The 57671-nt window shown below is 41.2% G+C and carries 32 protein-coding genes and 1 tRNA gene (1 of these 33 running past the window's edge); 30 read left to right on the top strand and 3 right to left on the bottom strand.

Going from position 1 to position 57671, the window contains the following annotated elements:
* From QZ574_RS12545 to QZ574_RS12405, 29 genes are all read left to right on the top strand, one after another.
* Positions 1 to 2074 carry the 3' portion of a glycosyl hydrolase 115 family protein gene (locus QZ574_RS12545; RefSeq protein WP_297089965.1) on the top strand. 803 nt of this gene lie to the left of the window's left edge, so 2074 of the gene's 2877 nt are visible here — the last part of the coding sequence; its start codon lies off the left edge, out of view; the stop codon is at positions 2072 to 2074.
* 27 nt (positions 2075 to 2101) lie between these two features.
* Positions 2102 to 5818 (top strand): glycoside hydrolase family 98 domain-containing protein, encoded by a 3717-nt coding sequence (locus QZ574_RS12540; protein WP_297089963.1) that lies wholly within the window; start codon positions 2102 to 2104, stop codon positions 5816 to 5818.
* A gap of 18 nt (positions 5819 to 5836) precedes the next feature.
* The gene (locus QZ574_RS12535) at positions 5837 to 8512 is read left to right on the top strand and encodes a T9SS type A sorting domain-containing protein (RefSeq protein ID WP_297089961.1); all 2676 of its coding nucleotides are present in this window, start codon (positions 5837 to 5839) and stop codon (positions 8510 to 8512) included.
* Between the two features lie 18 nt (positions 8513 to 8530).
* The gene (locus QZ574_RS12530; RefSeq protein WP_297089959.1) at positions 8531 to 10291 is read left to right on the top strand and encodes an alpha-L-fucosidase; all 1761 of its coding nucleotides are present in this window, start codon (positions 8531 to 8533) and stop codon (positions 10289 to 10291) included.
* Between the two features lie 89 nt (positions 10292 to 10380).
* On the top strand, positions 10381 to 11706 hold the full coding sequence (locus QZ574_RS12525) for a nucleoside hydrolase-like domain-containing protein (RefSeq protein ID WP_297089957.1): 1326 nt from the start codon (positions 10381 to 10383) through the stop codon (positions 11704 to 11706).
* Positions 11707 to 11718: 12 nt separating this feature from the next.
* Positions 11719 to 14184 (top strand): glycoside hydrolase family 95 protein, encoded by a 2466-nt coding sequence (locus tag QZ574_RS12520; RefSeq protein ID WP_297089955.1) that lies wholly within the window; start codon positions 11719 to 11721, stop codon positions 14182 to 14184.
* A 20-nt stretch (positions 14185 to 14204) separates the two neighbouring features.
* The gene (locus tag QZ574_RS12515) at positions 14205 to 15299 is read left to right on the top strand and encodes a glycoside hydrolase family 88 protein (protein WP_297089953.1); all 1095 of its coding nucleotides are present in this window, start codon (positions 14205 to 14207) and stop codon (positions 15297 to 15299) included.
* Between the two features lie 385 nt (positions 15300 to 15684).
* Entirely contained in the window at positions 15685 to 17064 is a 1380-nt protein-coding gene (locus QZ574_RS12510) for a glycoside hydrolase family 43 protein (protein WP_297089950.1), read from the top strand.
* Between the two features lie 166 nt (positions 17065 to 17230).
* A complete protein-coding gene (locus tag QZ574_RS12505) occupies positions 17231 to 18856 on the top strand; it encodes a glycoside hydrolase 43 family protein (RefSeq protein ID WP_297089948.1) in 1626 nt (541 codons plus the stop codon).
* A gap of 49 nt (positions 18857 to 18905) precedes the next feature.
* On the top strand, positions 18906 to 21659 hold the full coding sequence (galB, locus tag QZ574_RS12500; RefSeq protein ID WP_297089946.1) for a beta-galactosidase GalB: 2754 nt from the start codon (positions 18906 to 18908) through the stop codon (positions 21657 to 21659).
* Between the two features lie 23 nt (positions 21660 to 21682).
* Positions 21683 to 22951 (top strand): dockerin-like protein, encoded by a 1269-nt coding sequence (locus QZ574_RS12495; RefSeq protein WP_297089944.1) that lies wholly within the window; start codon positions 21683 to 21685, stop codon positions 22949 to 22951.
* A gap of 18 nt (positions 22952 to 22969) precedes the next feature.
* Positions 22970 to 25510 (top strand): glycosyl hydrolase 115 family protein, encoded by a 2541-nt coding sequence (locus QZ574_RS12490; protein WP_297089942.1) that lies wholly within the window; start codon positions 22970 to 22972, stop codon positions 25508 to 25510.
* Positions 25511 to 25513: 3 nt separating this feature from the next.
* Positions 25514 to 27427 carry a sialate O-acetylesterase gene (locus tag QZ574_RS12485; RefSeq protein WP_297089940.1) on the top strand — a complete coding sequence of 638 codons (1914 nt, stop codon included), beginning with the start codon at positions 25514 to 25516 and terminating at the stop codon, positions 27425 to 27427.
* Positions 27428 to 27451: 24 nt separating this feature from the next.
* The gene (locus tag QZ574_RS12480) at positions 27452 to 28906 is read left to right on the top strand and encodes a glycoside-pentoside-hexuronide (GPH):cation symporter (RefSeq protein WP_297089938.1); all 1455 of its coding nucleotides are present in this window, start codon (positions 27452 to 27454) and stop codon (positions 28904 to 28906) included.
* Between the two features lie 16 nt (positions 28907 to 28922).
* Positions 28923 to 30053: an endo-1,4-beta-xylanase gene (locus tag QZ574_RS12475; protein WP_297089937.1), complete on the top strand. Its 1131-nt coding sequence runs from the start codon at positions 28923 to 28925 to the stop codon at positions 30051 to 30053.
* 92 nt (positions 30054 to 30145) lie between these two features.
* Entirely contained in the window at positions 30146 to 31117 is a 972-nt protein-coding gene (locus QZ574_RS12470) for a glycoside hydrolase family 43 protein (RefSeq protein ID WP_297089934.1), read from the top strand.
* Positions 31118 to 31440: 323 nt separating this feature from the next.
* Positions 31441 to 32247, top strand: coding sequence for an SDR family oxidoreductase (locus QZ574_RS12465; protein ID WP_297089931.1), 807 nt, complete (start codon positions 31441 to 31443; stop codon positions 32245 to 32247).
* Between the two features lie 18 nt (positions 32248 to 32265).
* Entirely contained in the window at positions 32266 to 33483 is a 1218-nt protein-coding gene (gene uxuA / locus QZ574_RS12460; protein ID WP_297089929.1) for a mannonate dehydratase, read from the top strand.
* 295 nt (positions 33484 to 33778) lie between these two features.
* Positions 33779 to 34219, top strand: a complete 441-nt coding sequence (locus tag QZ574_RS12455; RefSeq protein WP_297089927.1) for a hypothetical protein — start codon at positions 33779 to 33781, stop codon at positions 34217 to 34219.
* A 470-nt stretch (positions 34220 to 34689) separates the two neighbouring features.
* Entirely contained in the window at positions 34690 to 35571 is an 882-nt protein-coding gene (locus QZ574_RS12450) for a hypothetical protein (protein ID WP_297089925.1), read from the top strand.
* A 337-nt stretch (positions 35572 to 35908) separates the two neighbouring features.
* Entirely contained in the window at positions 35909 to 37858 is a 1950-nt protein-coding gene (locus QZ574_RS12445) for a 4Fe-4S binding protein (RefSeq protein WP_297089923.1), read from the top strand.
* Positions 37859 to 37881: 23 nt separating this feature from the next.
* Positions 37882 to 41016 carry a T9SS type A sorting domain-containing protein gene (locus tag QZ574_RS12440; protein WP_297089921.1) on the top strand — a complete coding sequence of 1045 codons (3135 nt, stop codon included), beginning with the start codon at positions 37882 to 37884 and terminating at the stop codon, positions 41014 to 41016.
* Positions 41017 to 41077: 61 nt separating this feature from the next.
* Positions 41078 to 44098 carry a SusC/RagA family TonB-linked outer membrane protein gene (locus QZ574_RS12435; protein ID WP_297089920.1) on the top strand — a complete coding sequence of 1007 codons (3021 nt, stop codon included), beginning with the start codon at positions 41078 to 41080 and terminating at the stop codon, positions 44096 to 44098.
* 2 nt (positions 44099 to 44100) lie between these two features.
* A complete protein-coding gene (locus QZ574_RS12430) occupies positions 44101 to 45561 on the top strand; it encodes a RagB/SusD family nutrient uptake outer membrane protein (RefSeq protein WP_297089918.1) in 1461 nt (486 codons plus the stop codon).
* On the top strand, positions 45551 to 47035 hold the full coding sequence (locus QZ574_RS12425; RefSeq protein ID WP_297089916.1) for a hypothetical protein: 1485 nt from the start codon (positions 45551 to 45553) through the stop codon (positions 47033 to 47035). Before QZ574_RS12430 ends, QZ574_RS12425 begins: the two co-directional genes overlap by 11 nt.
* A 49-nt stretch (positions 47036 to 47084) precedes the next feature.
* Positions 47085 to 49514 (top strand): zinc-dependent metalloprotease, encoded by a 2430-nt coding sequence (locus QZ574_RS12420; RefSeq protein ID WP_297089914.1) that lies wholly within the window; start codon positions 47085 to 47087, stop codon positions 49512 to 49514.
* 91 nt (positions 49515 to 49605) lie between these two features.
* Positions 49606 to 50727, top strand: coding sequence for an AraC family transcriptional regulator (locus QZ574_RS12415; protein WP_297089913.1), 1122 nt, complete (start codon positions 49606 to 49608; stop codon positions 50725 to 50727).
* Between the two features lie 805 nt (positions 50728 to 51532).
* Positions 51533 to 51877: a MobC family plasmid mobilization relaxosome protein gene (locus QZ574_RS12410; RefSeq protein WP_297089911.1), complete on the top strand. Its 345-nt coding sequence runs from the start codon at positions 51533 to 51535 to the stop codon at positions 51875 to 51877.
* Complete coding sequence (locus QZ574_RS12405) at positions 51874 to 52767, top strand: relaxase/mobilization nuclease domain-containing protein (RefSeq protein WP_297089909.1); 894 nt, start codon at positions 51874 to 51876, stop codon at positions 52765 to 52767. The genes QZ574_RS12410 and QZ574_RS12405 overlap by 4 nt, the downstream gene beginning before the upstream one ends.
* 327 nt (positions 52768 to 53094) lie before the next feature.
* Here the strand turns inward: QZ574_RS12405 and QZ574_RS12400 are convergent, their stop codons facing one another.
* The 3 genes from QZ574_RS12400 to QZ574_RS12390 all read right to left on the bottom strand — a co-directional run bounded on the left by QZ574_RS12400 (position 53095) and on the right by QZ574_RS12390 (position 55155).
* Entirely contained in the window at positions 53095 to 54357 is a 1263-nt protein-coding gene (locus QZ574_RS12400; RefSeq protein WP_297089907.1) for a site-specific integrase, read from the bottom strand.
* 287 nt (positions 54358 to 54644) lie between these two features.
* Positions 54645 to 54730: transfer RNA gene (locus tag QZ574_RS12395), tRNA-Leu, on the bottom strand.
* Positions 54731 to 54822: 92 nt separating this feature from the next.
* The gene (locus tag QZ574_RS12390) at positions 54823 to 55155 is read right to left on the bottom strand and encodes a hypothetical protein (RefSeq protein ID WP_297089905.1); all 333 of its coding nucleotides are present in this window, start codon (positions 55153 to 55155) and stop codon (positions 54823 to 54825) included.
* Positions 55156 to 55339: 184 nt separating this feature from the next.
* Here QZ574_RS12390 and purL point away from each other — a divergent pair.
* A partial coding sequence (purL, locus tag QZ574_RS12385) for a phosphoribosylformylglycinamidine synthase (protein WP_297089903.1) occupies positions 55340 to 57671 on the top strand: 2332 nt, incomplete at its 3' end.

The raw sequence follows: 57671 nt of genomic DNA, 5'->3' as shown, positions 1-57671 counted from the left end.
GCCTATGATGCGTTCGCACAACGAGTGGGGAAAATTTGGCAAAGGAGCCTGGAATTACGAAACAAACAAAGAAAACCTGCAGGAATTCTGGCGCGAAGGCTTTGAGCGGGTGAAAGATTACGAAAGTGTAGTAACTGTTGGTATGCGTGGCGATGGCGACGAGGCCATGTCGGAAGATGCTGCGGTTGGGCTTTTAAAAGAAATTATTGCCGACCAGCGCGAAATTATTGCCGATGTTAGCGGTAAACCGGCCAACGAAACACCTCAGGTTTGGGCCGTTTACAAAGAGGTCCAAGAGTATTTCGATAAAGGAATGCGGGTAGATGACGATATTATTGTTTTGTTTTGCGACGATAACTGGGGCAACCTGCGCATTTTACCCAAAAAGGAAGATTTGAGCCACCCGGCCGGTTATGGTATTTATTACCATTTCGATTATGTTGGGGCACCAGTTTCCTACCGCTGGTTAAATACTACCCAAATTGAACGAACCTGGGAGCAAATGAAACTGGCATACGAGCACGGTGTTGAAGACCTTTGGCTGGTTAATGTGGGTGATATAAAACCCATGGAGCTGCCTATTAGTTTCTTTTTGGATTTTGCCTGGAATCCCAATGCCATTCAGGCCAACGATTTGCCTGCGTATTACACGGAATGGGCTACCCAACAATTTGGCCCTCAATATGCCCCGGAGATTGCAGAACTGTTGGCATTTTATACCAAATACAATGCTCGCAGAACCCCTGAGATGTTGACCCCAACTACCTACAGTATCGAGAATTTTCGCGAAGCCGACCGTATTGTAGATGAGTATAAAACTTTGCTAAACAAGAGTGAAACACTTTACAAAAAAATACCCGGGGCTTATAAACCGGCTTTTTACCAGTTGGTACAATCGCCAATCGAGTTGAGTGCCAATATTAACGAAATGTATGTGGCGGCAGGTAAGAACAAGTATTATGCCGAAAGAGGTGCAGTCTCAGCCAATTATTATGCCCAAAAAGTAAAGGAGTTGTTTGATAAAGATGCCGAACTAACTCAGCGTTTTCACGAGCATGCCAATGGGAAGTGGAACCACATGATGTCGCAAACGCACATTGGTTATAACAGCTGGAACCATCCGCCGTTAAATACCATGCCCGCAGTATCGTATGTTCAGGTTGATAAACCTGCCGAACTGGGGTACCTCCTTGAATATGGCAAAAAACCACGCTGGGGCTGGCTTGATGTGGAAGCCGACTGGTCATTCAGCAATAAAATGCCCGTTTTTGATGCAATAAATAAACAGAACTATTACATCGATATTATAAACAAAGGAGAAGAAAAACTGAGTTATTCGCTTCATGCAAATGAAGACTGGATAATCCTGTCAAAAACGCAAGGAACCATTCAGTTTAACGAAAAAATTTATGTAAGTATCGATTGGAACAGAGCACCCAAAGGTCAAATTTCGGGCTCGATAAAAATTTCAGGTGCCGGTAGCGAGTATTCGGTAGAGGTTCCTGTTTTTAACCAACTTACCGAGGTGTCAGGTTTTGTTGAAAACAGTGGCGTTATTGCTTTCGAAGCCGTGAATTACAGCAAAAAAATCGATTCAAAAGATATTCATTGGATCGAGGTGCCCAACCTGGGACGTACGGCCTCATCGTTAATAGTTGAGCCGGTAAATGCCGAAAGAGTTGAACTTGATGAAAATTCACCATATGTGGAATATGATTTTACCGTGTTTAATGCCGGTGATATAAAAGTTGAAACTTTCCTTTCGCCTACCCAGGATTTCCGAAAAGAAGATGGTTTGCGATTTGCCATTTCTATTGACGATGAAGAACCGCAAATTATAAATATGAACGAGGGCGAGGAAAAACCCGATTGGCAATATGCCGGTTGGTGGACTAAGTCGGTTGGCGACCACATTAAAATAAAAACATCGAAGCACCGCCTGGAAAAACCGGGCAAGCATACTTTAAAAATCTGGATGATAGACCCGGGAATTGTTTTTCAGAAGTATGAAATCAATACCGGAGCAAAAAAATATTCGTACCTCGGAGCACCCGAAAGCCTTTTGGTGAATTAGTTATAAGAAAAAAAAGAGGAGCATTTTATGAAGCGTTTTATTTGTCAAATAATTCTGGTTGTACTTATTTTGTCCGGCTTTTTTGCCCGGGCCCAACAACAAATGAGGCGGCCCATTTCGCCCGACCAACCCATGTGGCTCATCCATATTGATACATGGAACTACGCCGACCCACAAAAAATTATCGACCTGGTTCCTAAAGATATTCGCCCCTATGTGGTTATGAATATTGCCTTGTCGATTAGTCATGATGACGATACCTATAAGTTTAAACTGGTGGAAGATGGATTGGAAACCGCTAAGTCGTGGTTGAGGGTATGTGCCGAAAACCGGATGTGGGCAACCGTGCAACCGGCAAGTGGCGGCTTTTGCCATTTCCCGGATGATGACTTAACGCTTTATGAAGACTTATTCGAGGAGTTCCCAAACTTTATTGGTTTTAACTATTCCGAGCAGTTTTGGGGATTCGACCAAAGTGATAATCCGCTTTCTCCAAAATGGACCGACCGCATCTCGCATTTTGCCAACCTGCTGGAATTAAGCAATAAGTATGGTGGCTACCTTGTGGTAAGTATTTGCTGGAACAAATGGGTGGTAAGGTACAACCCAATTGGCATGCTCAAATTGAATCCTGACTTTGCCGAGGCTTGCTCGAAATACACCGAAAATTACCTGTTATTCGATAAGCATACGCAGGTTTCGTATTTGCACGACCGTGAAAGTATGAGCCTGGGAGCCTACCTTTCGGGTTATAGCGGGCAATACGGAATACGTTACGACGATACCGGCTGGACCGACGATGGTTGGGTGCGTGGCAGCGATATGGATAAGGATGAGCATTTTACAATGGCTACCTACGGAGCACCATTTCTGGAGCACACCATGTTAACCGGCTTAACCATGTTTGATGGGCCTGAACTAATCTGGACACAGTGTTTTACCGAGGTAAACGCAAGCGAAACCACCGATGGTTATTCGGCACGTAAATGGAAAACATTTCCTCAGTTCGACAACGTTAGTGTCGACCTTTTCAGAAAAGTTATTGATGGCACGGTGCGTATTCCCAGCCGTAAAGAAGTTATCGACCGCTCGAAATATGTGTTGATTCAAAACACAAACACAGGTGGTGAAGATGCAAAATACAGCTCTCCGGAGAATTTATACGAAGGCCTTTACCTGATGGATAACGATGGTAATTACGATGAGAACCTGAGCTTTTTTAAAAAGACAGGACGCTACCCAACTATCCCCATTGTGTATGGTTTAGATGATGAGTTGGCCAATACCTTTGAACATAAGCTTTACTCCTCAAACTACAACAGCCGCTGGTCATCTGTTTCAGCAAAAGTAAACGAGATGAATACCAAATTTCCACAAGAATACACCGGAGATATGTATGTTGGCAGGCACGAAAACGGCTGGGTGTGCTACAATCCATACAAAGTAAATCAAACGGCCAGTGCCAGCATCCCGTTTAAATACAACACCTGCGAAAAAATTGAAATGACTTTTTCGCAATATACTGCAGGTGTGATGAAGGAATACGAAGACAGGCTGACAATTTACCTGAGTAATTTTGATAATAAGTTAGATGAAGGTCTGAAACCGGATGTGATAAAAATTTATGGCAGCTCTTCAGAACCTACATTTTCTGTAAGCGACAGAGGCGAAAACCTGAAAAGTGAAGTGTCGAAACAATGGTCGGAAGGCGTGCTTACACTAACCGTTGAACACAACGGCCCGGTAGATATTGAAATCAACTGCTCGGGCTCGGCAAGCAACCGCTTAAGCGAATACAAAACCGCAAACATTACCGTTCCGCTAAGTCCACCTACATACACCGGCATCCGCCAGTACGAGGGGGAAACATTTGAATACAAGAACATAGCCCGAATTGTAAAAAGCGGTTACAGTGGCGAACTAAGAAATTATACCGGGCAGGGTTATCTGGAATTTGGAACAAATGCTGCGGCAAGTGTACGCGAAATGGTTAGTGTTTTAAATGCCGGAAACTACACCCTGAAAACAAGTTACATAGCTGCCGCCGGAGATGTAAATTCAATCGATTTATACGTTAATGGAGTGAAAGTGGCTTCGCCAACATTTACACAAACAAATGCCTTAAACCAGTGGGGCACAAACAGTCAGGTGGTAGCGCTAAACAAAGGGGCTAATACCATCGAATTTAAGGCGAACACACAGGCGTCAAATACCGTTTTCTTCGACAACATAACCATTGAAAATATTGTTAGCGACGATGTGTGGCTCGAAGCAGAATGTGGAAGTACCGGTGCCCTTTGGAAAACCTTTACCGATACCAATGCCTCGAATGCCAAATACATTACCACCGATAGTGGAGATAACAGTACCGAGGCTGCCCCTGAAAATACTGAAGGACACGTGGTTTATAATTTTTCGGTGAACGAAAGTGGAACATACAACTTTTGGGGACGTGTTTTGGTTTCCGGAACCAATGACAATGCTTTTTGGTTGAAAATGAACAACGAGGATTGGCTCGCATGGGATATTATTCCGGCCGCCACAAACTGGGCCTGGGTAAAAATCGATACCGTAAGCCTGGAAGCGGGAGAGCAGTCTTTAACCCTGGCCTACAATAAAACCGGAGCCCACATAGACAAGCTTTTTATAACAACATCAGCTACCGAACCATCGGGGAAAGGAGGTACGGCCGAGAACTGCACTTCGGATAAACAAGCGCCGATTGCCTATGCCGGTTTCAACCGAACCATTATCGATAGCGATGATAGCGGGGCAGAAACAATTGTCCTTGATGGTACCGGAAGTTCGGATGCCGATGGTACGATTGATAACTATGAATGGATTGAAGACGGCAATGTGCTGGCAACCGGTGCCAATGCCGAAATAAGCCTGCCTGTTGGCGTGCATAAAATCCTGCTTAGCGTAACCGATAACGATGGAGAAACAGCTATCGACGAGATTGTAATTACGGTTCTGGAAAGCAACTACTACGAAAAAAATATATGGTTGGAAGCCGAATGTGCAACGGTTGGTTCCAATTGGGTCGAGGGTGATGATGCCCAGGCATCCAATGGTAAGTATGTTACAGCCAGGCAAGGTTTCGAAAGTATAAACTCAGCACCTGCCAATAGCGATGGCCTTGTGTCATTTAGTTTTTCAGCCCCAACCGAAGGCGTTTACAGCGTTTATGCCCGAATTTTCTGCCCAAGTTATAACGACGATTCGTTTTGGGTGAAAATGGACAACGGAGATTATAGCATGCATAACGGACTGGCAAGCAGTGCCGGGGGAGGTTGGAGCTGGTATAAATTTGGCGAGTATAACCTAAGTGTTACCGACCATGTTTTTACCATTGGATACCGTGAAGACGGGGCCCGCCTGGATAAACTGTTTATTACCGCCTACGATACAGAAGTTAGCGGAATTGGCGAGCAGGCAAGTAACTGGTGCGGAAACGTTAGTGCCGGTACCATTGAAAAACAGGAGGGCATAGCCTGGCAAAATTATCCCAATCCGTTTAATCAATCGGTTCGAATTACGTACAGATTAAGTAAGGCAGCCGATGTCAATCTGAAAATATACAACCTGCACGGGCAACAAATTAAGGCATTGGTGAATCAGTACCAAACTGCTGGTGAACATGCCGTTGAGTGGACTCCCGAAGGCCTCAACGGTGGATTTTATTTAATACGTTTGCAAATTGGGGAGTTGATTGAAACCAAAAAAATTATCTATCAGAAATAGTGCATTTATAGTTGATTTATGAAATTTAGTGAAATAAAGGCGGTAAAAAGTCTGGCAGTACTCATTTTTGTCTTTCTATTCTTTGGAAAAGGATTTGGCAAGAATTACTACGTTAGTACCACCGGTAATAATAGCTCGAACGGCTCGGTAACAGCGCCCTTTAATACCATTGCAAAAGCTGCCCGAATGGTAAATCCGGGCGATACGGTTTTTGTAAACGGAGGAGTTTATTTTGAAGAAAACATAAGCCCGGCAAGCTCGGGAACTGAGAATGCCATTATTGTTTTTATGCCCAACCCTGGCACGGGAGAGGTGATTATTAAACATCCGGGTACCTCAATAGGCGATAATAATCCCGTTTTCAGTTTATCATCAAAAAACTATATCTGGATTGAAGGATTTTCCTTTAAAGACTTCAGCTATGGCAAAGCCGCCATAAATATTAGTCGTGGAGGAAACAATGTGGTAATCAATAACCGTTTCGAAAATTTGGGGAACAGAGAAGTTGGCAGCTGGGATGGAAATACCATTGTATGGCTGGGCTGGACAACACAAAATGTAATTCGGAACAATTATTTTATAAATTGCTTTGGCGATGGCATTGGCTATTTTGGATCGGGCTGCACACACAACCTAATAAGCAACAATACTTTTATTGGGTTTAAAGGAAAGTTGCGTAGCTGGGGCGGAAGCTACGAGTTTTCGGCAGCAGCAGGCGGTGGTGGCGATGTGCCCGATGGAAACAACATATTTGCTTTTAACTATTCGTACGATGTGCGTCATGCCATTTGGCTCGACAGGCACGGAAGCGGCAACATTCTTCTGCGCAATTATGCCAACACCGGCGACAACGGTATTTTTAACGAATCGAGGTGTGCGCAAAACATTGTTCAGGAGAACATTAGCCTGAACATGAAAAATGGATTTATGAGCTCGCACTACGAAAATACGGGCTGGACCATTGAACCTCGTTGGATAAACAATATAGCTTACAACAACAAAATCGGGTTTAATATTCATAAATCAGAACGCGACGAATTCCGCAACAATATTGCATTCAACAACACGGATTTTAACCTGATTTTTACCGAAGAAGCATTTTCAAATGCCCCGCATATTTTTGAAAGCAATTTGTGGTACTCTTCAGATAATCCCAATTCCATTGAGTTTAAAGACAGCCCCGTTACCGTCGCCGACTTTCAGAACGAAATTGGTGAAAATAACGGCCTTTCAGCAAACCCCATGTTTGTAAGCACCGTTGAGGGGAACGAAGATTTTGCCCTTCAGGCTACCAGCCCGGCAAAAAATGCAGGAGATAACGGTCTCGATCTTGGCGCTTTTGCAGCATATCCGGCAACGCCGTTTGGGTGGGACAGCACCCTTCAACTGGCAGGCAGGTTAGTATATTTCGAAACCATAGTGTCATCGGTTGAGCGCGGTACAACAGTGCAGTTCAGTTTAAAATTGAATAAGCCTGTAGATGAATCCATATCTGTTAAGATTTCCCCGGTTGCCGGCGATGCACGAATCGGAATTGATTTTACTTTATCGGATACTGTTTTAACTTTTGTACCCGGAGAATTAAGCAAAACAATTACCGTTTCAGCAATGGACAGTTGCGCGTTTGATAAAATTGTAGCCCTGCAAATTTCCGGGGGAACCAACGGCTTGCCCGGTGCCCGCAATCTACACCTGATACGAATTAATAAAACTCCGCAGGCATGGGCTTTTGCAGGATTTAATCAAAGCATCTGGGATTCAGACAACAACGGTAGCGAAGATGTGGAACTCGATGCCTCGTTAAGCAATAGCGATAACGGTTCTATTGTTTCTTATACCTGGAGCCGCGATGAAACTATAATTGCCACCGGCGTTAATCCTACGGTGAGTTTAGCGGTTGGCACACATACGCTTGTTCTTAAGGTAACCGACAATCTCGGAAATACAGATACCGACGAGGTGCAATTTACGATTAGCGAAAGTAACGGTATTTGGCTGGAAGCTGAATGTGGAACGGTTGGTTCGTTGTGGGACGAAATTGCCGATGAAGAGGCATCAAATGGCCAATATGTAACCATTAAAGAAGGTAATAACAGCACCGGCTCGGCACCGGTTAGTGCATCGGGTTTGTTGAGCTATACCTTTGATATATCCAGTGGTGGAAATTATTTTCTCAAGCTGAGAGTTCATTGCCCCAATGCAAACGACGATTCTTTTTGGCTAAAAATGGACAACGGTTCTTATTCAAGATGGAACGATATTGCTTCTTCAACCGGCTGGGCATGGCGCACTTATTCGAATACTTTTTACCTCGGGGCCGGTTCACACGAGCTTACCATTGGTTACCGCGAAGATGGCGCTAAACTGGATAAAATTTGGCTGACCACTGAAGATATGACGATTAGTGATGCCGGAGCCTCTGCTACGAATTGTACACCAACTTCGGTAAACTCCCGGGTAAAAAGAAACAGCATTGATATTTACCCCAATCCGGTAACACAAAATTTAACGGTTACTCTTAATAATAAACAGGCAGATTTGAGTATTTTTAATTCAAATGGTGTTGTTTTGTTCAACAGAAAAGAAGAAGGTCAAAATTGTACGGTTGATATGAGTGGCTTTAAGCCCGGAATTTATATCGTAAAAATAATACTCGACAATCAAATAGTTATTAAAAAAATAGTAAAACAATAAACCTAAAACCTTTACCACATGAGAACCATCCTTATTGTTGCTATGTTTATTTTAGCAATAGCGTGTACCAACCAACCCCAAAAACAATCTTTTTTACCTGATAAACTTTCTCCAATACCAGAGGTGCCGGAACTGCAGCCCGAAAATAGCGTCCCGAGAGGTGATGCCAGTGCATTTGCTGAAGTGAAACTTGCGAATCTACCTGTTGCGCCAGGCCCATACGAGCCTACCTGGGAAAGTATTGAAGCCAACTATCCGGGACAGCCGAATTGGTTGCGCGAAGCAAAATTTGGAATTTGGGTGCATTTTGGTCCTCAGGCTGCCGGAGAAAGTGGCGATTGGTATGCACGTCGCTTATACGATCCTAAAACCACTGCCTATAAAAATCACCTGGAAAAATACGGACATCCTTCAGAAGTGGGCTACAAAGAAGTACTGCGCGATTGGAATCCCGACCAGCTTAATCCTGCCGAACTTACTAAAATTTATCAGGATGCCGGTGCACGTTACCTCGTAATTCAAGGTGTTCATCATGATAATTACGATTTATGGGATTCGAAATACCAGCCCTGGAACTCGGTAAATTTGGGGCCAAAACGCGACCTGATGGGCGAATGGGAAAAGGCTTGTCGGGAAAATAATATGCATTTTGGTATAACCTTCCATCACGAATATACCTGGTGGTGGTGGCAAACCGCGTTTGGCAGCGATACCACGGGGCAATACAATGGCATTCCGTACGATGCAAACCTAACCCTTGCCGATGGAAAAGGAAAGTGGTGGGAAGGGTACGACCCACGGATGCTTTATGGAATTAATCTGCGCGAATACGATAATGTACCGGTAGCCTGTTATACCGGATGGAATACACCTGGGGGTGGTATTTTTACCAACCATATTCCCTACGCAAAATGGTATGCTACGCAATGGGCTTTACGTATGATGGATGCAATCGACAAATATAATCCCGATTTTATTTATACCGATGGAACCAAGTCGCAACCCTTTTGCGCCGAAGGTACCGGAAGCGGGTTAAAAGCCGATGCCATGCAGCGCGTAATTGCATACTATTACAATCAAACGCTTGCCCGCCGTGGCGATGTGGATGTGTTTAGCATTGTGAAATTTCGCCATAAAACAAACGGAACAGTAACTACCGAAGAGTTTGGTGCACCTGAAAAGATTAAAAACACCGAACCATGGATTGCCGAAATACCGGTTGGCGATTGGTACTATAGTCCAGGATTTACCTACGATGCAGGCATGGTTATTCGCTACTTGATTGAAGCTATTGCGCGCGATGGTAATGTGGCTATTTGTGTTTCGCCCTTACCAAACGGAGCACTTGATGAAGGAAGCCGTCAGATGTTAAAAAATATTGGCAATTGGATGCGCATAAATGGAGAAGCTGTTTATGGTAGTAAAGCCTGGGCACTTCCCGGAGAAGGTGAAATTGTTGATGGAAAACTAAAAATGCTGCCATCGGGTAAGTTGGGAAAACACCATGCAGAGTTTAAATTCAACGAGCAGGACTTTCGTTTTACAGTTGGCAAAAGTAATGAGATTTATGCTTTTTGTATGACCGTGCCGCAACCTGAAACAAAACTTCAGATAAAATCATTGGCCACAGGAGGTGAGTTAAAAGGTCAGCCTGTTAAAACGGTTCGTATGCTTGGTTTCGAGGGAGAACTGGAGTGGTCGCAGCAAAACGATGGCCTTTACATCACGTGTCCTGAAGAAATGGATTTTGCCACTTCGGTGGTGTTTGAAATAAAGTAAACATCGTAAACGATAAATTTATAATAAATAATTGGCAATGAGCCTTAATTTTTTGTTGCTAAATAGTCAATAATAAACGAATTGAACCAATGAGAAAACTTTTATTCCTGGTCATGTTAATGGCCACATTTACAATTCAAGCACAAGAAAATTTTACTAAACCACGTGTAATCAATACGACCGATTTGGGGGCCGACCCCGATGATGAGCAGTCGATGGTTCGGCAACTGGTAAGTTCAAACGAATTTGATATTGAAGGCTTGATAGTGGCAACAGGATGTTGGAAGAAAAACCAAAGCAATACTGCCATGCTCGATAAAATTGTGGATGCTTATGCAGAAGCTTATCCCAACCTAAAAATTCATGCTGAAGGATTCCCTCATCCTGATTATTTGCGATCAATTTCGGTAATGGGACAAACCGGTTACGGAATGGGCGATGTTGGTTTGGGAAAAGACAGCCCGGGCTCCGATTTAATTATAAGTTCTGTTGATAAAGACGATCATCGCCCGGTTTGGGTAATGGGCTGGGGTGGCATGAATACCGTTGCACAGGCCATCTGGAAAGTTCGCGAAACACGCACACCCGATGAGTTAAAAAAGTTTCTGAGTAAACTTCGCTTGTTTGATATATTAGGACAAGACGATGCCGGTGCCTGGATTGCCAAAAACTTTCCCGATGTTTTTTATATCAGGGCTAAAGGAGTGTATGGCTGGGCTCCGTCTGACGAATATTTGAAAGAACATATTCAAAGTCACGGTCCGCTGGGTGCTGCTTACCCGAATAGAAAATGGGCTACCGAAGGCGATTCACCCTCTTTTATGCATGTTTTTCCAAACGGCTTGAACGATCCTGAACAAATTGACCAGGGAGGCTGGGGCGGCCGCTTTAGTTTTTCAAAAGTTGCCGGTATACGTAGCATGTCTGAAGTTGCAAAGATTAATGAAAATGCAGAGCCCGGTTTTGATCCTTATTTTATGTATGGAAACACAAAAGAAAAAGGTCAGGCAATAAAACGTTGGAGCGAAGGTTACGATAACGATTTTGCTGCCCGAATGGATTGGAGTATAAGTGCTAATTACCAGGATGCAAACCATCATCCGTTGGCGGTATTAAATGGCGATAAATCGCGGCAGGTTTTGTACATCGATGCAATGGCCGGCTCGGCTATCGAACTAAATGCAGGTGATTCAAGCGATCCTGACAATGACATGCTAAGTTATACATGGACTTTTTACAAAGAGCCTGGCACCTATTCAGAAATGCTTGAAATTCTGAACGAGAATTCGCCTGAGGCTCAGGTGAAAATTCCGGCCAATGCAAAAAATAAAAAGATACATATTATTCTTGAGGTCACAGACAATGGCAAGCCAAGCCTCACCGCTTACCGTCGAGTAGTTATTTCAGTTTATTAACCGTTGGGATTTATGATGATAAGAATTGTAGCACTTATAAGCGTTTTAGCACTTTTTATTGGGAAGAACATAAACCTTCAGGCACAAGAAAATTTAAAACTGTGGTACGACAAACCGGCTGAATACTGGAATGAAGCCTTGCCTTTAGGAAACGGGCGTTTGGGAGCCATGGTTTATGGACATCCGGAGGTTGAGAACATCCAGCTAAACGAAAATACCTTTTGGTCGGGTGGCCCTTCGCGTAACGATAATCCCGAGGCATTGAAAGCATTGCCCGAAATTCGTCAGTTAATTTTTAATGGGAAATACAAGGAAGCTGAAACTCTTGTTAACCAAAAGATTAAACACCAGCAGCTTCAGGGCTCCAGGTATCAAACCATTGGGAACCTGAAATTATCCTTTCCCAAGCATGCCAAGTTTACCAATTATTATCGCGAACTCAATCTGCAAAATGCAACATTTACCACCAGCTACACTGTGGATAAAGTTGAATTTAAGCGTGAGGTGTTTGTGTCGCAACCCGACCAGGTAGTGGTAGTAAAACTTTCGGCCAGCAAACCCGGACAATTAACTTTTGTGGCCGATTTAAGCGGCCCGTTACAAAAAGGTATTCGTACTTTAGATGCATCAATAATCGAGATGACAGGGCTTTCAGGAAATCATGAAGGTGTTGAAGGACAAGTAAAATTTACGGCTCTAACCCAAATTAAAAACATTGGAGGCAGTGTTACCCAAAAGGATAATAAAATTGAGGTGACAGCGGCAGATGAAGTAGTACTGTTGATTTCAATTGCAACAAATTTTGTCGACTACAAAACCTTAACGGCCAACGAAACAGAGCGCTGTAAAAATTATCTTTCTGCTGCCAATAAAAGGACTTATAAGCAATTGCAACAGAATCATGTCAAGGCTTATCAGGAATTGTTTAAGCGTGTAAGTTTTAAATTGGAAACCTCTGTGGCTTCCAGTTTCCCAACCGATGTTCGGGTAAAATACTTCTCCAAAACCATGGACCCTGAGCTAGTGGTATTGTATTATCAATTCGGAAGGTATTTGCTCATTTCTTCGTCGCAACCCGGTGGGCAGCCTGCCAATTTGCAGGGCATTTGGAACGGAAGCACAAGTCCGGCATGGGACAGTAAATATACCATCAACATCAATACCGAAATGAATTACTGGCCTGCGGAAAAATGCAATTTGTCAGAAATGCACGAGCCGCTTATTCAAATGGTTCGGGACTTATCGGAAACCGGCAGGCAAACGGCAAAAAATATGTATGGCTGCAGCGGTTGGGTGGTTCACCACAACACCGATATTTGGCGAATTAGCGGATTGGTTGATGGCGCTTTTTGGGGCATGTGGCCCATGGGGGGGGCCTGGCTTTCACAGCATTTATGGGAAAGATATTTGTTCACCGGCGATGCACAATACCTTAAATCGGTTTATCCTACTTTTAAATCGGCCTGCGAATTTTATCAGGATTTTCTGATTGAAGAACCCAAAAATAATTGGTTGGTTGTCAGTCCTTCAATTTCTCCGGAGAATGCACCAAAAGGACACGGCACATCAGTATGTGCAGGGGCTACCATGGACAATCAGATTCTATTCGATTTATTCTCGAAAACAATAGCTGTTGCTAAACTTTTAAATGTCGATAATTCAGAACAAAAAAAGTGGCAAAAAATACTTGACCGACTGCCACCTATGCAAATTGGCCAACACGGGCAGTTGCAGGAATGGATGGAAGACCTGGACGATCCCAACGACAAACACCGTCATGTTTCCCATTTGTACGGACTGCACCCGAGCAACCAGATTTCGCCATACAGAACACCGGAATTATTTAATGCAGCTCGTACCACATTAAATCAGCGAGGCGATATTTCAACAGGTTGGTCGATGGGTTGGAAAGTAAATTTTTGGGCGCGTCTGCAGGATGGTAATCATGCTTTTAAATTAATTACCGATCAACTTTCGCTGGTCGATCCGAGCGAGACTTCTTTTTCGGCAAGCGGAGGCACCTATCCTAATCTTTTCGATGCACATCCGCCTTTCCAGATTGATGGAAATTTTGGTTGCACATCCGGAATTAATGAAATGTTGATGCAAAGTCACGACGGAGCCATTCACCTGCTTCCGGCGCTACCCGATGCCTGGAGCGATGGAGAAATAAAAGGAATAAAAGCCCAGGGAGGATTTGTTGTAGATATAAAATGGCAAAATGGTGAATTTGAGACGGCTACCATTCAATCTACCTTGGGAGGTAACTGCCGCATTCGTTCTTATGTGCCTTTAAAGGGTGTTAACTTGTTGGAAGCAAAAGGAGAAAATCCAAATCACTTATTTGCAGTTCCCGAAGTTTCGGAACCGTTAATTCATAACCAAAAATTATTAAAAGCCCCAAAAATTAAAAAGGTTTACGAATACGATATTCAAACACAAGCGGGAGAGATTATTAGTTTTAGCATAAAACAATAAAATAGCCTTATATCTAAATAATGAGAACGAAAGATTGTAGTTTTAATAGGGTGGTACTCGCAGTGCTTGCGCTGATAGTTTGGGGCTGTTCGGGCTCTGGCAGTCAAACCGATAAAGCCATACAGAAAAGCGCTGAAGAAGTGGGGGTGTTGATAAGCAAAGAATTGCTTTTGCGTCCCGATTTTATGCGCTACAATACCGGCGACGTTTACGCCATTCACTACGCTGAGGTATGTGCTGCTTATGGTGCAATTAAACTGGCCTTTCAACTTGAAAATAAAGAATTGGCCAATACACTCATCGAGCATTATAAGAAAGCAACACCGGAGTATATCTCCAACTCAAAAAATCATGTTGATGCCAATGTGTATGGTGTACTTCCACTTGAGATTTATAAGCACACCGGAGATGAAAACTATTTGTCCGAAGGAATTTGTTTTGCCGACGAGCAGTGGTTAGATACCTTGTCCAACGGTCTTTCATCACAAACACGGTTTTGGATTGATGATATATACATGATTGGCTGTTTGCAGGCACAAGCCTACCGAGCCACAGGGAAAACAATTTATTTAGAGCGAGCAGCATTCACGCTAAACGCATATATTAACGAACTTCAACAAGCTAATGGCTTGTTCTATCATGGCAATAATGCGCCATTTTATTGGGGCAGGGGCAATGGCTGGGTAGCCGCCGGTTTTGCCGAGGTACTTTCTGAACTTTCTTCAAAAAATCCATATTATCATTCAATTTTGGAAGCCTACAAAAAAATGATGCATACCTTGTTACAAAACCAGGCCGAAGACGGAATGTGGCACCAGGTAATTAACCGGCCGGAATCTTTTAAAGAAACATCTTGTACAGCCATGTTTGCGTTTGCAATGGCGCTTGGCGTGAAACATAAATTATTACCTCAAAAAGCATATAAAAATGCCTGTGTTAAGGCGTGGAATGGCCTGCAAAACTACTTAAACCCGGATGGCAAAGTACGAGAAGTTTGTGTTGGAACCGGGCAAAGTACTGAAATTGACTATTACTTTAACCGGCCAAGAGTTACAGGAGATCTGCACGGACAGGCGCCACTGTTGTGGTTAGCCAGCGAACTGCTTGATGAATAACTCCAGCAATATCTTTTTACTTTATTCTAAAAAAAATGGCTATTAGGGCTGGTAGCTTCTTTGTAAAATGGACTGTAATTGTATATTTATGAAAACTGAGTCGTTGTAAATGCCTGTATTTCAGCTGAAAATGTGCTATTTTTTAGTGTGTCTGAAATTAAAAATCAAATAGCTAAAATTGAAAGCCCCGACAGGAGATAAAATATACTTTTAGTGTCGTAAAATAAAGAATTTTGATATCACACCATATCCTGAATAGAGGTTTAGTTTGATAGATTAATAGTTAGTTAGTTAGTTGAAGTCTTAGAGTAACCACAGAGGTGGTTACCTAAGACTTAATTTTTGACTAAAAGGAAGAATTAAAACACCAACTAAAAATACCATTATGTTTAGAAGATTTTTAATCATTAGTCTATTATTACTTGTTGGTTTTGAAAATATTGTAAATGCCGACAACCCCATTGTGTCTCATCGATACCTTGCCGATCCGGGAGCATTGGTATACAATGGACGCGTTTACTTGTATTGTTCAAACGATAATCAAAATCCCTATGAAGGTGGCTACAAAATGAGTTCAATTGTATGCGTTTCAAGCAGCGATTTGAAAAACTGGACCGACCACGGAAAAGTATTTCAGGTGCCACAAGATGCCACTTGGGCTATAAAAAGCTGGGCGCCATCGCCGGTTGAGCGCAACGGAAAATTTTATCTCTACTTTGGTAATGGAGGAAACGGTATTGGTGTTGCAATTGCCGATAGTCCAACCGGCCCGTTTACAGATGCAATTGATGGCAAGCTGGTAACATCTGAAACCCCGGGAGTTATGCCCGCCGAACACATGTGGTTGTTCGACCCGATGACATTTATTGATGATGACGGGCAGGCCTATATGTATTTTGGCGGAAATGGGGAAAATAATATGCGCGTTATTAAACTTAACGACGACATGATTAGTGTTGATGGTAAAGCTACTTCGTTTAAAGTGCCTTATTTCTTCGAAGCTTCGTGGATGCACAAATACGAGGGCAAATATTATTTCTCCTATTCAACCAATCCCCGCAACGGAATGCGCATTGATTATATGGTTGGCGACTCTCCGGTTGATGGATTTACCTACGGCGGAGTAGTGTCGAATCAACCACCCGATAACAACAATAACAATCATCATGCTATATTTCAACTCGGTGGGAATTGGTACCAGGCCTACCACAATCGTGTTGTTGCAAAAAATAATGGAATACCTTCTGGCTACAGAAGAAACCTTTGCTTAGACGCCATTTTTCATAACGAAGATGGAAGCATAGAAACCATGGTAAATACCGTTGATGGCGTTCAACAATTGATGCATTTAAACCCATTTCAACGCGTTGATGCCGAAACTATAAATGAACAGAAGGGGATAAAAACTGCAGTTAACCTAAACGGAGGATTGCACCTTACCGCTATCGGAAACGGAGATTGGATAAAAGTTAAAGGTGTTGATTTTGGCGATGGAGCTCATTCATTCACAGCCAATGTAGCCAGCGGTTTAATAAATGGTGAGCCCAAAGGTGGCGAAATTGAAATACGTTTGGATGAAGAAAACGGAGCAGTAATAGGAACACTTGTTGTTCCCTACACCGGAGGTTTAGATGTTTGGAAAAAGGAAACAACAGTTTTAACAGAAACAAGTGGCATACACGATGTTTATTTTAAGTTTAAAGGCGACAGTGCTCAGCAGCTTTTTAATTTTGATTATTGGCAATTTGAAAAGAACCCAGACTAATCAAGGATAGCAGGAGTTGACAGTAAATAGCGTGTAGCATAAAAGCCACAACGGTATACTTTATTTTATAAAACCTATATCTAAATTTGAAAATAATGTAGGAGGGCGTTTAATACATTCGTACCTTATAAGCTACAGCAGAAAAGCAAAATCAAACTAAACAAAAATGTTGAACAGGTCAGCACAAAAAGGTATTGGTAATTTCGCCACATTGCGTTATGCAGTACTGGCAACAAAAAGGATTTTGTTGTACGTGTTAATATTTTTTATTTCCGCACCTGGTTTAGTTTGCAAAGCACAGCCAAATCAAGCTCGTAATCCCATAATATTTGCCGATATCCCCGACATTTCTATTGTTCGGGTTGATGATGTGTATTACATGAGCAGCACAACAATGCACATGAGTCCTGGGGTGCCAATAATGAAATCAAATGATTTGGTTAACTGGAACCTGGTAAATTACGCATACGATACATTGGCCAATGTTAATCCATTAAATTTAGTGAATGGTGAAAATGCTTACGGACGAGGTTCGTGGGCAAGCTGCATTAGGCATCATAACAACACCTTTTATGTATCAACCTTTGCCGGAACAACCGGAACAACCTATATTTTTTCTACCAAAAACATTGAAAACGGTTCATGGGATCTAAAGAAATTTCAACCTGCTTATCACGACCATACCTTGTTTTTCGACGATAACGGAAAAACATATATGATTTGGGGGGCGGGAAAATTAATGATTACTGAACTACAAAGCGACTTTTCAGGAATTAAAAAAGAAACCGAAAAGGTACTGATTGAAAATGCCAGCGCCCTGGTTGGAAACGAGGTTTATGTTCGTGCCGAAGGCTCTCAACTTTTTAAGCATAACGGAAAATATTATCTGTTTAACATTGTTTGGCCACGCAACGGCATGCGAACAGTGCTAATTTACCGGGCCGATAAAATTACGGGACCATATGTGGGGCGCATAGCTTTGCAAGACAGAGGTGTCGCTCAGGGCGGACTTATTGATACTCCCGATGGTAACTGGTTTGCATATCTGTTTCGCGATTATGGTTCGGTGGGTAGAATTCCATACCTCGCGCCGGTAAAATGGGAGAACGATTGGCCGGTAATCGGAGAAAACGGAAAAGTACCCCACGTACTCGATTTACCCGCCGGTAATGGATTAATTCCCGGAATTGTGGCATCAGATGAATTTGAACGAAAAGAAAATGAACGCGACCTGCCGCTGGTTTGGCAATGGAATCATAATCCGGTGAACGAAAATTGGTCGGTACGCCAGCGAAAAGGCTATCTACGTCTTACAACCAATAGAATTGACAACCAATTAACCCAAACCAGAAATACCTTAACTCAACGCACCATCGGCCCCGAATGTACAGGCTCGGTATGCCTTGATGTTACCAATATGAAAGATGGCGATTTGGCGGGGCTTGTCTTGCTCCAGAAAAAATATGGTTTGGTGGGTGTAAAGTGCGAAAAAGGAGTCAGAAAGGTAGTAATGATTAATGCCGGTAACGAAGAAGAAGAGATTGTTGAGTGTGTTCCACTGAAACTGAATACTATTTATTTAAAAGCATATTGCAATTTTACGGATTGCACTGACTTGGCTGATTTTTATTACAGCCTGGATGGCGAAAATTGGAAAAGAATTGGCAACCAATTAAAAATGTCGTATACAATGCCACATTTTATGGGTTACCGATTCGGACTTTTTAACCACGCCACAAAGAATATAGGAGGTTATGTCGATTTCGATTTTTTCAGAATTAGTCAAAATTGAGAAATCGATTCGAGAAAAAAATAAAAGATAGTTTAATAAAGATTTACAAATGACAACTACATCATATAAAGCTCAGATAAGCCGGTTGGGAGCAATTTATTTAATTGTGCTTGCCGGATTGGCTCAATTCTCATGCAGTTCTGAAAAAAAAACTCAAATAGTTCGCCAAAAACTATCCATAAACGAAGGTTGGAAGTTTTACAAGTACGAAAACGTTGGCGAGGCCGATGAGTTGATTTATGATGTTCGTCCTGACTTAAAAAATAACCAGGAGTTACGGGTTGCTGACGCAAAACCTACTGAAGCAGTTGATGTGTCTGCCAGCCAGGAAGTATTAAAGCCCTGGATTCTACCAACTGCAAACGGTTTTATCAATAACCCCAAAAATCATTATGTACGGCCGGAAGGCAAGCCCGGAGCCAACTTCCCATTTGTTCAGGGTGGTTTCGACGATAGTGCATGGGAAAGTATAAACCTGCCGCACGACTGGGCTATTGCTGGTCCTTTTCAGAAAGGCTGGGACTCGGAAGTTGGCGGTGGAATGGGGCGTTTGCCCAGTAACGGAGTAGCCTGGTATCGCCGAAAACTGAATATGGCAACCGAAGATCTGGATAAGGCCATCTACCTGCAGATTGATGGAGCCATGTCGTACTCAATGGTTTGGCTAAACGGGCACTTGGTTGGTGGCTGGCCTTATGGCTACAACAGCTATCAACTCGACCTTACACCATACCTTAAGCCAGGTGCCGATAATCAGTTGGCTATTCGTTTGGATAATCCAAATCATTCGGCTCGCTGGTATCCGGGCGGTGGACTGTATCGGAATGTTTGGTTGATAAAAACCAACAAAGTACATGTTGCCCAGTGGGGAACTTTTATTACCACGCCAAAAGTTTCAGAAGAAGCTGCTACAGTACGCTTAAAAACAACAGTTAAAAATGATTGTAAAGAGGGTGAAACGGTTGAAATAGAAACAGCTGTTTATGCATTAAGTGCCCAGGGAGTGAGAAGTTCAACACCGAATAAGGTTTTTGAAAAACAGGAAATTTCAATTGCAGCAGGTCAAAAAGCCGAAGTCATTAGCGAGGTTCAGCTGGATAATCCAAAACTTTGGGGGCCTTTTCCAACACAAACCCCAAACCTTTATGTGGCAATAACTCAACTGTATAAAAACGGAAAACTGATTGATGAATACGAAACACGCTTTGGCATTCGTTCGTTGGAGTTTGACCCAAACCGGGGAGTGTTGGTAAATGGCGAGTTAATAAAAATACAGGGAGTAAATAACCACCACGATTTAGGTGCTTTGGGAGCTGCATTTAACAAACGCGCTGCCGAGCGTCAACTGGAAATACTTAAAGAAATGGGCTGCAATGCCGTTCGAATGGCACACAATCCACCGGCTCCCGAATTGCTCGAATTAACCGATAGCATGGGCTTTTTGGTGATGGATGAGATTTTTGATTCGTGGGAAAGGAAAAAAACAGCTCACGACTTTCACCTGATTTTTCCCGAGTGGTCGGAAGCTGATGCCCGTTCGTTTATACGTCGCGACAGAAATCATCCCTCAATTATAATGTGGAGTTTTGGTAACGAAGTAGGCGAACAATACACCGGAGCCGAAGGTGCGGCTGTTGGCCAGCGTTTATACGATATTGTAAAAGAAGAAGACACCACGCGACCAACAGTTGTGGCCATGAATTTTGCCAAGCACGATATGGAATTGCCCAAAGTGCCCGATGTAATTGGCTTAAATTACCAGGGAGAAGGCATTCGTTGGGAGCCGCAATTTGAAGGAACCGACCGCATTCGCACTGCACCGTCTTACGATGCTTTTCATAAACAGTTTCCCGATAAAGTGATTTTAAGTACCGAAACAGCTTCGGTTTTTAGCAGCCGTGGTTTTTATACCTTCCCTGTAACTCCCGAAATCAGTTCGCCAACCCGCGACGGACAAGGGGGTAACTCCGAACTCAGCCATGTAAGTTCCTACGAACTGTATTGCGTGGATTTTGGCTCAAGCCCCGACCGCGTTTTTAAAGCACTTGATACACACCCGTTTGTTGCCGGCGAGTTTGTTTGGACCGGTTTCGACTACCTGGGCGAACCAACGCCTTACTACAACGCACGCAGTTGCTACAACGGAATTATTGATTTGGCCGGCTTTAAAAAAGACCGCTTCTTTTTGTACCAGGCACGTTGGCGCCCCGATTTCCCAATGGCGCACATTCTTCCGCATTGGAACTGGCCCAGGCGCGAGGGTAAAATCACACCGGTTCATGTGTTTACTTCGGGCGATGAAGCCGAGTTGTTTTTAAATGGCAAATCGTTGGGTAAAAAGAAAAAAGGCGAGTATGAATACCGCTTACGATGGGATGATGTGCTTTACCAACCCGGAACCTTAAAAGTGGTGACTTATAAAAACGGCAAAGTTTGGGCCGAAGAAGAAATTAGAACAACGGGCGAAGCAAGGAAGTTAACAGCATCAGCCGACCGTGAAATAATTACTGCCAACGGTAATGATTTGGCATTTGTAACCGTAAAAGTGTGTGATGAAGAAGGACTAATGGTTCCGAAATCAATGAATAGAATTGATTTTGAAATCTCGGGGCCTGCAGAAATAGTGGCCACCGATAATGGCGACCAAACCTGCATGACTTCTTTTACTTCGTTACAACGGAAAGCTTTTAATGGCATGGCGCTGGCTATTGTCAGAACTCAAAAAGGCCAGCCCGGAAAAATTATTCTTACGGCCAAATCAGAAGGTTTGGAAACGGCACAGCTGGAAATTGTTAGTAAATAAATGTCAACCTAAAAAACTAAACAATGCATAACAAACTAAGTCTGCTTTTGCTTGCCGTGTTTACGCTAATGTTGCTAAATGCCTGCAAACAAGAAATTCCGCTGGTTTATTCAGTAGAATGCACAAAAAGTGTTGCGCCCGAAGAGGTTGCAACGGATACTGCAGACTTAAAAATTGTAGCGCCTTTAACCGACCCGTTTGCCTGGTCGAACGGGCAAGGCCGATCAGAGAAATTTGCAGACTGGAGCCGAAGACGGGCAGAAATCGGTGCAGAAATTCAATATTACGAAATTGGTCCAAAACCATCGCGCCCTGACTCGATTGATGCGATTTATACCGGCGATTCCTTAACCATTACCATAACCCGTAACGGGCAGAGCCTGAAACTGGTTTCACATATTATTTTGCCCGAAGGAGAAGGGCCATTTCCGGCAGTTATTGGCATTGGAAAAGGCTCAGGCAGTTTGCCCGAAAAACTTTTCTCTGAACGCCAGATTGCGCAGGTGCCTTTTCAGTTTTGGGACGTAATGGCCTGGGAGCAAAAACGTGGACAGGAGCCAATAAATAAGCTCTATCCCGAATTAACTTTTATGGGGGCATACAGTGCGTGGTCGTGGGGAATTAGCCGATTAATTGACGGCCGCGAACTGGTTGCCGACGAAGTGCCAATTGATTTGCAACACCTGGCCATTACAGGCTGTTCGTTTGCCGGAAAAATGGCACTTTTTGGCGGAGCTTTCGACCAGCGAATTGCCCTTACCATTGCACAAGAATCGGGCGGTGGTGGTGCAGCAGCCTGGCGGGTTTCCGAAACTCTAGGCAATGTTGAAACATTAGGACGAACAAGCCATTTATGGTTTACCGAAAACCTTTTTAAATTTTCAAAATCAGTTGAAAAATTACCTTACGACCATCATGAGTTAATGGCAATGGTTGCACCGCGTGCTCTTCTGGTTTTAGGAAATCCGGATTACGAATGGTTGGCCGAAGAATCGGGGTATGTTTCATGCAGAGCAGCGCAACGCGTGTGGGAAACCTTTGGAATAAAAGACCGCTTTGGCTTTTCAATTGTAGCCGGACATCCGCATTGTAGGTTGCCCGAAGAGCAATACCCGGAAGTTGAGGCCTTTATTGAAAAGTTTCTTTTGGGCAATACCGAAGTTAATACTGTTGCTGAAATACATCCATACCCAAATGTAGATTATAAAAAATGGACAGCCTGGTGGGGCAGCAACAATCCGGTTTTTCCAAAAACAGAACTTAAAAACCAATCAGCTGAAAAAATAAATTAGAAAATCAAGAATCAAATCATGAATCAAATCAGTTTAGGGAAGAGAATTTTATTTGGAGTAGGCATATTAACTGCTTTTGTAACCCTGGCATTTGCAGGTAAGCGTTGCGATAATGTTATACCTTCATTTGTGAAAAACGAGCATAATTTTGTGCTTGCCAGCGAGAATTTTGCAACACCGGTAGTCATAAGTAATAACGATTTCGATGGTGTAAAAATGGTTGCAGAATGGTTTGTTAACGATGTTAAAATGGTGTGTGGCACGCAACCTGAAATTTACGAACAGGATTACCAGGAGCACACGCAAATTGTTCTGGTAGGAACAATCGGTAACAGCGAATTACTTGATAAATTGGTTGCTGATGGTTTGCTCGATGTTTCGGAAATTGAAGGACAATGGGAAAGAAGCCTCACCGAAGTAATTGAAAATCCTTTTCCCGGGGTAGAGAAAGCATTGGTATTGGCCGGAAGCGATAAACGCGGAACCATTTACGCCATGTTGAATTTATCGCGCGAAATGGGTGTTTCACCTTGGTATTTCTGGGCCGATGTGCCTGTAAAAACACAGGAAACCATTTTGGTAAATCCCGAACGAAAAATAACAAAAAGCCCTGCGGTAAAATACCGTGGAATTTTCCTAAACGATGAAGAACCGGCACTTGGCGGCTGGGTGCGCGAAAATTTTGATGGATTTAATTCCAGGTTCTATTCCCATGTTTTTGAGCTAATACTTCGCCAGCGAGGCAACTTTTTGTGGCCGGCAATGTGGGGTAAAGCCTTTTTCGACGACGACCCTGAGAATGGAGTTTTGGCTGATAAGCTGGGTGTTGTAATAAGTACTTCGCACCACGAACCCATGGGGCGTGCACAGGCCGAATGGAGCCGATACGGTTCTGGACCCTGGGATTATACAAAAAACAAAAAGGTACTTGCTGATTTTTGGGAGAAAGGAATGGAACGTAACAAAGATTACGAAACCATTGTAACAGTGGGTATGCGTGGCGATGGCGATAAAGCGATGGAAGAAGGAACAAACATTGCTTTGCTGGAAGGCATTGTAAACGACCAGCGCGAAATAATTGAGCAGGTTACCGGAAAAAGCCCTGAAGAAACACCTCAGGTTTGGGCCCTTTACAAAGAAGTGCAGGATTATTACGACAAAGGAATGCGGGTGCCGGATGATGTAACCTTGTTGTTGTGCGACGATAACTGGGGCAACGTACGAAAACTTCCGGCTATTGATGCCCCGGTTCATAAAGGTGGTTACGGAATGTATTACCATGTTGATTATGTTGGCGGCCCACGAAGTTACCGATGGATTAACGTAAGCCAGATTCAGCGGATTTGGGAACAGATGAACCTGACCTGGGAGCATGGGGTAGACCGTATTTGGGTGTTAAATGTGGGCGATCTGAAGCCAATGGAGTTTCCGACCAGTTTTTTCCTGGATATGGCCTGGGACCCGGAAGCTTTTAATGCCGATAACTTATTTGACTATACCGTTGATTGGTGTGCCGAATTGTTTGCCGAAGAATATGCCCGAGAGGCGGCAAGAATTATAAACCTCTACACCAAGTACAATCACCGGGTAACACCCGAGTTGCTCGACGAAAATACCTACAGTCTCGAAAATTACAACGAATACGAACGGGTGCGCAACGATTATCGCGACCTGGCTTTTGATGCATTACGTTTGTATAATTTTATACCCAATGCCTACAAAGATGCTTTTGACCAATTGGTGCTGTTTCCAACAAATGCCAGTGCCAATTTGTATGAAATGTATTATGCCGTGGCCAAAAATCATCACCTGGCAGCTGAAAATAATCCGGAAGCCAACTACTGGGCCAACGAGGCGAAAGCCTGTTTTAAACGCGATTCGCTTTTAACGGTGCATTACAATACACAAATTTCAGGTGGAAAATGGAACCACATGATGGATCAGACAAAAATCGGTTACAAATCGTGGAACAACCCGCGAAAAAATATGATGCCCAAAGTTATTCGGGTGAAAGAAGAAAAGGTTTCTGCTGAAAAGCTTGCGTTTAAAGAGGCTGACGGTTATGTGTCAATAGAAGCAGCTAACTATCAGCAAAGCGGCACAAGCGAAACAATTAAATGGAAAGAGATAACCGACCTCGGAAAAACAGAATCGGGGATAACAACCTTTCCGCAAAATGCTTATCCAAATAAAAAAGACGAGGTATACCTGGAATATGCTGTGGAATTTGAGTCAACCGGAGATGTTGAAGTGAGTGTACTTGTTTCGCCAACCCTGAACTTTAATGCTAACAAGGGATTACGGTATGCCATTTCGTTTGATGGTGATGCAGAGCAAATTGTGAATTTTAACGAAGCGTACCGCGGTGAGTTAGGCCCATGGCAAGCCAATAGGATTATTACCACAAAAACAACACACAATATCGATAAAGCAGGTGTGCATCGCCTACGAATTCGGGTACTGGAACCAGGAATTGTTTTACAGAAAATTTTAATTGATACCGGAGGTTTAAAGCCGAGTTATCTTGGACCACCGCAAAGTGAACAAGTAAAATTGTAAAAAATGAAGAACAATAGGATACTATTAAATAGCATCGTTGTATTGCTGTTGGTGTTGTTTTGCGGCACCTTAAATGCAGCAGTAAAATTGCCTCGTTTGGTAAGCAACGGCATGGTGCTGCAGCGCAACGAAACCATTTGTATCTGGGGCTGGGCCGATGCCGAAGAAAATGTTGAAATAGAATTCTTAAATAAACAATATAAAACCAGGGCGGACAGGAACGGAAACTGGCAGCTTGAGCTAAACGCAATGGCTGCCGGTGGTCCGTATTCAATGAAAATTAATGATATTGAACTCAACAATATTTTGGTTGGCGATGTATGGCTTGCCTCGGGTCAGTCAAACATGGAACTTTGGTTAAGTCGCGTTACCGATTTATATGCCAATGAAATAAGCCGGATAAATAATTCGGATATTCGCTTTTTTCGTTCATCAACCCGCGAAAATGCCGAAGATGCAAAAAGCGATTATCCCGATGGAAAATGGCTGCCCGCAAGCCCGGAAAATGTGATGGGATTTTCGGCTGTTGCCTGGTTTTTTGCCAGTAAAATTCACGAACAAGAAAAGGTTCCGGTTGGGATTATAAGCACTGCAATAGGCGGTTCGCCGGCCGAGGCCTGGTTAAGCAACGAAAAAGCAAGGCCATTTTTAAACGAATGGCTGGAGTGCAAAGCCGAAATCGATGCCGAAAATGAAAAACGAAGCGATGCCGATAAAGCCTACAATTGGTGGCACGAAGTAAATAAAAACGACCCGGGCGTAGGAAAATGGTCGAAAAACGATGTTGATGTTTCCAGGTGGCCACAGATTTCTTTACCCGGTTACTGGAATGATAAAGGAGTAGATATTAGCAACGGTTCAATTTGGTTTTGTAAGGAGTTTCAACTCGACGAATCCCTGGCTGGTGAAGAAGCGATTTTGCGCTTGGGACGTATCATTAACAGCGACTCGGCCTTTGTAAACGGAACTTTCGTGGGGAATATTACTTATCAATATCCACCGCGCATTTATACCATTCCTGAAGGTGTTCTTAAGGCCGGAACAAACAAGATAATGGTTCGCGTATTTAACCAGGGCGGAAGAGGTGGTTTTGTGGAAGAAAAACCCTACGAAGTGCGTGTTGGTAACAAAGTTATCGATATTACCGGCGACTGGCACTATCACATTGGGGCCGAGCTAAATCCACCCAAATCAAGTGGAAGTCTTTCGTTTCGTCCGGGCGGGCTTTTTAATTCTTTAATCAGTCCTATAAAAAACCAGTCAGTCAAAGGTGTTATCTGGTATCAGGGCGAGTCGAACACCGGGCGCCCCAATGAGTATGCCCACCTTTTCAAAGATTTGATACTGGACTGGAGAACACAGTTGAACCAGCCCGAATTGCCGTTTTTATATGTGCAGTTGGCCAATTTGGGGCTTCCTAAAAAACAACCAGGCGAAAGCGGTTGGGCCCAAGTACGTGATGCACAACGCCGTGTATTGGAGTTACCCAATACCGGAATGGCAGTGGCTTTTGATTTGGGCGAGTGGAACGATATTCATCCCTTAAATAAAAAAGAAGTGGCAAATCGCCTGGCGCTCGAAGCACAACGGGTGGCTTATGGAAATCAGGAAGTAGTTAGCTCCGGACCATTGTACAGAAGTATGGAAATACAAAACGGCGCCATTGTACTAAGCTTTTCATCAGTGGGAGAGGGTTTGTTTGCCAATAACCTGCTCGAAGGATTTCAGATAGCCGGTGATGATGGCAGTTTTGTTTGGGCAAAAGCAGTAGTGTTAAGCAAAAACACGGTAAAAGTGTGGAGCGATAAAGTGCTTCAGCCCAAAGAGGTGAGGTATGGCTGGGAAGATAATCCGGAGTATGCAAACCTAAAAAACAAGGCCGGCTTACCCGCTTCGCCATTTACAACCGAAAAATAGTAAAAACCAATAATTCAAAATAAAATGAACACGAAATCACAGAAAGTATCGGTTCTCGAAAAAATAGGTTATAGCCTCGGAGACCTGGCTGCCAACCTTGTTTTTCAAACACTGGTAACTTTTCTTGCCTTTTTTTATACCGATATTTATGGCTTGAAAAACGACCATGCATCGGTAATTATGCTGGTGGCCGGCCTGGTGGCTGCGGTATCATTTAATCCAATAATTGGCGCTTTGGCCGACCGAACCAATTCGCGCTGGGGAAAATTTCGCCCCTGGATTTTATTTACAGCTATTCCCCTGGGAGTAATTGCTATACTGGCTTTTACAACACCAAATTTTTCGTACAAAGGAAAACTGATTTATGCCGCTGCAACCTACGCTTTGTTGCTGCTTGCCTACGCAGCCAGTAACCTGCCTTATTCGGCATTAAGTGGTGTGATAACAGGCGATATGTCGGAGCGTAACAGTTTATCGTCGTATCGTTTTGCGGCGGTTATGTTTGCGCAGTTTTTTGTTCAGGTGTTTATGCTGCCCATTATCTTACATGTGGGTAAAGGCGATAAAGCAGCCGGAATTGAGTCGGTAATGACATGGATGGCCATCATTGGTACCGTTTTGCTGCTGATTACTTTTTTAACCACAAAGGAACGCGTTGTTCCGAGTTCCGAACAAAAGTCAACCTTAAAAGAAGACCTGGGCGATTTGTTTAAAAACAAACCCTGGATAATAATGCTAACACTAACCGTTCTGATTTTTGTAACACTGGCAATGAAAGGTGGTTCTTACGTATATTACTTTAATAACTATGTTGACGAAGCCGAATTGAAAAGTGCTCTTCAGCCTGTTCTGGATTCGCTTTCGGCAATAGGGCTGAACTTTTTTGAATCAGATATTGCTTCGGCAGGTTTTGGTTTATTTAATGCCGGTGGTATCATTTTCTCAATGATTGGTATTGCGGTGTCGAGTAAACTGGCTAACAAATTCGGAAAACGCGATGTATTTGGTTCCACCTTGTTTATTGCCACCTTGTTTATTATTTCCTTTTTCTTTTACAATCCGAAAGATGTGCGCTTAATGTTTTTAGCACAGGCCTTGCACATGTTTTTTTACGGTGTTACAACACCTATTCTTTGGGCTATGATCGCCGATGTAGCCGATTACTCGGAGTGGAAGAATAACCGACGGGCTACAGCCATTATTTTTTCGGCCATGATGGTTGGTCTAAAAGGAGGACTTGCCATTGGTGGAGCTATTGTTACCTGGGTACTTGGCCTGTACGGGTACATACCTGTTGATGCCACCGATGCCGAAGCGGTAATTGTGCAACCTGAAAGCGTGGCGCAAGGAGCCAAAATGCTGGTAAGTATTTACCCTTCAATTCCGTTTTTAATTGGTGTGGCACTTCTGTTTTTTTATGAAATAAATAAAAAGAAAGAAGTTCAAATTCAGGAAGAACTGTTAATAAGAAGAATGTAAACTAAAAAAAAATAAAATGAAGAATTTAAGAAAATACTTTTTAATACTTGCGGTTGCAGCAGTAATTTTTTCGTGTGCAACTGAAACAAAAACAGAACAGTCCATAGTGTTGAAAGATGCTTTTGCTGAGCAGTTTTACATTGGTACGGCCCTAAATGCCAAACAACTAATGGGGCAAGACCCCGAGGCCATGCGGGTGGTAAAAGAACAATTTAACGCCATTGTTGCCGAAAATTGCATGAAAAGCGAACGTCTGCAGGCGGAAGAAGGAAAGTTTACCTTTTCGCTGGCCGATAAATTTGTAGCGTTTGGCGAAGAAAATAACATGTTTATTACCGGCCATACTTTGGTTTGGCACTCGCAGGTGCCAAAGTGGTTTTTTACCGATGAGGAGGGAAATGATGTTTCGCGTGAAGTGATGATTGAGCGCATGAAAAACCATATTTACACCGTTGTTGGCCGCTACAAAGGCCGGGTAAAAGGCTGGGATGTGGTTAACGAAGCTGTGCTGGATGATGGCTCGTACCGAAACAGTAAATTCTACCAGATAATTGGCGAAGATTTTATAAAACTGGCTTTCCAGTTTGCCCACGAAGCCGACCCCGAAGCCGAGTTGTATTACAACGATTATTCGATGCATAAAGCCGGCAAACGACAAGGTGTTGTGGCCATGGTTAAAAAACTTCAGGAAGAAGGTGTGCGGATTGATGGAATTGGAATGCAAACCCACATTGGAATGGACTACCCAAAACTGGAAGATTTTGAAAGCAGTTTGAAAGCGTACATCGGACTTGGTGTAAAAGTAATGATTACCGAGTTGGATTTGAGCGTATTACCAATGCCCGATAACAATGTGGGGGCAGAGGTGTCGGCCAGTTTTGAGTACCAGCAAAAACTAAATCCATATACCGAAGGATTACCTGACGAGGTAAATACAAAATACGAAGAGCGCTACCTTGATTTTTTCCGTTTATTCCACAAATACCAAAACGATATTACCCGCGTAACACTTTGGGGTGTTTACGATGGTCAATCGTGGAAAAACGACTGGCCAGTAAGAGGTCGCACTGATTATCCTTTGTTATTTGATAGGGAATATCAGGCCAAACCGGTGGTTGCCAGGATTATTGATGAGGTTAAGAAATAGAAGATATCGGTAAAAAAGGACAGGTATCTTACCACAGGTGTTAATCAATAACTGGTTTTCGCCTGTGGATAAGGTATTTAACACATTTTATTATGAAGAAAAAACGCTACTTAGTAGACTATTTATATACTGCCGACCCGGCAGTGCACGTATTTAACGATAAGCTTTTTATTTACCCATCGCACGATGTGGAGTCTGGAATACCCGAAAATGACAATGGCGACCATTTTGATATGCGCGATTACCATGTTTTTTCAATGGAAGATATTGATGGAGAGGTTACCGACCATGGAAATGTGCTGGATGTGAAGGATATTCCGTGGGCAGGCCGCCAGTTGTGGGACAGCGATTGTGCTTGTAAAAACGGCAAGTACTACCTTTACTTTCCGTTGAAAGACAAAACCGATATTTTCCGGATTGGGGTTGCTATTAGCGATAAACCCGAAGGACCTTTTGTGCCACAAGAGGCTCCAATAAAAGGAAGCTACTCAATTGACCCTTGTGTTTTTGAGGATGAAGATGGAAGTCATTACATGTACTTCGGTGGATTGTGGGGCGGACAGTTGCAACGTTATCGCAACAACAAAGCCATTGAAAGTGGTCAAGAGCCGGCCGACGACGAACCGGCTCTGCCTGCAAGGGTTGTAAAACTTCGCGAGGATATGCTGGAGTTTGGTGAGGAGCCAAAAGCGTTGGTTATTCTCGACGAAAATGGCGAGGAGTTAAAAGCAGGAGACCACGACCGTCGGTTCTTCGAAGCCTCGTGGATGCATAAATACAAGGGCAAATATTATTTCTCGTATTCAACCGGAAATACGCACAAATTGTGCTATGCCATTGGCGACAATCCTTACGGCCCTTTTACGTACCAGGGAGTTATTTTAACGCCTGTGGTTGGCTGGACGACTCATCATTCGATTGTAGAGTTTAAAGAAAAATGGTATTTGTTTCATCATGATAGTGTGCCATCGGGTGGAAAAACCTGGTTACGCAGCATGAAAGTTGTGGAGCTTGAATATGATGAAAATGGAAAAATAATTACCATTGAAGGGCGAGACGAGTAGAAAGGATAAAAGTGCTTTGGCACATAAAATTTAAAGTTAAAGTTACTCCAATTTTGTACAGGAGTAACTTTAATTTTCATGCCTTCCCATTCACAAAAGTAATGTTAAAAAAATACAATATCGTGCAAATATGGTATTGTTTGTAAAAGTGAAAGTGTTCTATATTTGCCGCATTGTAAATCAGCTTGTTATCGGACTGCATAACTTCTATTTTCTTCAGGATTATGGTTTGCTTGCTCGAAATTTGAAGCCTGAAGTTTCTGGATGCGAATGGATAATACAGCTGGAAAAGTAGATAGTAAAATTGAAAAAAAATTAATAAAATGTTTGACTTAGAAGGAAAAGTAGCAGTAGTAACAGGAGGTGGCGGTGTATTGGGAGGAAGCATTGCTCAGAGTTTGGTAGAATCTGGTGTAAAAGTGGTTATTCTTGATATTCGAAAAGAACAGGTTGATAACCGGGTTAAAGAGTTGCAAGCTCTTGGTGGAGAAGTACTCGGATTTGTTTCAAATGTATTGGATATGGACGCACTAAAAGAAACGCGTCGTTTGTTACTCGATAAATGGGGCCGAATTGATATCCTTATAAATGCAGCCGGAGGAAATATGCCCGGAGCAACACTTAGCGAGCAGCAAACCGTTTTTGATATGAAAATCGACGACTTTCAGAAAGTGACAGATTTGAACTTGAATGGTACTGTTTTTCCAAGTCTTGTTTTTGGCGAGGCTATGGCTAAACAAGGCGAGGGAAGCATCATCACTATTTCATCAATGGCTACTTATTCTGCCATTTCACGTGTGCTTGGTTACTCGGTATCAAAAACAGGTATCAATATTTTCACTCAATGGATGGCTATGGAAATGGCAACAAAATTCAGCGAAAAAATACGTGTAAATTCCATTGCACCGGGATTTTTTATTGGCGACCAAAACCGAAATGTGCTTATCAATCCGGATGGAAGCTATACCGAACGAAGTAAAAAAGTTATTGCGCGTACACCAATGGGGCGTTTTGGCGATATCAAAGAGTTAAATGGTGCGGTGCAGTTTTTATGTTCAAACGCAGCATCGTTTATTACCGGGGTAATTTTGCCTGTTGACGGAGGTTTTAGCTCGTTTAGTGGCGTATAATTTTAGTAAAAAAGCAAAATGGGATTAGAAAAAACATGGCGATGGTTTGGGGAGAAGGATGGCATTAGTTTAAATGAACTGGCGCAAATGGGAGTTGAAGGTGTTATAACCGCCTTGCACCATATCCCCAATGGCGAGGTGTGGCCAAAAGAAGAAATACTTAAGGTTAAACACAAAATTGAAAGTCACGGCATGCGCTGGAGTGTTGTGGAAAGTTTACCCGTTAGCGAAGGGATTAAAATCTGTTCGCCCGATCGCGAGCGCCTTATAAAAAATTACCAGCAATCCGTACGAAATTTAGGCGAGTGTGGTGTAGATACGATTTGTTATAACTTTATGCCCGTACTCGATTGGGCACGAACCGATTTGCATTACAAATTACCCAATGGCGGAGAATCGATGTATTTTGATTTTCCAACTTTTGTAGCCTTTGATGTATTTGTTTTAAAACGTAAAAATGCATCCAACGATTATAGTGCCGATTTGCTTGAACAGGCAAAGCAGGTTTACGAAAACATGTCGGAAAGTGAAGCTGAAGAGCTGGCTTACAATATTATTGTGGTAACGCAAGGTTTTATCGATGGGGTAATTGATGGCTCTGTTGCCGATCCTAAAAAATTATTTCTTGAATTTATTGATCGGTATAAAGACATTGACAAGCATCAGTTACGCGAAAATCTGAAAAGATTTCTCGATGATATTATTCCGGTAGCCGAAGAGGCTGGTGTAAAAATGGCAATTCATCCCGACGATCCACCTTTCCCTATTTTAGGATTACCGCGCATAATTGGCCAGATGGAAGATTACGAATGGCTGTTTAAAGCCAATAAATCGCTCAACAACGGCATTACTTTTTGTGCCGGTTCGCTTTCTGCCCGAAAGGAAAATGATTTGTCGCAGATTATAGAAAAAACGCGCGAACGTATCCATTTTGTCCATTTACGAAATACACACCTCCTCGAAGATGGAAGCTTCTATGAATCGGGGCACCTGGTTGGCAGTCAGAATATGGCCAGACTGGTATTTCAACTTCTTTTGGAGCAACAGCGCCGATACAAGGACGACAAAGTTAATACACGCATACCCGTGCGTCCTGACCATGGGATACGGATGTTAAACGATTACCAGGCCAAACACAACCCCGGATATCCGTTAATAGGAAGGCTAAAAGGTTTAGCCGAACTGGATGGTTTAATGCAGGGTATAGAATACTTATTGCCAAAGCAGACGGTTTAATTAATCGTTCTCCTTTGCATTAATTTAAGTTGCTTTATTTAAATCTCTCGATGGGCTTTCAGCCCATAAACAGGTATATAACAGCTACCTGCTTTCGTATTTGTTAGGGGCAATAAGGGTAAAATAATGCCATTACCTGTTAATTTTAACAAATTCCCGAAGCCTGATTTGTAGTTCCTTTGTGTAAAAATTATTACCATGGAACTAATATTACCTTTTCTTCTTGTTGTATTTGCCAGTTTTTCATGATACGCTTGCACCATATGCGGGAAAAGGTTATTAGAACGACCCGGATATGTTGGTAACCGGCAACCCCGGCCTAAGCCTCGAAGAGCAAAAATCGCATTTTGCCTTATGGTGTATAATGTCGTCGCCTCTGTTTTTAGGAAACGATCCGCGAAATATCACTCCGGAAGAGAAAGCGATTATTACAAATGAATTAGCAATAGCTATAAATCAAGATCCAGCTGAACAAGGCAAACGTGTTAAAGTTGATGGCAAAACAGAAGTTTGGGCAAAAAAATTAAAGGATGGGAACATGGCAGTCTTACTATTAAATCGCGATACCATAAAAACAAAGAATGTTGAAATAGCAATGCAGGAACTCGGACTCTCTGTAAATGTAAAACTTCTGAATGTTTATACCTCTGAATACCTGGGGATAGCTAAAAAAACAATTTCATACAAGCTAAAAGCACAAACAGGTATATTCCTTTTGATTGAATGTGAGAATTAGACAAAACAATTAGTTATTTTCTATTGCCGGTTATGTGCTATATTAATAATGCTTTCCAAAAAGAAATTAGCGTCGTAATGGCAAATACTATTGCATAAAACAATAAATGCAATAATCGCATTATTAGATTATTGCATTTGTTTTTTTGTGTGCCCAGAACAAGACGATTTAGTATTTTCTTATGCGCTTAAAATCAGTTTTTTACAGAAATCAATGATTTTTGTTCTCGGTAAAGTCTCTCTTCTCTTTCAACAAATAATTTTCTAAATCAAATATACATAAATGGATTAATATTTAGTTCTCTTTTAGCAATTCACCTGACGGCAAGAAAAAAGTATTATAAATAAAATAGGATAAAATATATTTCAGGATTGAAATGTAGACCTGACTAGAATTTATAGAATTTTCATTCCTACGAAATCAATTTCTTAAAGTTTAAATATATTTGAAGTGAAATGATTCAGTCTAATATGGAATTAATAATAGTTAGGAAGCTCCGACGTATTGTATTTACTTGTATTTTAATTTACGTTGGGTTATCCACTTTTAGTCAAAACACTTTTAATACCTTGTGTGATTCTGCACAAGAAGAAGTAAATTCAGGCAATTTAGAGAAAGCTTTATATATATATGACAAAGCTTTTGAGCAAGGCAGTACCGATTCGTTAAAAATTATATGGACGGCCACTATTTGCAGTATGTGTGCAAACGAGCTTCAGGATGAAAAAGCAATTATAAAATACAACAATATTGCTATTGAATATGGGTTTGCTGACCAAGCAGTTATCGAGCAGCAGTTAAATCTTGCTAAAAAGCATAAAGATCTGGAAACCATAGAAAAGGTTCTGGTTGGATTAAAAGATAAACCGGAACTCGCTAAAAAATACACTTTAAAACTAATGTACTTTTATTACAATAATAAAAGATACTCCGAAACTTTGCAAACTGCTGAAGAGCTACTCGAACTTAATCCACATGACGTTACTGTGCTCTATTTTAAAGGTGTGGCTCTTCTTAATACCAATCAAGATGCTGCGGGTATTGAAGTGCTGATGGATATTTTAGCAGAGCATCCGGATAATGAGAAGGCCAACCGCCAGTTAGGACTGTTGTATTATAATAAGGCTTCTGCTGTTTTCGACAAAGCCAATAAGAAGTACAAAAGCTTAACGGAGCCAACTCGCCTTGACTTTCACAAATACACCGAGGAAATCAAAAAGGCCGAAGGGGATTACAAAACGGCGCTGCCATATCTAGAAAAAAGTAATTCTGTGGCTCCAAAGGAGTATTTAGGTCAAGCAATATCGCTTACAAGAAGTAGGTTAAAACAGTTGTCGCAAGATGATAAATGAACTGAATTAGACGTAAAACCTAAATGAAAAGTTGAAAGTTTATTGGATTTTTTTTTGCAGAATTGTTTAAAAAATACTTTTTGGTTGGAGTGCTTTAACAAACAAATCCTCATGTAATTGTCGTGTTTTGTATCATATTATTGTTAATTGCATGAAATTACTTTAAAATTACATCACCAAAATTTCGTGGTTTCCGTATTTCTTATCTATCTGTATATCAATTATTAAAAGGTTTTAAATCGTACTTTGAAACCACTTGTTTTGTAATCTGATTCATTATTCCCCCTGATTTTCTTTTCTGTTTTTAATCTTTAATCTGTAATAAAAATAAATTTTAATGTTTAAGAAATTTACCATACGTCAGGTTGGGCAATGGACATTGTTTGCCGTGTTGGCATTTTTTTGGATCAGGGGAATCTTTTTTAAAAGCTCCTTTTTCGATTTTGAAGCATGTTGTCCGTTTGGCGGAATTCAAGCCATAACAACTTATTTTGTAAACGGGGCATTGGCCTGTTCAATGGAAGGCATGCAAGTGATGATGGGAGCAGCACTGGTGTTGTGTACCATTGTTGTTTCAAAATTGTTTTGTGGATACGTTTGTCCGGTTGGTACTTTCTCGGAAGGTGTTGGCAAGTTGGGGAAACGTTTTAAAATAAAAAAGTTTGAGGCTGGTGGTATTGTTGATATCGTGTTACGGTCGGTAAAATATGTACTGTTGTTTTTTACTTTTTACTTTACGCTCAAAACCAATGATCTGTTTTGTAAGAAGTTCGATCCGTTTTTTGCAACGGCCAGTTTATTTGGCGAAGATGTATCAACCTGGTTTGCCATAATTGCCATAACACTTTTAATTCTCGGAGCATTGTTTTACAAGCAGTTTTGGTGCAGGTACTTGTGTCCGCTTGGTGCTATTTCAAATGCTTTTAAGTATTTCTATGTATTTGTGGCGCTGGTAATCATTCTCGTACTTTTCCATCAGGCCGAACATACAGTCAGTTTAACTGTCGTACTAATTTTATCAGCAGCTTTGGCCTATGTTCTCGAAATAATTGGTTTAAGAAAAAGAGCGGGCTTGCAGGTACTTAAGATTACACGCGATGAGGATAAATGTATTGATTGTGGATTATGCGATAAAAATTGTCCACAAGGCATAAAAGTATCGCAACAAAAAGTGGTGAACCACCCCGATTGTAACTTGTGTACCGAATGTATGGGTATTTGTCCGCATAACGAAGATGCCATAGGATTGAATGGGTCGACGCGTTTTAAATGGGTTCCCATATTAATAACCGTATTCTTTATAATGATAGGGCTGATTTTTGGAACTAACCTTCGTATCCCAACAGTTGATATGAAATGGGGTTCGAAAGAAGAAATAGCAAGTTCTTCTACCTTCGAAATGTCAGGCATTAAAAATGTTAAATGCTACGGAAGCTCCATCAGCTTTGTTAATCAGGTAAAAAATATTCCCGGCATTGTGGGAGCCGAAACTTACATCCGCGACCACACGGTTGTACTTCATTACGATACCACCAAACTAACAGCACCACAAGTACGGAAAGCCATATTCGAACCCAAACATTTTGATATTAGAATACCAGAGAATGAAGCAGAAGTTCGACTAGTTGACCTGTACATCGAAAACTTCTTCGATCAGTTGGATGTAGTTTTTGTGGCTAACCTTGCCCGCGAGATAAGTGGTATTTATAGTTTTGAAACAGTATACGGCAATCCGGTAAAAGTGCGTTTTTATACCGATTCGATTGTTAGCCCGGAAGCAATTAAAAATGCCATTGAAGGATCGGATTTGGTTTACAAAACACCCGAAGAAAGTTTTTCAAGTAAAGACCTGTACACTGTATCGCAAATCAGTGTAAACGATACTGTTTACTCTGGGTTATATCTAAAAAGTATTGGATTTCCAAAATTTCAACGTACGTTCAACAACCGAAGTTCGTATTCGCGTGAGCAATTGGCTGCATTGGTTTTCCCAATTACAAAATACCAGCGCAATACACAGTTTATGCCGTTCCTTGCTAATCATCTAAAAAACAATAATAAACACATTGTTGCACTTTTTACACGCTATACGGCCGATGGCCCTGTTGCAATTGTGAATTATGTGAAAAGTGAAACAACAACTGAATATATTGCTGAATTAATGATGAGAAAGCAGCTTACGATAACTTACGATAACGGAGTTATAGAGAATACTATAAATCCATTTGAGTTTGAGCTGCCAAAATCAATGCAAAACAATAAAACTGCTAAAAAAGAACAAGAATAATAAATTTAAAAAAACTACTGATTATGAAAAAATTCTACGTGCTATCTTGCCTGATTTTTGGTTTGAGTGCAGCTCTAAATGCTCAAATCAAACAGGTAAGCGATTTGAACAAAAGTGGTGACAGCGGAATTGGGAAACTTGCTGTTTTTAACGGAGACATTTATTTTGAAGCCGATGAGGGCGGCGATCTTAGCGACGAGCTTTATCGCATTTCTGCCAATGGTTCGGTGGCTCTGTTTAAAGATATTAATCAGGATACGCTGGATACTTCGCCATCTTCCGATCCTTCTAACTTTATTGAATACAATGGCAAATTATATTTTAATGCCAACGATGGTGATAAAACCGGCCATGATAAAGAATTGTGGGTAACAGACGGAACACCTGAAAATACCATGATGGTGATGGATATCCAGGAAGGTGAAAATAAAGGCTCCAATCCTCAACAACTATTTGTTTTTAACAACAAGCTGTATTTCCAGGCCAATGATGGTTCGTCAACACAATGGTGGAGAATTGATGGAGACGGTGCGCCTGAAAAAATTACCGACTTAAATGGAGGAGGATTCGCAACGCCAATGAATCCTATTGTTGATGAGGCTAATAATATTACCTATTTCCAGGCTAACAATGGCAAAAACGAACTACACATTTTAAAAGCCGACGAAACGGTTGAGATTATTGATATAAATCCATCAAACCATGGCTATACCGGAAGCCAGGCGATATTATTCAACGGAAAATTATTATTTCAGGGCGACAACGGAACCGATGGTGACGAGCTTTGGACTTCAGATGCTACTGTTGCCGGAACGTCAATGCTGGTAGATATTAATGTTGGTTCAGGTAACGGCGATCCTGCCGGTTTTACAATTTTGAGTGATAAAGTATATTTCTTTGCTGATAACGGCAATGGCGACCAGCTGTTTGTAACCGATGGTACAGCGGAAGGCACTATGTTGGTATTCGAACCTAATCCAGGAGATGATGGTGAAGTAGATAACCTGTTTGCATATAACGGAAAGTTATATTTCTCGGCTGTTGATACGGCTAAAGGAGAAGAACTTTGGGTGTTTGATGGAAGTGACGCAAAAGTATTGAAAGATATAAATACCGCTGGAGACTCGAAACCAGAAGGATTTATCGAGGTTGACGGCTTGTTGTTCTTCGAAGCAACAGACAGTACCGGAACAAAACTCTGGGTAACAGATGGTACTGAAGAGAATACTCTGGCAGTAGCTAGTGATTTTTACGTTTCTGAAAATCCTGATGATATAAACTTAGGAGAGGTGGCTGTTATTGGATCAAACCTATACTTTACAGGTGATGATGCCAATGGTGATGATATTTTTGTTGTAAATGCAGCAAGCGTTTTAAGCGATGTGAAACAGGCTACAGATCTTAACAAAAGCGGCGATGCGGGTATTGCAAACCCGTATGTTTTTAATGGCGACATTTATTTCGAAGCTGACGAGGGCGGCGATATTGGCGACGAGCTATACCGAATTACAACTGGCGGTGTTGCCGCCTTGTTTAAAAATATCAACCAGGATACCTTGGATACTTCTCCAAACTCTGATCCTTCTAACTTTATTGAGTACAATGGCAAATTATATTTTAATGCCAACGATGGCGATAAAACCGGCCACGATAAAGAATTGTGGGTAACTGACGGAACACCTGAAAACACCATGATGGTGATGGATATTCAGGAAGGGGAAAACAAAGGCTCCAATCCTCAACAACTATTTGTTTTTAATAACAAGCTGTATTTCCAGGCCAACGATGGTTCGTCAACACAATGGTGGAGAATTGATGGAGACGCTGCTCCTGAAAAAATTACTGACCTGAATGGTGGCGGTTATGCCACACCTTCGTACCCTATTGTTGATGAGGCCAATAATATTACCTATTTTCAGGCTAACAATGGTAGAAACGAACTACATATATTAAAAGCCGATGAAACTGTTGAGATTATTGATATTAATCCATCAAACCATGGTTATACTGGTAATCAGGCGATATTATTCAACGGAAAATTATTATTTCAGGGCGATAACGGAACCGATGGCGACGAGCTTTGGATTTCGGATGGTTCCGTTGCCGGAACGTCAATGCTGGTAGATATTAATGTTGGTTCAGGCAACGGCGATCCTGCAGAATTTACTGTAATGAACGACAAAGTTTATTTTGTGGCCGATAACGGTACCGGCGACCAGCTTTTTGTTACCGATGGTACAGCGGAAGGCACCATGTTGGTATTCGAACCTAATCCGGGAGAAGATGGTGAAGTTGATAACCTTTACGCTTGTGGTGGAAAACTGTACTTCTCGGCAGTTGACAGTGTTAAAGGCGAAGAGCTTTGGGTGTTTAACGGAACCAATGGAAGACTGTTAAAAGACATAAATACCGAAGGTGATGCAAAACCCGAAGGATTTATTGGTATTGACGGGTTGGTGTTTTTTGAAGCTGCCGATAGTACCGGCACAAAACTTTGGGTTAGCGATGGTGCCGCCGGCAACACTATGAAAGTAGCAGATGTTTTAAATACTAAACTCGATCCTGATGAGGTAAATTCAGCAGATTTTGTTGTTGTTGGAACAAAATTGTACTACACCGGAGACGATGCAGAAGGGGAAGAATTTTTTGTGGTTGATGCCGCAAAAATTGAATTTGAAGTACAATATTATGACGTAACCATTACCGTAGTTGATAAAAATAACAATCCACTGGGGGGGGCAGTTGTAACTTTTAACGGCGAGAGTATTAGCGTAAATGAAGATGGTGTTGCCGTTTTCTCAGATGTTGTATCAGGAACTTCTGCTGATTACACTGTGAGCCTAAACGGTTACAATGCTGCAGATGGAAGCCTGGTGGTTGATGAGGACCTGGCAGAAAACGTGATGTTGATATTGACATCAGTTAATGAAGCGCTTAACGCAGATTTACGTATTTATCCAAATCCAACAAGAGGTATTCTTTACGTGGATGGAAATGTAAATAACATCGTTTATAATGTTTACGATTTAAATCAACGTCTGGTATCAAACGGAACTGTACAAAGCCAGCAGATCAAGTTAAATCTTGTGCCCGGAATGTATGTTCTTCAGCTAAAAACAGATGCTGAGCTAAAAGTTGAAAAAATTATTATTAAGTAGATTTATAACTTGCAGGCTTTCCTGATAAAAGTAGGGGAGCCTGCATTTTTAATTGTACAGCGTGAAACTAAGATCACTATTTTTTATCCTGTTTGTTTTCTTCGTCATAATCGGACAGGCACAAAATGCCCGCACCATTCGAGGGCGTATTTTGGATTCGTTTTCAAAAGAGCCATTACCAGGTGCAACTGTCTATATTAACCAAACATCATTGGGAACAGTAACCAATGGAAACGGCGAATTTACACTCCGTTTTGCCAGCAATGAGTCGGAACAGTTGGAATTGGTTGCGTCGTTTATCGGTTATAAACAGCAGGTAATTCCAATTGGGCGAAAATTCATTTTCGAAATACTGCTCGAAGAAGATGTGAAGGCGCTCGACGAAGTGGTAGTTACCTCGTCGTACGGAACGCGGAAGTTGAAACAGGAAGTGGTGGCTAGTATCACTAGTATAAAAACAAAAGACATTGTAACCGAACAAACGGCAATAAGTTTTGATGAACTGTTGCAGGGCCAGTCAGCTGGGGTTTATATTGATGGGAGTTCAGAAATTGGTAAACCGGTTGATATCCATATTCGGGGCCAGGGGTCGTTAACACCACTTACAGCCAATAGTGTGGGCACATCAACCCAACCTTTAATAATTGTTGATGGTGTTATATTGGCAGAAGAACTGGATTTAGATGGCAACAATTTTTTTGATGCAGGTGGTGGTTTATATTCTGAAGATCCTTCTAATCCTTTTGCTAAAATTGGGATTACCGATATTGAATCGATCAACATTCTTAAAGATGCCGCAGCGGTTAGTCTTTACGGGGCCGATGGTGCAAATGGTGTAATACTGATTACCACTAAACGCGGTGAGAAAGGCCCCATGAAGTTCACCTTTTCGGCACAAACCGGATTTAGTAACCCTACGAACCAAATTACCTACATGAACGGCGAACAATACCAGGAGTTACGCAACCTGTTCTATAAAAATAACGGTGACGAAGGAAATGTGCAGCAATGGAATGGAGTAGATACCGACTGGTACGATTTAATGAACCAAACCGGTAATTATCAGAAATATAATTTTTCGCTTTCGGGAGGGAAAGAGAAATTTACTTATCGCGTATCGCTGGAGCATCAGAACATTAAGGAGCCGCAAATAAACAACGAATTTCAAAAATATGGTTCAGCCCTTGCACTTGATTACCAGGCAAAAAAATGGAAGTTAAGTTTAACCACAAAACCATCGCTTACGGTTAAAAATGCACCCAATACATTGCATGGCTATGCGGTTCCGCCAACCATTGCTCCATACCAGGAAGATGACAGTTATACATCTTTCGATACGTATGGTAACCCATTGGCAGTGGCAAACCAAAACCGTGGGCTGGTGAAAAATAAGTCGTTAATAAATAGCTTGTCTTTTAACTATCGCTTTAACGAATCGCTTAGTTTTTCAAGTCTTTATGGGCTTGATTTCTCAAACAAAGACCAGGACACCTATTTCTCAGGCTTAAACGAAACCGGAATTACTGCAAAAGGAGAAAAGGGAATACGAATGTTGCGTGATAGAGACGTGCGCAACTGGAACTGGAATGCCAGATTGTTTTACACAAAAACGTTTAAAGAAATTCATTACTTCGATTTTACAGCAGGTGTTGAAGCTACACAGAAATCAACAAAATACAATTACGCCCGAGGAGTAAATTTCCCAGAACCCGATGCAATAATGCCCATCGAAACGGCCGATTATCAAACCTACGAATCGGATAAAAACGAAAGTACAGGGCGTTCGTTTCTTTCTCAGGCCAATTACGATTTTAACAAGAAGTATTTTCTTTTGGCCAACTTTCGTATCGATCAGAGCTCGGCATTTGGCGGCGATAACAACACATCGTATAACGGTGGTTTAGGAGCAAGCTGGATTATTTCGAAAGAAGATTTTCTCGCACAAAACGAATGGCTGACCTTTCTACGGGCACGTATCAGCTACGGTACATCAGGTAATTCGCGCATTGGGTCGTATCGTGCTTTAGGCTTGTATAATTTTTACGATAAAACAGCCAATGGGTACAATTACGGTTATTATGCCACTCCGTCAACAGCACCCAATCCGAATTTAGGGTGGGAGAAAAATATTAAATTCAATGTTGGTTTTGATTTTTCTATTCGTGAAAACTTTACCGCTACCATCGAATTATTCCATGATGATATTCGCGATATGATCGTTTCACGCGATGTAATTCCTGAAATTGGTTATGGATCGGTACAGATTAATGGTGCCGAAATGTACAACCAGGGAATTGAATTCAGTACCCAATACCAGGTTTTTTCAAATGAGAAATTCAAATGGAAACTAAATTTTAATATCTCGAAAATAAAAAATGAGGTTACTCATTTGCAAGGACTTGGTTCAGAATATTCATCGGCTGAGCGGGCAAGGGCACAACGTATTGGCTATTCAACAAGTGTAATTTGGGGGTATAATTTTGTGGGAATCGATCCGGCAACAGGTCGGGAGTTATACCAAATAGAAGGAAATACTGTTGATGCCAATTATTTAAAGCAGCATTACAAAGAAACAACCAATTGGGTGCCTATTGGTAATTCGCAACCCGATGTTTACGGTGGATTAAACAACCGTTTTACCATCGGTAAAAACATATCGGTATCGGTTAATGCCAATTATTCCATTGGAGGAGATGAACTGATTTCGAGCGAGTATGTCGATAAGTATACCAATATTTTCAACCGCAACATGTCGGTGAATGCCATTGAGGGAAGCTGGAAAGAACCGGGCGATATCGCCTACTATCCGTCGGTTGGAAAAACCAATCCATTGGTTAATAATTCTACCAAACTTCTTTACTCCAATTCTCACGTAAAACTACAAACCATAAATGTTTCGTACTCCATGCCGGCACAAAAATGGGGCCTGCCATTTTCTACCTTATCGGTTTTTGCCAACGGCAGCAACCTGTATTATTGGTACATGGATAAAAGTCCCGATGGGTTAAACGGAATTAAAGAATTGAAGAATGTTTATCCCGAAATGCGAACATTCTCGTTTGGTGTAAAAGCAGGATTTTAGTTATGAAGAATAGATTTTATTACATAATAATGATGTTGGTGCTGGTTTCGTGCAGCGATTTTTTAGACCAGGAACCAAGCGAACAACGATCGATTAAAGAGCAGTTCTCTACTGAAGAGAATATCGATCAGGCAGTAAATGGCTTGTATTACCAGATTGAAGGCGTATTGTCGCATAAATTCTTTATTTACGCCGACCTTATTGGTGGTAATTTTACTTTTACACCTCAAAAACACGATCATGTTTTGGAGGTTCCCACCGCCATTGCAATTGATCAGGTATACGATTTTAACGACAAACAGGATGAGTCGGATTACAGCTCATTCTACCAGGATATGTATGAACTGATTAATGCCGCAAATCTGGTGCTTGAATATACACAAGGAGTGGATTTTGTTAGTGCCGATAAACTGACGCAAATAAAAGCTGAAAGCCTTGCCATAAGGGCATTTTGCCACTATCTGCTGAGTTTGTTTTATGCGCAGCAGTATGGGTATACTGCCGATGCTTCTCACCTGGGCATTGTTTACAATACGCATACAATTGTTGCCGGCGAAGATTATCCAACACGCGAAACCATGTCCAGAACCTGGGAGCTTATTCAGGCCGATATGGATGAGGCTTTAAAAAGTTTTACGTCCGAATCTGCTCTTGGGTACGGGCCCGATTATTCGTGGTTTAACTCCTTTAATACAAAAGCACTTTATGCCAAAATGGCGCTGCAAATGAACGATTGGGAAAAAGCTTACGAATATGCCAACGATGTAATTCTTAATTCGGGTGTTAATCTGATGCCAAAAGACGATTATTTGCAAGAATGGGTAAAACCTGCAGAAGCAGTAAGCGAGGTGTTACTTGAATTTTCGGCTCCACGAACTGCCGAAGAGGGGGAGATACGCTCTTCGGTTGGTCTTAGCTGGTTTAACTATATTGATGAAAACAATTACCAGGAGATTGTGGCATCGGGAGATTTGTTGAATTTATTTTCGGAATCGGATATCCGAAATTATCTGTATGTAGGCATCGACATCAAAACCCGAATAGACAATGTGGATTACATGCTTCCTTATTATTTTACAAACAAATTTCAGGGAGAACCGGGAACACTTTATTTGCGACTATCAGAGATGTATTTGATCAGGGCTGAAGCATTGGCGCGATTAGGCACCGATGAAAATGCGGCACTTAACGATTTGAATACCATTCGCGAGCGTGCCGGACTGGATGCGCTTACAACCACTGAAAACCTTTTGGACGAGATTTTTGATGAACGCAGACGGGAACTTGCTTTTGAAGGTAACCTGTTTTTTGATATTGTGCGGTATAAAAAAGATGTGGAACGAAACGAGGGGTGTATGTCGAGGGTGTGTAACATGGAGTACCCATCAAATTATTTTGTGCTGCCCATACCCGGTTCAAGCGTTACGTTAAACGAAAATATGATTCAAAATAATGGATATTAAAAAGATAGTAACTCTGCTGCTTGTTGTGTTGGTTGGGCTGGCATGCGAAGAGTACGAGGCTGAGGTTTATTCTAATCAGGATGGCCGCTTCATTCGTTTTCAATTGGTGGTAAACAACGATGGGCAGCCTGTTGAGGAAGGCACCCTGGTACAAAATGCCGATATTGCAAAAAGTATTAATTATGCACAAAAGCAAGCACTGAAAATTCCGGTAAGCCTTACCAGCGAGCCCCTGGTAAATAATGTGACAGCAACTTTTTCAACAAATGTTTCGGGATCTTTTTCGGCTTTTGAAATTACGCCGACAGAAACTCTGAATTTTTCCGGTAAAAAACTAAACGATACCATTACCATTAATTTTAACGAGCGTTGGTTTAAAGACGATAATAATTCGATAAAGCTAAAGCTCGAGTCAGTTAGTGACAACGGCATAGCCTTAGGTTTTCCGAATCCAAGCGATCCGTATAACGAGTTAACGATTAGTCTCGATGAATTGGCACTAACCTATAAAATGCAGGATGAGAATATGTTGCTTTTAAATGGCGACATGGGAGAAGAGGTATTTTTTGATGTGCTTTTCCCCGAAGGCTTTTTTGTTAACGAAGTGGCAGGCGTAGAGTTGGTAAACGAGGTGCGCAGCGATTTTGATTATTCGATTGAACAACATGAAATAAACGAAGACGAAAACAAAGTAACTTATAAACTTACCTTGAATGAGTCGCTTGATGTTGATATTTTCTCGTACACGGCCAAAATTGAGCTAAACGATCTGGAATACTATAAAATAGCTGGAAACAGTTCAATCACTTTTGTAAAACCCGAAAATGTTGATCGCGACCTGGAGCTAAATACAGCCGCATATTTTTATAACCTTAGCGATCCTTTTTACCGCACATACGGCGAAACCTGGATGGATTACAACAAAGACGGCGAATGTGACTGGACTGCTTGGAATGTGTTCACCTACCCGGTTGTAGTTGATGCCAGCCACCCTGATGCCATTTTATACGATGATAATGGTACCAGCAATCCTGATGACGATATTTACCACCATGCTTTCCGAATTGGTTTTAATTCGCCAAACGCAGGCCGTACAACAAACAGCTTTAACTTAAAACGAATTCTCGACAACGAATATACCGATGCCGATAAATCGCCGGGCTTTAATGTTCCGCAGGCACTCGAATTTTATCCGGCCGATGGAACAAGTGCAAGCAATGGTTTTGTAAAAGTTGTTGCACAGGAAATTATATTGTCGAATAAAGAAGATAAATCGTACCAGATTGCTATTGAAGGAGAAGGCACTTATACCGACATTGGTAACGGTATTTTCAAAATTGAATTCGAATTCAGAATGACAAACGCTGAACTGTTTGGAGGTACAACAAGTCGTAAGTTTTTGTTATACAATACAAAAGAATACGACGACCCGGCACCATTAACCGAAGAATGCCATAAGCCGGTTGACATGTAAAAAAATAGATAGAATAAGATATTTTTGATTTTTGAAAAAAAGCAATAACATGACATTATTTTTGAAGAGGGACAGTTTAAAACCGGTATTTACAGTATTTTTCTTGATACTGAGTATCGGTTTTTCCGGAGCGGAAGAAAAGAAAACAGAAAAAGATACCGCAAAAGTGGCTTCGTACGATAAGTTTTTAGCCGACAAAGAATTAGTAGGCGAGGGTTTGTTTTCAGTGTATAAAAAGGATAACGATTATTTTTTTGAAATAAACGACTCCCTGCTTGGCCGCGACTTTTTATTGGCCGCACGTGTTGCCCAATTAAGCAAAACAACAAAAGTTGAACCCGGCGAAATGCGTAAGGAACCCATCTGGATTCGTTTTTCGCGCAACAACGAGAAGTTGTTTATGCATAAAGTGGTTTCTGATGAGTTGGCCGACGAAAACGACCCGATAAAACGAGCGCTCGACCGCATTCAAATGCAGCCGGTTTTCGAAACCTTTAAAATCAAATCGTTAAACACCGACTCAAGCGCAGCGATTATTGATGTAACCAAATTTCTCACTGCTGAAATTCAAGGTATTTCGCCTTTTAACAGCAAATACAAAGCAGGAAAACTGGAACCCGATGCCACGTGTATTAAAATGGCCCAGGTTTTTCCGAAAAATGTGGAGGTAAAAACACAAATGAATTACAGCAATACAACCGGTAATCCTTTTGTAATTGTAATGAACCGTTCGTTTTTACTGTTGCCCGAAAAAACAATGCGGCCACGTTATGAAGATAGCCGGATAGGGTATTTTGCCAGCAGTGCTCTTTTTTATACAACCAACGAAATTGGAGTTGAAAGTAAAAAATACATTGCCCGCTTTGATATTGCTCCTAAAAAGGAAGATATTGAAGATTACAAAGCGGGAAAATTGGTAGTGCCCGAAAAACAAATTGTTTATTATTACGACAATGCTTTTCCGGAAGAATGGTGGCCTTACATTAAAGCAGGCATTGAAGACTGGCAGGTAGCTTTTGAAGCTATTGGCTTTAAAGATGCCATTGTGGGAAAGCCTTATCCGGTTGACGATCCTAATTTTAATCCTGAAGATATTCGTCATTCATGTATACGTTACATTGCTTCAACAAAGGCAAATTCGATGGGGCCGCGCTGGATCGACCCACGCAGTGGCGAAGTACTTGGAGGCGATGTGCTCTGGTGGCACAATGTAACTCAGCTTTTGCGCGACTGGCGTTTTGTACAGTGTGGCGCTGCCGATCCAAAGGCACGCAAGCGTAACCCCGAATTGGAAATGTTGGGCGAAATGGTGCGTTATGTTATTGCGCATGAAATTGGTCACTGTCTTGGATTGAAACATAATATGCGTGCATCCTATGCCTTTCCTGTTGATTCGTTGCGTTCGGCTACTTTCACTCAAAAATATGGAACTACTCCGTCGATAATGGATTATGCCCGTTTTAACTACATTGCTCAGCCCGGTGATGAGGGAATACGCTTTACCCCGCCAAACATGGGGCCTTATGATATTTTTGCAATTAAATGGGGCTATCAGCCTATTTTTGAGGCAGAAACAGCTGATGATGAAAAAGCCATCCTAAACCAATGGATTTTGGAGAAAAAAGATAGCCTCATTTACCGCTATGGCGACCAGCAAATGGGAATTGCTTTCGATCCTGCGGCACAAAACGAGGCATTGGGCGACAATGCCATAAAAGCCAGCGAGTACGGTAGTAAAAATGCTCAATATATTATGAAGCATCTAATTGAGTGGACAACCGAAGAAAATGATGATTTTCAATACATGACTCACATGTACGAGGAGGTGTTAAAACAATACAAACGTTACATTGGGCATGTTTGCGCTTATCCGGGAGGGGTTTATCGGTATCAGCTTGTTGAGGGTGAAGAGGAATATTTTCAGAACCCGGTAAGCAAAGCCAGGCAACAGGAGGCATTGGCATGGTTGTTTAAAGAGCTGGCCAATCAGCCTTCGTGGATGCTCAACAAAGAAATTGAACGACGCATTGGTTCGCACAAGAATGAATTGTTTAAATACCAGGCTTCAGTGCTTGATATTTTAATGGGGGGCGTGGTTTTTCAGAAACTGGAAATGTATCATAATGAGTACAGTAGTGCGGAATATTTAAACGATCTGCATAAGCATATATGGGAAAAAACAATAAATGGTAAAAAGCTAAACGAATTCGAACGCCATTTGCAGGCATCGTATATTCATAACCTGGTAAAAATGGCCGGAGCAGCAAATGGTTCGAAAGAGAAAAAGGAATCATCTTCCCTCGCATCTTTAACCAGTGGCACATCTTCAAAAATTCAATTTCTCGATAACCTGGTAAAACCCTTGGTTTTTGCAGAAATAGAAAAAACAAAAAACTTGGTTAATAAGAATTTAAGGAGCAAGGATGCGGCGTTAAAAGCACATTATAAATACCTTAGCCTATTGCTGGCGGATTATTAGATTTATTCTTTAATTAAAAAAAGAGACACAATATTTGGGTGAGTACCACCTGGTATTGTGTCTTTTAATTTAATGGCTAATTTTGCCACAGATGGAGTACTTATATATTGTTTGTTGTGGATTATTAGTCTTTTTTTCAATCTCCCTCATAACAAAGAAGAATAAGGCATTCTCAGAGCTTGTTTTTTCAGGATGGATTATTCTTCTAATTATCACAGTCTTTTCGTTTTTTTTATATACTAAAGGTCTGGCTGGGCGCTTTCCTGTATTTATAACCTTAATTTGTGATTCTCATTTGCTGCATGGTGCAATCATGTACGTTTACGTTTTGGCTTTTACAAACTCGGCATTTCGCTTACAACCCAAACACTTTTGGCACCTTGCACCAGCTTTATTTCAAATTTTGGTAAAGTTGTATTTAAACTATGCCGCAGGTTTAATGGAGTGTTACCAGGAAGGTGGTTGTGTTGAAGAGGATAACATATTTGTTTCGCTTACCTATTTATACAAATATGTGGTGCTTGGGTTCTATATTCTTTTAACGTGGAAAGTGGTTTTGAAAGATAAAAAGAATGCCATTACCCCCCGGGATGAAATGCGACATCAATGGATTAGGCAAATTATTTTAGGGGTTAGTTTTCTTTATTTGGGTATTTTATTATTGCATGCTGGCCGTTATATGTTGCCCAATGTATTTTGGGAACGCATGTTATGGGGCAATACACTTACTACCTTGTTCATTTTTATATTTCTCTATTTAGGAAATAGTTATGCATATCTTTTTGTGAGTCCATCAAAACACCGTTTCAAAAACCTCAGCGAATCATTTAATCCAAACAACTGCCAGCAAAAGGCTCCTGAAGATCAAATGACAGGAGCTTTTAACCAGCTTGAGACATTGATGAAGAATGAGAAACCATACACAAAGGGGCCTCTTACTGTTAAAGATCTTTCTGAATTAACAGGTATACCGTCGACTATCATCTCCCAATCGGTAAATACATTAACCGGGAAAAGTGTAACCGATTATATAAATCAATACCGAGTTAATTTATTCAAGGAAAAGATTTCGGACCCCAAAAACCAACACTATAAAATTATGGTGTTGGCAGAAGAGTGTGGATTTCAGTCAAAATCAACACTTGTTCGTATTTTTAGACAATTTACAGGGGGCACTCCAAGTCAGTATATAAAAGATCAACAAGCAGAGTAAAGTTAGTGACACAAAACAAATCAGAATAGCCGTGTAATGCATTATGCTTAGAGCATTTTAATCATCCTTAACCATCTGTTCCATGATCTATGTATGGACCTTGGATTTGTCCATAGTGATTCTGGCATACATTTTTCCAATATCTATTTCGTGTTTGGTAGTTCGTATTATGACCTGAATTTCAATGATGTAATTTGTTTTTATATTTGCTCTAAATTGAATTGGTTAATGCTTTGTTGGAGTGCATGTGAAAAAAGACTTACTAAAATGCTCACCAGAATTTACAAAAACGAGCAAATTTTATAAAAAAAAGCAGTAGATATATACCAGAGCCAAAATTAGAGAATATGGATTTTTTTTCGAAAAATGTAGTGGAGTAACTTCTACACAGAACTGGGCAACTACAATAGGTTTTACCATGGGATTTCACTGCTAACTACGGATAAACTATCGGATATGGCTGAAATTCTCAGATTGTTGGTTGAGAGACTGGAAGTATCAAGCAGGAATGTAGAAGATATGAATAGGAGTCCGTTTCTAACCGATTCAAAGATGAGAAACGATCTCTGATTCATTCAATACATAAATTTTGAGAATTTCTTATCACCATTAAATACTTTTTTATAAAGGTTAAATACATTTTATTTGGTTGATATTGAGCTTATTTGCTGTTTTGTTTTTGTGTTCTGTTACCTAACTTTATTTCCATAAAAAGACCCTTTCGAGGTAGGCTAGCAAGTTTATGTTTTGGGCAGACCAAAACCCATGTTTAGCATCCCGTTGGTCTAAAAAATGGTAATAAAATATGGCGCAATTTAACAAAGGAGGACGTCCACGAAAATTGGATGGTGAGAAGATGAAATATAAGGTAACGGTAAAAATGTCGACCGTTGAATATTTCTCCTTAATTGGCAAATCGAAAGAGGCCGGGATTTCGCAAAGTGAGTTTGTCAGGCAGTCAATAATGAATACCACAGTAGTTCAACGTTTAACACCCGAGCTGAATGCTGAGATTAGAAAACTCTCAGGGATGGCTAATAATCTCAATCAGATTGCACGTAAAGCCAATGCCCTTGGTTACGATCACATTCGTAGCGAATACCTGTTTCTTGCCAATAAGATTGACCGAATCATAAACAAAATTCTATGATTGCCAAGATTACAACAGGTGGAGACTTTGCCGGGGCGGTAGATTATATCCTTGATCCAAAGAAAGCGGCTGAATTGTTAATGGGAGAGGGCGTACGTTTGAAAAATACCAATTCAATTACAAAAAGCTTTGTTGCCCAAACAGAACTCAATTCACGGGTAAGCAAACCGGTAGGTCATATTTCATTGGATTTTTCTGTTCAGGATAAAGCAAAGTTGAATAATGAGTTTCTTCTAAAGATTGCAGATGATTATCTAAACAAAATGGGAATCATAAATACCCAGTTTATAATAGCCCGGCATTACGATAAGGAACATCCCCATATTCACATTGTGTATAACAGGGTAAACAACGTTGGGAAAACGATTTCCAATAAAAACGATCGTTACCGTAGTGAAAAGATCTGTAAAGAGCTTACACGAAAAAATGACTTGTATTTTGCCAAAGGAAAAGAAAATGTAAACGTTCACCGGCTAAAAGAACCGGACAAAACAAAATATGAAATTTATAATTGTTTGAAAGAACTTGTTCCCAAATGCAAAGATATGAATGAACTGGAAGCCAAACTGAAAAAAGAGGGAATAACAGTAAACTACAAATGCAGGGGAAATACCAATGTTGTACAGGGGATTTCGTTTACCAAAAATGATTTAAAATTTAACGGTTCAAAAATAGACAGGCAATTCAGCTATTCAAAAATCAAGTACAGGCTGGATGAGAATAAGAGACAGGAGCATTTTGATGTAATTGATAATCCATCACTGGATAAGGCTTTGCATCAGTTGATAAAAGAAGGTCTGCTTCAGGTAGAGAAGGACGAAGAAAGACAACGTAAAAGGGAATCATATCAACGAATAAAGCCTATAAAGAAAAAGGGGTATCGGATGTAGATCATAAGGTTTTCCCAAATCTTCAACAAATTGATTTCAATTCAGGCAAACGTCAAAAGCTTACGGCATAAACGCAGCCAGCAAATTGACAAGAGTTTTAGATTTGTTTGTATTCTTTGCTGCCAATACACCTTTCTCATACTTCGAAAGGAGACTTGACATCAAAGTATTGGAAAAACACTTGACAATTTACTGTCCTCCGGCGCAATCTTTCAGTCCATTTATTCCGCCTTCTTTTGCCTAATGCCTGAATTGTAAAGAGCCGGTGTTTACGATTTGGGATGAAGGACAGCCTTGGAAAATTAAAATAGCTGTTCCAAAAAGTGATTAAGATAGCTTTTTTACCTTGCCTTTCTCGAATTCAATTGAACTTTCCTTTTTGTCTTTATTCCCAAGCTTTTTCTGAAGTGCTTGCATATCTGTCGAGATCTTCTGATCAAGAATTTTTGCATAAATCTGGGTTGTTTTCAGAGAAGAATGTCCAAGTACCTTTGAAACAGTTTCAATCGGTACTCCATTTCCCAAAGTTACTGTTGTTGCAAATGTGTGCCTGGCCATGTGCATTGTAATACTTTTGTTTATGTTGCATATATCGCCCAACTCTTTCAGGTAACTGTTCATCTTCTGATTAGTTAGCACGGGAAGTAATTGGTCTTTGTTGTGATTCTTGGGATAATTCTTGTATTTCTCTAAAATCTCTTTGGCTTTCGGTAGAATCGGAATTCGGCACCGGTTATTGGTCTTAGACCTGTCAATGATTATCCATTCGTTTTTATCGATACCCTTTTGCAAGTGCTGTTTACTTAATTTAGAAATATCAGAATAGGAAAGGCCAGTATAACAGGCAAAAACAAATATGTCACGAACTGCAGATAAACGTTCAATCTGAATATCTTTTTCTTCGATTTTAGCGAGTTCTTCAGATGTCAAAAATTCACGATGAGTTTCCTTTAAGTCTACTTTATATTTATTGTATGGATTTTTTTGTATGTGATCCATTGAAACCGCGAGATTTAAAACACGTCGTAAATGTTTGTGATAATTCCATGCCGTATTCTGGTGGACTTTAAACCTTTTTTTCAGATAAACATCGAAAGCATCCAAAAATTTATAATCAATCGACTCAACTGGATAATCGGCCTTTTTATATTGAAACTTGATAAAGGCTGCCAATCTCTTTCTGGACGACTTATAGTGTTTATAGGTTTCCATGGAGTAGCCTTTATCCAGTTTCTCAAGAATGCTATTTAAGTAGTAATCGAATATTTTAAGTATCCCCTTACTTTCATCAATGTGGAGTAGTTTGTTTTTTATGGTTGTGACATTAAATTCTTCACCGCTAGATTTTAGCTTATTATAATGGTCCTGAATTTCATTTTGGATTTTGTCCAGCCTATTATTAAGTATTCTGGCTGACTCTGTTCTACCTCTGATTTGTTGCCCAACATCATCCCATTTATCAGAATGGTAGTAAATTCCGGTAGATAATTCTACTCGTTTTGAATTCATAGTAAATCTCACGTAGACAGGGATTTCTCCATTGTTTTTCTGTCTCGATTTTTTCATCAAAAAGTTAATCGTCAATCTCATAATTTCTTCATTTTAAAGTGTTAGAAGAATTGTTCTCGATTGTTGGTTAAAAATACCCATTTTGACCCTGTATTTCAACACCAAATCGAGTCAATTCGTATCAATTTAAATGTTGTAAAAGAGAGAGTTACACGATTTGCCGAGAACAGTTCTTGAAAAAAATGTTTGTTCTCGATAAAGTCTCGTTTACTTTGACTTTTTTTGCGCTTTTTTGACTTTCTGGAAAACAAAAAAGCGCTTAAAACATTGATTTTAAGCGCTTTTAATTTTTGATGATTTTTGCGTCGTGCCCAGAACAAGACTCGAACTTGCACGGGAAAATCTTCCCACAAGGCCCTCAACCTTGCGTGTCTACCAATTCCACCACCTGGGCATTATTTTTTTGAACGTGCCTGCAAAACTATAAAATTTCTTTTAACCTGCTTACTACAATCTGATTTTTTGTAATTCAGCGTTTTTCACGAATTATTTAATATTACGATCGTATTCTTCAGCGAGCTCCAACTTTTTAATTGTTCCGTTAACAACAGTTGCCGTGTAGCGCGATGTTTTTTTTACCTGAGGAGTTACCATCGGGTCGAGCGTAAGTTTGTGTTGGCTGATCTCCGTACTTTTTAAAAATTCAACTTTTTCAAATATGTATATATCACCACTTTCTTTGTTAAAAACGGTTATGGGCTTACCAAATTCCGATTCCATAGTAGATAACGGTTGGCCAATGTATGATTTTTGCACCATTCGTTGCGAACTGCACGAAACCAAAACAACCATAACTATACTAAATAATAAAGCTCTCATGTACTTAATTTTGCCCAAAGAAAACCAGAAAAAATGAAATCCGCCGTGTTTTAATCCTATTTAACGTTTTCGGTGTTAAAAAACTGTTGTCTTATTGTTATAACTTAACCGACTTGCCAATTAATATTTTTTATCTTTGCAGCGTGTTTTACAACATGTTCTTAAATTAATAGTTCGCTGCAACATGATTCAATTCTTTAAAACTCAAAGTAACAGTATTATCGCAGTTTATTCTGCACAGCCCTTAGGCGACGAAAACATCGAAAAACTGGTATGGTTATTTTCAGGAGCCGAAAGTTTAAAACCTCAAAAAATGGATGGCTGGTTTGTTGGCCCACGTAAAGAGATGCTTACTCCGTGGAGTACAAACGCCGTTGAAATCACCCAAAACATGGGTATCGAAGGAATCCGAAGAATGGAGGAATTTTTCGAAGTAGAAAACGAAAAAGCAAAGTTCGACCCAATGCTTCAGGCAATCTACAACGGGCTCGATCAACAGATTTTTGCGATTGATAAAGAACCCGATCCGATTTTGAATATTGAAGATATTGCAGCATACAACGCACAGGAAGGATTGGCTTTAAGTGACGACGAAATTCAGTACCTGAATGGTGTATCAAAAGAAATGGGACGCCCGCTTACCGATGGCGAAGTGTATGGTTTTGCCCAGGTGAACTCGGAACACTGTAGGCATAAAATTTTTAACGGAACCTTTATTATCGATGGAAAAGAAATGGAATCTTCACTTTTCCAGATGATTAAAAAGACGTCGAAAGAAAATCCGAATGCCATAATTTCGGCCTATAAAGACAACTGCTCCTTTGTTCAGGGCCCCGTTGTTGAACAGTTTGCCCCGAAAACACAAGATAAACCCGACTTTTTTGAAGTAAAAGATATTGAAACCGTACTTTCGTTGAAGGCCGAAACACATAACTTCCCAACAACGGTTGAGCCCTTTAACGGTGCGGCTACAGGAACAGGGGGAGAAATTCGCGATCGTATTGCCGGAGGAAAAGGAGCATTGCCAATTGCCGGGACAGCAGTTTACATGACTTCTTACCCGAGAACGGAAGCAATGCGCTCGTGGGAACAGGCAACCGAAGAACGCGATTGGTTGTACCAAACACCGGAAGAGATTCTGATAAAAGCATCAAACGGTGCCAGCGATTTCGGTAACAAATTCGGCCAGCCGTTAATTACTGGTTCCTTACTTACTTTTGAGCATTTTGAGGACTTTGTAAAATATGGTTACGATAAAGTAATTATGCTTGCCGGAGGTATTGGTTTCGGAAATAAAAAAGACAGCCTGAAAGACGATCCGGAAAAAGGCGATAAAGTGGTATTGCTTGGTGGCGATAACTACCGCATTGGAATGGGCGGTGGTGCTGTTTCGTCGGTAGCAACCGGTGAATTTGAAAATGCCATCGAGTTGAATGCGGTACAACGTGCCAACCCTGAAATGCAGAAAAGAGCTTACAATGCTATTCGTGCATTGAGTGAAGCTGATGATAATCCAATCGTATCAATTCACGACCACGGTGCGGGTGGTCACCTAAACTGCTTGTCGGAACTGGTTGAAACTACAGGAGGAAAAATTGATACTGCGAAATTGCCTGTTGGTGATCCAACACTCTCGCAAAAAGAAATTATTGGTAACGAGTCGCAGGAAAGAATGGGACTGGTTATGAAACCGGAACATGTTGAACTGCTTCGTAAAATTGCCGAACGCGAACGTGCACCAATTTACGAAATTGGCGAAACAACCGGCGACATGCAGTTTACTTTCGAAAACTCAACAACCGGCGAAAAATCAATCGATTGGCAACTGGGATACATGTTCGGAAATCCTCCAAAAACCGTTTTGGAAGACGAAACCATCGTGCCGGAATTTGATGAATTAGAATACAACTGGGAAGAAATATATGATCTTGTAGAGCAGACTATTCAACTGGAATCGGTGGCAAGTAAAGACTGGCTAACCAACAAAGTAGACCGTTCGGTAACCGGACGAATTGCCAAACAGCAATGTGCGGGCGAGTTGCAATTACCACTGAATAACTGCGGTGTTATAACACTCGACTACCAGGGAAAAGCCGGTTTTGCAACTGCAATTGGTAATGCGCCGGTAGCTGCACTGGTTGATGCAGAAAGAGGTTCGGTGCTTTCCATTGCCGAGTCGCTGACAAATATTATCTGGGCGCCTATGCCTGATAAAATCAAAAGTGTTTCGTTGAGTGCCAACTGGATGTGGCCGGCTAAAAATCCGGGAGAAAATGCCCGTATTTACAATGCCGTAAAAGCCGCCAGCGATTTTGCCTGTGCTTTGGGAATTAACATCCCGACAGGTAAAGATTCAATGTCGATGACACAGAAATACAAAGACGATGTGGTGTTGGCACCGGGTACTGTAATCATTTCATCGTCGGGCGAAGTTACGGATGTGAAAAAAGTTGTTGAACCTGTTTTGGTAAACGACGAAAGTAAAGAGATTCTTTACATTGACTTGTCGTTTATGG

The organism is uncultured Draconibacterium sp., from assembly GCF_913063105.1.
Classification (GTDB): domain Bacteria; phylum Bacteroidota; class Bacteroidia; order Bacteroidales; family Prolixibacteraceae; genus Draconibacterium.
This window is presented reverse-complemented; position numbering and strand designations above follow the sequence as displayed.

What these genes read in the sequence shown, in the direction of transcription:
- QZ574_RS12485 (WP_297089940.1), top strand. Translation starts at nt 25,514, where the DNA reads ATGAAGAACAATAGGATACTATTAAATAGCATCGTTGTATTGCTGTTG.
- QZ574_RS12505 (WP_297089948.1), top strand. Translation starts at nt 17,231, where the DNA reads ATGTTGAACAGGTCAGCACAAAAAGGTATTGGTAATTTCGCCACATTG.
- QZ574_RS12540 (WP_297089963.1), top strand. Translation starts at nt 2,102, where the DNA reads ATGAAGCGTTTTATTTGTCAAATAATTCTGGTTGTACTTATTTTGTCC.
- QZ574_RS12535 (WP_297089961.1), top strand. Translation starts at nt 5,837, where the DNA reads ATGAAATTTAGTGAAATAAAGGCGGTAAAAAGTCTGGCAGTACTCATT.
- QZ574_RS12525 (WP_297089957.1), top strand. Translation starts at nt 10,381, where the DNA reads ATGAGAAAACTTTTATTCCTGGTCATGTTAATGGCCACATTTACAATT.
- QZ574_RS12400 (WP_297089907.1), bottom strand. Translation starts at nt 54,357, where the DNA reads ATGAGATTGACGATTAACTTTTTGATGAAAAAATCGAGACAGAAAAAC.
- QZ574_RS12440 (WP_297089921.1), top strand. Translation starts at nt 37,882, where the DNA reads ATGAAAAAATTCTACGTGCTATCTTGCCTGATTTTTGGTTTGAGTGCA.
- QZ574_RS12490 (WP_297089942.1), top strand. Translation starts at nt 22,970, where the DNA reads ATGAATCAAATCAGTTTAGGGAAGAGAATTTTATTTGGAGTAGGCATA.
- QZ574_RS12470 (WP_297089934.1), top strand. Translation starts at nt 30,146, where the DNA reads ATGAAGAAAAAACGCTACTTAGTAGACTATTTATATACTGCCGACCCG.
- QZ574_RS12445 (WP_297089923.1), top strand. Translation starts at nt 35,909, where the DNA reads ATGTTTAAGAAATTTACCATACGTCAGGTTGGGCAATGGACATTGTTT.
- QZ574_RS12480 (WP_297089938.1), top strand. Translation starts at nt 27,452, where the DNA reads ATGAACACGAAATCACAGAAAGTATCGGTTCTCGAAAAAATAGGTTAT.
- QZ574_RS12510 (WP_297089950.1), top strand. Translation starts at nt 15,685, where the DNA reads ATGTTTAGAAGATTTTTAATCATTAGTCTATTATTACTTGTTGGTTTT.
- QZ574_RS12425 (WP_297089916.1), top strand. Translation starts at nt 45,551, where the DNA reads ATGGATATTAAAAAGATAGTAACTCTGCTGCTTGTTGTGTTGGTTGGG.
- QZ574_RS12530 (WP_297089959.1), top strand. Translation starts at nt 8,531, where the DNA reads ATGAGAACCATCCTTATTGTTGCTATGTTTATTTTAGCAATAGCGTGT.
- QZ574_RS12405 (WP_297089909.1), top strand. Translation starts at nt 51,874, where the DNA reads ATGATTGCCAAGATTACAACAGGTGGAGACTTTGCCGGGGCGGTAGAT.
- QZ574_RS12390 (WP_297089905.1), bottom strand. Translation starts at nt 55,155, where the DNA reads ATGAGAGCTTTATTATTTAGTATAGTTATGGTTGTTTTGGTTTCGTGC.
- galB (WP_297089946.1), top strand. Translation starts at nt 18,906, where the DNA reads ATGACAACTACATCATATAAAGCTCAGATAAGCCGGTTGGGAGCAATT.
- uxuA (WP_297089929.1), top strand. Translation starts at nt 32,266, where the DNA reads ATGGGATTAGAAAAAACATGGCGATGGTTTGGGGAGAAGGATGGCATT.
- QZ574_RS12420 (WP_297089914.1), top strand. Translation starts at nt 47,085, where the DNA reads ATGACATTATTTTTGAAGAGGGACAGTTTAAAACCGGTATTTACAGTA.
- QZ574_RS12430 (WP_297089918.1), top strand. Translation starts at nt 44,101, where the DNA reads ATGAAGAATAGATTTTATTACATAATAATGATGTTGGTGCTGGTTTCG.
- QZ574_RS12515 (WP_297089953.1), top strand. Translation starts at nt 14,205, where the DNA reads ATGAGAACGAAAGATTGTAGTTTTAATAGGGTGGTACTCGCAGTGCTT.
- QZ574_RS12465 (WP_297089931.1), top strand. Translation starts at nt 31,441, where the DNA reads ATGTTTGACTTAGAAGGAAAAGTAGCAGTAGTAACAGGAGGTGGCGGT.
- QZ574_RS12475 (WP_297089937.1), top strand. Translation starts at nt 28,923, where the DNA reads ATGAAGAATTTAAGAAAATACTTTTTAATACTTGCGGTTGCAGCAGTA.
- QZ574_RS12410 (WP_297089911.1), top strand. Translation starts at nt 51,533, where the DNA reads ATGGCGCAATTTAACAAAGGAGGACGTCCACGAAAATTGGATGGTGAG.
- QZ574_RS12495 (WP_297089944.1), top strand. Translation starts at nt 21,683, where the DNA reads ATGCATAACAAACTAAGTCTGCTTTTGCTTGCCGTGTTTACGCTAATG.
- QZ574_RS12455 (WP_297089927.1), top strand. Translation starts at nt 33,779, where the DNA reads ATGTTGGTAACCGGCAACCCCGGCCTAAGCCTCGAAGAGCAAAAATCG.
- QZ574_RS12450 (WP_297089925.1), top strand. Translation starts at nt 34,690, where the DNA reads ATGGAATTAATAATAGTTAGGAAGCTCCGACGTATTGTATTTACTTGT.
- QZ574_RS12415 (WP_297089913.1), top strand. Translation starts at nt 49,606, where the DNA reads ATGGAGTACTTATATATTGTTTGTTGTGGATTATTAGTCTTTTTTTCA.
- QZ574_RS12520 (WP_297089955.1), top strand. Translation starts at nt 11,719, where the DNA reads ATGATGATAAGAATTGTAGCACTTATAAGCGTTTTAGCACTTTTTATT.